The sequence below is a fragment of the Nocardiopsis mangrovi genome (genome assembly GCF_042653925.1).
GTDB lineage: Bacteria > Actinomycetota > Actinomycetes > Streptosporangiales > Streptosporangiaceae > Nocardiopsis_B > Nocardiopsis_B mangrovi.
In genome coordinates this window covers 112,577-170,247 of record NZ_JBHSFQ010000009.1, presented here as the reverse complement: position 1 = coordinate 170,247, position 57,671 = coordinate 112,577, and the positions used below count along the sequence as shown (strand labels likewise).

The 57,671-nt window shown below is 73.1% G+C and carries 47 protein-coding genes (2 of these 47 running past the window's edge); 3 read left to right on the top strand and 44 right to left on the bottom strand.

From position 1 onward, the window contains the following. The 18 genes from lhgO to argC all read right to left on the bottom strand — a co-directional run. On the bottom strand, positions 1-317 hold the beginning of the coding sequence (lhgO, locus tag ACFO4E_RS12350; RefSeq protein WP_378574014.1) for an L-2-hydroxyglutarate oxidase. Its footprint begins 898 nt before the window's first position; only the first 317 of its 1,215 coding nucleotides appear in the window; it begins with the start codon at positions 315-317; its stop codon lies beyond the left edge, outside the window. Positions 318-374: 57 nt separating this feature from the next. Further along, positions 375-1,817, bottom strand: a complete 1,443-nt coding sequence (locus ACFO4E_RS12345; protein WP_378574013.1) for an extracellular solute-binding protein — start codon at positions 1,815-1,817, stop codon at positions 375-377. A gap of 34 nt (positions 1,818-1,851) precedes the next feature. Continuing rightward, the gene (locus ACFO4E_RS12340) at positions 1,852-3,888 is read right to left on the bottom strand and encodes a hypothetical protein (RefSeq protein ID WP_378574011.1); all 2,037 of its coding nucleotides are present in this window, start codon (positions 3,886-3,888) and stop codon (positions 1,852-1,854) included. A gap of 286 nt (positions 3,889-4,174) precedes the next feature. Continuing rightward, complete coding sequence (locus ACFO4E_RS12335) at positions 4,175-4,534, bottom strand: DUF742 domain-containing protein (RefSeq protein WP_378574010.1); 360 nt, start codon at positions 4,532-4,534, stop codon at positions 4,175-4,177. Beyond that, positions 4,531-6,522, bottom strand: a complete 1,992-nt coding sequence (locus tag ACFO4E_RS12330) for a sensor histidine kinase (RefSeq protein WP_378574009.1) — start codon at positions 6,520-6,522, stop codon at positions 4,531-4,533. The genes ACFO4E_RS12335 and ACFO4E_RS12330 overlap by 4 nt, the downstream gene beginning before the upstream one ends. Before the next feature lie 547 nt (positions 6,523-7,069). Beyond that, on the bottom strand, positions 7,070-7,993 hold the full coding sequence (locus ACFO4E_RS12325; RefSeq protein ID WP_378574038.1) for a sirohydrochlorin chelatase: 924 nt from the start codon (positions 7,991-7,993) through the stop codon (positions 7,070-7,072). Between the two features lie 144 nt (positions 7,994-8,137). Next, on the bottom strand, positions 8,138-8,734 hold the full coding sequence (locus tag ACFO4E_RS12320) for a GTP-binding protein (RefSeq protein WP_378574007.1): 597 nt from the start codon (positions 8,732-8,734) through the stop codon (positions 8,138-8,140). Then, positions 8,715-9,218, bottom strand: coding sequence for a DUF742 domain-containing protein (locus ACFO4E_RS12315; RefSeq protein WP_378574005.1), 504 nt, complete (start codon positions 9,216-9,218; stop codon positions 8,715-8,717). Before ACFO4E_RS12315 ends, ACFO4E_RS12320 begins: the two co-directional genes overlap by 20 nt. Beyond that, positions 9,215-9,646 (bottom strand): roadblock/LC7 domain-containing protein, encoded by a 432-nt coding sequence (locus ACFO4E_RS12310; protein WP_378574004.1) that lies wholly within the window; start codon positions 9,644-9,646, stop codon positions 9,215-9,217. Before ACFO4E_RS12310 ends, ACFO4E_RS12315 begins: the two co-directional genes overlap by 4 nt. Continuing rightward, complete coding sequence (locus tag ACFO4E_RS12305; RefSeq protein WP_378574002.1) at positions 9,647-12,145, bottom strand: sensor histidine kinase; 2,499 nt, start codon at positions 12,143-12,145, stop codon at positions 9,647-9,649. 410 nt (positions 12,146-12,555) lie between these two features. Then, positions 12,556-14,019: an argininosuccinate lyase gene (argH, locus tag ACFO4E_RS12300; RefSeq protein ID WP_378574001.1), complete on the bottom strand. Its 1,464-nt coding sequence runs from the start codon at positions 14,017-14,019 to the stop codon at positions 12,556-12,558. Between the two features lie 118 nt (positions 14,020-14,137). Next, positions 14,138-15,337, bottom strand: coding sequence for an argininosuccinate synthase (locus ACFO4E_RS12295; RefSeq protein ID WP_378573999.1), 1,200 nt, complete (start codon positions 15,335-15,337; stop codon positions 14,138-14,140). Positions 15,338-15,407: 70 nt separating this feature from the next. Further along, positions 15,408-15,944, bottom strand: coding sequence for an arginine repressor (locus ACFO4E_RS12290; protein WP_378573997.1), 537 nt, complete (start codon positions 15,942-15,944; stop codon positions 15,408-15,410). Next, positions 15,941-16,930 carry an ornithine carbamoyltransferase gene (argF, locus tag ACFO4E_RS12285; RefSeq protein WP_378573995.1) on the bottom strand — a complete coding sequence of 330 codons (990 nt, stop codon included), beginning with the start codon at positions 16,928-16,930 and terminating at the stop codon, positions 15,941-15,943. The genes ACFO4E_RS12290 and argF overlap by 4 nt, the downstream gene beginning before the upstream one ends. Next, positions 16,927-18,150, bottom strand: coding sequence for an acetylornithine transaminase (locus ACFO4E_RS12280; RefSeq protein ID WP_378573994.1), 1,224 nt, complete (start codon positions 18,148-18,150; stop codon positions 16,927-16,929). The genes argF and ACFO4E_RS12280 overlap by 4 nt, the downstream gene beginning before the upstream one ends. Continuing rightward, positions 18,147-19,070: an acetylglutamate kinase gene (argB, locus tag ACFO4E_RS12275; RefSeq protein ID WP_378573992.1), complete on the bottom strand. Its 924-nt coding sequence runs from the start codon at positions 19,068-19,070 to the stop codon at positions 18,147-18,149. Before argB ends, ACFO4E_RS12280 begins: the two co-directional genes overlap by 4 nt. Further along, positions 19,067-20,218, bottom strand: a complete 1,152-nt coding sequence (gene argJ / locus ACFO4E_RS12270) for a bifunctional glutamate N-acetyltransferase/amino-acid acetyltransferase ArgJ (protein WP_378573990.1) — start codon at positions 20,216-20,218, stop codon at positions 19,067-19,069. The genes argB and argJ overlap by 4 nt, the downstream gene beginning before the upstream one ends. 88 nt (positions 20,219-20,306) lie before the next feature. Beyond that, on the bottom strand, positions 20,307-21,335 hold the full coding sequence (gene argC / locus ACFO4E_RS12265) for an N-acetyl-gamma-glutamyl-phosphate reductase (RefSeq protein WP_378573989.1): 1,029 nt from the start codon (positions 21,333-21,335) through the stop codon (positions 20,307-20,309). A 197-nt stretch (positions 21,336-21,532) separates the two neighbouring features. On the opposite strand from argC, the gene ACFO4E_RS12260 reads away from it, so the two are divergent. After that, positions 21,533-21,823: a hypothetical protein gene (locus ACFO4E_RS12260; protein ID WP_378573987.1), complete on the top strand. Its 291-nt coding sequence runs from the start codon at positions 21,533-21,535 to the stop codon at positions 21,821-21,823. A 61-nt stretch (positions 21,824-21,884) separates the two neighbouring features. Here the strand turns inward: ACFO4E_RS12260 and ACFO4E_RS12255 are convergent, their stop codons facing one another. The 16 genes from ACFO4E_RS12255 to ACFO4E_RS12180 form a co-directional block, all read right to left on the bottom strand. Then, on the bottom strand, positions 21,885-23,333 hold the full coding sequence (locus ACFO4E_RS12255) for an NAD(P)/FAD-dependent oxidoreductase (RefSeq protein ID WP_378573985.1): 1,449 nt from the start codon (positions 23,331-23,333) through the stop codon (positions 21,885-21,887). Between the two features lie 154 nt (positions 23,334-23,487). Beyond that, on the bottom strand, positions 23,488-24,009 hold the full coding sequence (locus tag ACFO4E_RS12250) for a MarR family winged helix-turn-helix transcriptional regulator (RefSeq protein WP_378573983.1): 522 nt from the start codon (positions 24,007-24,009) through the stop codon (positions 23,488-23,490). A 212-nt stretch (positions 24,010-24,221) separates the two neighbouring features. Next, a complete protein-coding gene (locus ACFO4E_RS12245; RefSeq protein WP_378573981.1) occupies positions 24,222-25,448 on the bottom strand; it encodes an aminotransferase family protein in 1,227 nt (408 codons plus the stop codon). Positions 25,449-25,858: 410 nt separating this feature from the next. Continuing rightward, a complete protein-coding gene (pheT, locus tag ACFO4E_RS12240) occupies positions 25,859-28,381 on the bottom strand; it encodes a phenylalanine--tRNA ligase subunit beta (RefSeq protein WP_378573979.1) in 2,523 nt (840 codons plus the stop codon). Next, positions 28,381-29,499: a phenylalanine--tRNA ligase subunit alpha gene (gene pheS / locus ACFO4E_RS12235; protein WP_378573978.1), complete on the bottom strand. Its 1,119-nt coding sequence runs from the start codon at positions 29,497-29,499 to the stop codon at positions 28,381-28,383. The genes pheT and pheS overlap by 1 nt, the downstream gene beginning before the upstream one ends. 121 nt (positions 29,500-29,620) lie before the next feature. After that, positions 29,621-30,709 (bottom strand): sensor histidine kinase, encoded by a 1,089-nt coding sequence (locus ACFO4E_RS12230; protein WP_378573976.1) that lies wholly within the window; start codon positions 30,707-30,709, stop codon positions 29,621-29,623. Between the two features lie 462 nt (positions 30,710-31,171). Further along, on the bottom strand, positions 31,172-31,981 hold the full coding sequence (locus tag ACFO4E_RS12225) for a TrmH family RNA methyltransferase (RefSeq protein WP_378573974.1): 810 nt from the start codon (positions 31,979-31,981) through the stop codon (positions 31,172-31,174). Positions 31,982-31,999: 18 nt separating this feature from the next. Continuing rightward, the gene (rplT, locus tag ACFO4E_RS12220; RefSeq protein ID WP_378538312.1) at positions 32,000-32,377 is read right to left on the bottom strand and encodes a 50S ribosomal protein L20; all 378 of its coding nucleotides are present in this window, start codon (positions 32,375-32,377) and stop codon (positions 32,000-32,002) included. A 166-nt stretch (positions 32,378-32,543) separates the two neighbouring features. After that, on the bottom strand, positions 32,544-32,735 hold the full coding sequence (gene rpmI, locus ACFO4E_RS12215; protein ID WP_378538313.1) for a 50S ribosomal protein L35: 192 nt from the start codon (positions 32,733-32,735) through the stop codon (positions 32,544-32,546). A gap of 192 nt (positions 32,736-32,927) precedes the next feature. After that, positions 32,928-33,515 (bottom strand): translation initiation factor IF-3, encoded by a 588-nt coding sequence (infC, locus tag ACFO4E_RS12210; protein ID WP_378574037.1) that lies wholly within the window; start codon positions 33,513-33,515, stop codon positions 32,928-32,930. Between the two features lie 537 nt (positions 33,516-34,052). After that, positions 34,053-34,904: a shikimate dehydrogenase gene (locus tag ACFO4E_RS12205; protein ID WP_378573973.1), complete on the bottom strand. Its 852-nt coding sequence runs from the start codon at positions 34,902-34,904 to the stop codon at positions 34,053-34,055. Then, positions 34,901-37,390, bottom strand: coding sequence for an endolytic transglycosylase MltG (gene mltG / locus ACFO4E_RS12200; RefSeq protein ID WP_378573971.1), 2,490 nt, complete (start codon positions 37,388-37,390; stop codon positions 34,901-34,903). The genes ACFO4E_RS12205 and mltG overlap by 4 nt, the downstream gene beginning before the upstream one ends. Further along, on the bottom strand, positions 37,387-37,869 hold the full coding sequence (gene ruvX / locus ACFO4E_RS12195; RefSeq protein ID WP_378573969.1) for a Holliday junction resolvase RuvX: 483 nt from the start codon (positions 37,867-37,869) through the stop codon (positions 37,387-37,389). Before ruvX ends, mltG begins: the two co-directional genes overlap by 4 nt. A gap of 81 nt (positions 37,870-37,950) precedes the next feature. Further along, the gene (gene alaS, locus ACFO4E_RS12190) at positions 37,951-40,623 is read right to left on the bottom strand and encodes an alanine--tRNA ligase (protein ID WP_378573967.1); all 2,673 of its coding nucleotides are present in this window, start codon (positions 40,621-40,623) and stop codon (positions 37,951-37,953) included. Further along, positions 40,623-40,937 carry a hypothetical protein gene (locus ACFO4E_RS12185; protein ID WP_378573966.1) on the bottom strand — a complete coding sequence of 105 codons (315 nt, stop codon included), beginning with the start codon at positions 40,935-40,937 and terminating at the stop codon, positions 40,623-40,625. Before ACFO4E_RS12185 ends, alaS begins: the two co-directional genes overlap by 1 nt. Further along, entirely contained in the window at positions 40,934-41,326 is a 393-nt protein-coding gene (locus ACFO4E_RS12180; protein ID WP_378573964.1) for a DUF948 domain-containing protein, read from the bottom strand. Before ACFO4E_RS12180 ends, ACFO4E_RS12185 begins: the two co-directional genes overlap by 4 nt. Before the next feature lie 348 nt (positions 41,327-41,674). Between ACFO4E_RS12180 and ACFO4E_RS12175 the strand changes: the two genes are divergently transcribed. After that, positions 41,675-43,222 carry a serine/threonine-protein kinase gene (locus ACFO4E_RS12175; RefSeq protein ID WP_378573962.1) on the top strand — a complete coding sequence of 516 codons (1,548 nt, stop codon included), beginning with the start codon at positions 41,675-41,677 and terminating at the stop codon, positions 43,220-43,222. 251 nt (positions 43,223-43,473) lie between these two features. On the opposite strand, the gene ACFO4E_RS12170 is transcribed toward ACFO4E_RS12175, so the two are convergent. The 4 genes from ACFO4E_RS12170 to ACFO4E_RS12155 all read right to left on the bottom strand — a co-directional run bounded on the left by ACFO4E_RS12170 (position 43,474) and on the right by ACFO4E_RS12155 (position 50,512). Then, positions 43,474-44,793 (bottom strand): replication-associated recombination protein A, encoded by a 1,320-nt coding sequence (locus ACFO4E_RS12170; RefSeq protein WP_378573960.1) that lies wholly within the window; start codon positions 44,791-44,793, stop codon positions 43,474-43,476. A gap of 182 nt (positions 44,794-44,975) precedes the next feature. After that, complete coding sequence (locus tag ACFO4E_RS12165) at positions 44,976-46,988, bottom strand: SpoIIE family protein phosphatase (protein ID WP_378573959.1); 2,013 nt, start codon at positions 46,986-46,988, stop codon at positions 44,976-44,978. 839 nt (positions 46,989-47,827) lie between these two features. Beyond that, positions 47,828-49,570 (bottom strand): aspartate--tRNA ligase, encoded by a 1,743-nt coding sequence (aspS, locus tag ACFO4E_RS12160; protein ID WP_378573957.1) that lies wholly within the window; start codon positions 49,568-49,570, stop codon positions 47,828-47,830. Between the two features lie 258 nt (positions 49,571-49,828). Then, entirely contained in the window at positions 49,829-50,512 is a 684-nt protein-coding gene (locus ACFO4E_RS12155; RefSeq protein ID WP_378574035.1) for an MBL fold metallo-hydrolase, read from the bottom strand. A gap of 431 nt (positions 50,513-50,943) precedes the next feature. Between ACFO4E_RS12155 and ACFO4E_RS12150 the strand changes: the two genes are divergently transcribed. Continuing rightward, positions 50,944-52,176 carry a DUF349 domain-containing protein gene (locus ACFO4E_RS12150; RefSeq protein WP_378573955.1) on the top strand — a complete coding sequence of 411 codons (1,233 nt, stop codon included), beginning with the start codon at positions 50,944-50,946 and terminating at the stop codon, positions 52,174-52,176. Positions 52,177-52,256: 80 nt separating this feature from the next. Here ACFO4E_RS12150 and ACFO4E_RS12145 read toward each other — a convergent pair whose 3' ends face one another. The 6 genes from ACFO4E_RS12145 to ruvA all read right to left on the bottom strand — a co-directional run. Further along, complete coding sequence (locus tag ACFO4E_RS12145) at positions 52,257-52,586, bottom strand: cupin domain-containing protein (protein WP_378573954.1); 330 nt, start codon at positions 52,584-52,586, stop codon at positions 52,257-52,259. Between the two features lie 56 nt (positions 52,587-52,642). Next, the gene (locus ACFO4E_RS12140; RefSeq protein ID WP_378573952.1) at positions 52,643-54,823 is read right to left on the bottom strand and encodes a RelA/SpoT family protein; all 2,181 of its coding nucleotides are present in this window, start codon (positions 54,821-54,823) and stop codon (positions 52,643-52,645) included. Positions 54,824-55,319: 496 nt separating this feature from the next. Beyond that, complete coding sequence (locus tag ACFO4E_RS12135; protein WP_378573950.1) at positions 55,320-55,850, bottom strand: adenine phosphoribosyltransferase; 531 nt, start codon at positions 55,848-55,850, stop codon at positions 55,320-55,322. 121 nt (positions 55,851-55,971) lie between these two features. Then, positions 55,972-56,355 carry a preprotein translocase subunit YajC gene (gene yajC, locus ACFO4E_RS12130; protein ID WP_378573948.1) on the bottom strand — a complete coding sequence of 128 codons (384 nt, stop codon included), beginning with the start codon at positions 56,353-56,355 and terminating at the stop codon, positions 55,972-55,974. A 183-nt stretch (positions 56,356-56,538) separates the two neighbouring features. Further along, positions 56,539-57,606: a Holliday junction branch migration DNA helicase RuvB gene (ruvB, locus tag ACFO4E_RS12125; RefSeq protein ID WP_378573947.1), complete on the bottom strand. Its 1,068-nt coding sequence runs from the start codon at positions 57,604-57,606 to the stop codon at positions 56,539-56,541. 19 nt (positions 57,607-57,625) lie between these two features. Next, on the bottom strand, positions 57,626-57,671 hold the 3' portion of the coding sequence (gene ruvA / locus ACFO4E_RS12120; protein WP_378573945.1) for a Holliday junction branch migration protein RuvA. Its footprint extends 572 nt past the window's final position; 46 of the gene's 618 nt are visible here — the last part of the coding sequence; its start codon lies beyond the right edge, outside the window; the stop codon is at positions 57,626-57,628.

Sequence of the window (57,671 nt, the reverse complement as noted above, 5' to 3'; positions counted from 1 at the left end):
TCGTCCAGCCGCGCGGTGTCGTCGGCGTCGGCCGCGACGAGGACCTTGCCGGCCTGCTCGTAGGGCAGTCCGCGTTCGGCGCAGTACTCGGAGAGCAGGGCGACACCCCGGCGGCACAGCGTGGCCTTGAGGGAGCCCGGGCGGTAGTAGATGCCCGCGTGGACGACGCCGCTGTTGTGGCCCGTCTGATGGGCGGCCACGCGGTCCTCTTTCTCCAGGACCGTGACCCGCGTCCCGGGCCGGTTCAGCGTGACCCATCTGGCCAGTGCGAGGCCGACGATGCCGGCGCCGATGATGCCGATCCGTTCCGTGCTCATCCGGGACACGCTAGCAAGGCGCGACGGGGCTCCCGGCGGTGGTGGCGCCCCTGGCGGTCAGTGGCCGCTCAGCGTGTTCTGGAGCCGGCCTTCGAGGTCGGCGAGCTCCCCCAAGTGCAGGTTCTCCCCTCTCGCGGACGCCTTGAGGAGCGGGTGCAGACCGGTGTAGAAGGTCTGCGAGAACCGCTGGTAATAGGGGGTCGGCGGGCGGGCCCTGGCCCCGCGGACGGAGTCGAGCAGCAGGTCGGCGTAGGCGCCGCGGCGCTCCTCCACGCCGGCCGTGGGGCCGCCGTCGGGGTCGCAGTCCGATCGGACGCCCTCGGCGACCTCTCCGTGGTAGGCGTCTTCGCGCACCGGGGCGTAGCCGGCGGTGTGGAAGAGGCGGCGCTGCTGTTCGGGCGCGGTGAGGAACTCGATGAGGTCGATCGCGGCATCGCGGTGGGGCGACGCGTCGGCCACGGCGAGGCTCTGCCCGCCCAGCACGGCACTGGAGTCGGGGAGCGGGAGCACGCCGAATTCGATCTCGCCGCCGTCGGGATCCTCGCCGCGGTCCTCCCGGCCGGCGAGTTCGTCGACCGGCCGGACGCCGGGCCGTTCGGCGAGGTCGTCGTACCAGACGGGCCAGTTGCGCATGGCGATGACCTCTCCGGCGGTGAAGCGGTCCGCGCTGTCGATCTCGGTGTCGTCGAGCGACTCCGGGTGGATGGCACCGGTCGCCAGCCGGTCCGCGATGAGCCGGAGGGCGGCGCGCTGCGAGGTGCCGGTGAGGTCGGCGCGCAGGGACCCCTGGTCGTCGACCAGGCCGTGGCCTTCCACGTTGGCGACCTCCAAGGCGTTGACCGTCAGCCCCTCGTAGGCGGACAGCTGGCCGGCGTAGCCGTGGTCGTCGTTGCGCCCCGTCTCCTCGGCGGCGTCGCGCAGCACCGCGAGGGTGTCGCCCCAGTCCTGTCCCTCTGCCTCCAGGTCCTCCCGATCGACCAGGTCGGAGCGGAAGAAGAGCAGCCCGGCGTCGGCGATGAACGGGACCGCCCAGGTGTCGCCCTCGTAGCTCGTGGCGTCGAGGATGTTGCGCAGCAGGCCGCTGGTGTCGACGTCGTCGCCGAGTGCGGCGATGTGTCCGGCGCGGGCGAACTCGGCGATCCACTGGGTGTCGAGGTTGAGGACGTCGTATCCGGGTCCGTCGGACTGGAGTTGGCGCAGCATGTCGGCGCGCTGGAGGTCGGTGATCCCGGACAGCTCGATGAGGCGCGCCTGAGGTCCGTCGCCGGCGTGGCAGGCGTTCCACTCGTCGATCAGCGCCGCGTAGATCCCTGTTCGCGAGGCGTCGCGGCCGGTGACGACGGTGAACTCACCTCGCGGGCCCGGAGTCCGCAGGATGACGAACGCGGTGGCGACCGCCACCGCGAGGACGGCGAGGAGCGCGGCGACGGCGATGGCCTCTCGGCGTCCGATCCGTCCCATCCGTCCGCTGCGCCGCTCACGCACGCCGTCCTCGGCCATGGGATCCCTTCCTCGTGTGTCCGCCTGGGGTGGGTCAGTCGCCCTGGCGGGCGCTGATCAGTGCGTCGCGGCCGGCCAGGCCGGCCTGCTCGGGGTCGGCGGGGACGGCGACGCAGGAGACTCCGGAGAGCGCGTCGAGGTCCGGGAGTGCGCCGGTGTCGCACGGGTCCCTGTCCTCGCCGACCGCGAGGATGCGGACGCCGACAGGTGCGTCGGCGATGCGCTCCTCCAGTTCCGCGACGCCGATGCCGGGTGCGCCGGGGATCGCGACGCCGTCGGTGATGACCACGAGCACGGGCCGCGGGGACCGGTCGGCCCATTCCTCCGACAGGGCTTCGACGCCGTCGCCGATCACGTCGGCCAACGGGGTGGACGCGCGGTCCGGGTCGAGGCGGTCGAGCTCGTCGGTGATGCGGCGGCCCTGGTCCTCGGCGTCGTCCATGGGGGCGAGGATCTCGTGGTCGGTGGCGTCGGCGGCGTCTCCCCGGGGGAAGCTCCACAGGCCGATGGCGTCCCCGCCGCCCGAGAGGCCGGCGATGGCCGCGGCCTCGGCGCGGGCGGTCGTGAAGAGGGCGGTGGGGTCCCTCATGGAGGAGGACGTGTCGACGGCGATGAGGATCGCGGCCGTCGGGTGGATGCCGGGGGGACGGTCCAGAACGGCGCCGGCCCGGTCCGTCCAGAGGTCGGGTGTCTCATTCCAGATCGGCAGGTCCGACGGGGCGAAGAGGCCCTCCATGGCGGGATCGCCCGCACCGGTGGGCCCTCGATATCCGAGGTACACGCCCTGTCCGTCCGCTGCGGCGCCACCGTTTCCGGGGCCGATGGTCGCGGCGAAGGACGCGGGGTCCTGGGACAGCTCCGCCAGGTGGTCGCCGAAGTCCTCCGCGATCTCGTCGGCGCCGTCATCGGCCCCGGTGGGCCGCACCCGCACGAAGGGGTGGTCCAGGAACGGGAGGCTCTCGGAGTACAGCGGGACGAGGGCGGTCCGCTCCCCCTCGGAGAGCCGACCGGGGCATCCGCCACCGGCGCGGAGCCGGTACAGCGCGGCTTCGGTGGTGAGAACGGGCGGGGGCGGGCCGTCCCCGTCGGTGGCCGCGGCGCGGCAGAGGTGGCCGAGGTCGCTGTCGGTGGCGATCCCCGGCCGGACTTCGGCTTCGATCGCGGCGGCCGCGGCGGTGTCGGTGAACTGTCCGTCGACGTCGATGGCGCCGCCCGCATCGAACAGGGCGGCGGTGTGCAGCAGCGCGGTGGCGGATCCGGCCGGGTCGCCCCGCTCGACGAGCGGGGAGCCCGGCCCCGCCGCTTCCCCGATGGCGTCGTGGACGTCGGGTACGGTCCCCTGGCCGATGCCGGTGTCCCCCATGATCGTCTCGGCCAGGCCCCGGGGTACCGCGGCGATGAGCGGGGTGAAGCGCGTGGGCTCATCGGGCACGCTCACGTCGACCTCGGGGGTCGCCTGGGCCGCGAGGCGCTCGCGGACCCAATCGGCATCGACGGAGGAGTCGGGCAGCCACACGTGCGGGAGCGGGCCGAGGGTCTGGTCCCAGCCGTCGGCCAGGCCGAGCCGGATGTCCTCGGAGCGGTCGATCGCGTACACGGTGACGTTGACCGGCCGGCATTCGACCCCTGCGGCGCGGCCGTCCGCGAACCTCTCGGCGACCGCGGAGACGATGTCCGCGCTGTCGGGGGTGGTGGCGACGACCAGTTCGTCGGGCGGCGCGCAGGCGTCGTCGAGCGGGTTGAGCCGGACGATCACGAGGATCGCCGTCAGGGACGCCGCGATGAGTCCGACGACTGCCGTGAGGACCAGCAACCACCTGGTCATGACGAGCCGGGCGATGATGACGGCACAGCCGCCGATGTATGCCAGCCCCAAGATCGACAACAGTTGAAAGATGCGATCGTGCCATTCCAGGACCTGGGCGTAGAAGGAGGGGGTGCCCATGAGGCCGGCCACCGATGCCACGCCCACACCGCCGGCGGCGAAAAGGCCGATGGCCCCTTGCACATTGGCGGCTCGGGCGCTGAGACCGTCGAGCGCGCTAATGGCGGCGCGAACGATTCCTGCCACAGAGGAGCGGTCGCCCCCCGGGTCCGGGGCGGTGTGGTCGCCGTCATCCGCCGAGGGCTGCCCAGGGCTGTCCGGATCGCCTTTGTCTCCGCTCACCATATGACCACGAGCGGCGCACATCCGCATTTATCGAGAAAGCGCCGCACACCTCCTCAATTGCCCTGAGCATAAGGTTTCGGGTAGATCAACTCCACTGATCGCGGGCCCCGCACCGTGCCGGATCCGGCCATGGCCCCGTCCGCTTACGGCGGCGACGCGACCGGCCGCGTCGCAAGGCGCGGCGGGGTCACAGGGCCCGCAGGCCCTCCAGGACCAGATGCAGGATGCGGTCGCGGGGCGCCGGGGAGGGCTCGGCGGGGCACAGGCGCAGCGCCCCGGCGTGAATCAGGCCGGCGAGGAGCGGCTTGACCACGCCCAGCGGCAGTTCCAGGCGGGCGGCCAGTTCGGCGACCGTCTTGGGGCGGCGTGCCAGGCGCAGCGCGTCCGCGCGCTCGGGCTGGAGGGCTTCGGCACGTTCCGGGGGACGGGTCGCGATCACCCGCGTGAGCAGATCGAGGCCGATCGCGGGCACCGCCTCACCCGTGTGCACCGCGAACGGCCGCAGCAGGCGCCCGGCATCGGTGCCGGCGCCCGTGCCGGCGCTCATCGGCCCGTCCCCTCGGTCCGGGCGCCGGACCGCTGGAGCCGCGCGGATCCGGTCCGCCGCCGCAGCGCCCCTATGGCCGCCTGTTCACCGCTGTCGAGCATCGCATCGGGAATGACCGCGATCGCGCGGGTCCCGCCATAGGGCGAGGGGCACAGCCGCACGGCGACCCCGTGCCGGGCGGCCAGCCGGGCCACCACGAACAGGCCCAGGCGGGGCTCCTCCTGGAGCGCCATGACGTCGAACTCCGGCGTGCCCGCGAGGATGCGGGCGGCCGCGGCGTAGCCCTCCTCGGTCATGCCGAGCCCACGGTCCTCCACGTCGACGGCGACGCCGCCGGCGACGGGGCCGCAATGGACGTCCACCGTGGTGTCCGCCGGGGAGAACTGGGTCGCGTTCTCGACCAGTTCGGCCAGCAGGTGCACGATGTCGGCCACGGCGGTCCCCCGGACCCGCACGCGCGGCGCGGAGGTGAGCCGGACCCGCTCGTAGTCCTCGGTCTCGGTGATCGCCGCGCGGACCACGTCGATCAGCGGCAGTGCCTCGCGCCAGCGGCGGGCGGAGTGCGCGCCGCTGAGGATGAGCAGGTTGTCGGCGTAGCGGCGGGCTCGCGTGGCCAGGTGGTCCAGGCGGAAGAGCTTGCGGAGGGCGACGGGGTCGTCCTCATCGTGCTCGATCTCGTCGAGGACGTGGAGCTGCCGCTGCACCAGGGTCTGGTTGCGGTAGGCGATGCCCAGGAACACCCGGTTGGCGCCTTGGCGGAGCTCGGCCTGCTTGACCGCCGCCCCCACGGCGGTGCGCTGAGCGGCGTTGAAGGCCGCCGCCACCTGGCCGATCTCGTCCTCGCCGAAGGACAGTTGGGGCAGCTCGTCGGCGAGGTTCACCCGCTGCCCGCTCTGCGTCCGCGCGACGATGGCCGGCAGCCGGGTGTCGGCCAGGGCCAGGGTGTCGCTGCGCAGCCGCAGCAGGCGCCCGGTGAGCCGGCGTGAGGAGCGCGTGGCGACGACGATGGCGGCGATGCCGGCGGCGAGGGTGAGCACGCACCCGGTCACGCCCAGCGCGATGATGTGCAGCGCCGAGACGTGCGCCGTTCTCAGCGTCGCCTGCTGCTGGGCGGTGACGATGGTGTCCAGCTCCGCCCCCGCGCCTTGGGCCGCCTCCGCCCACTGCGCGCCGTCGACCCCGACCTCGGAGTTCCACCCGGCACCCCGCCCCGGCCCGTCGTCGTCGGCGATGGGGGGCCGTGTCACGACGGACCGGGTGAGCTTCTCGGTGCCGGTCCACACCCCTGACCCGGTGGTCGCGTGGAAGAGCGCCAGGACGTCGCCGCGCAGCGCCGTCTCGGTCTCGTCCAGGGTCTGGCGGTAGGAGGCGGTGAGGTAGGTGAACTGGGCGGTCTCCTCGTACTCCATGGCGCCGGCCGCGATCGCGCCGGTGAGCAGCGCGTCGGCGCGGGAGAACTCCTCGCGGGCGGATCGGAGCCCGGCGGCCGTGACGGCGTCGGAGCCCGCGTCGGCGCGGTGGACACCGCCCAGGAGCGACGCGGCGAGCAGGTCGGTGTCCTCGATCAGTGAGCTGTAGCGGATGAGCGCGTCGTCGCGCCCGGCCGCGCCGGCGTCGATGTCGGCGCGCAGCCGCGCGAGGCGGTCGTCGCCCGTCAGCAGGGCATCGGCGCTGCGGCGGACGTCTTCGGCGGCGTCCTCCCGCAGTTCCGGGGCTGTCGCGGAGGCGCGTCGCTGAGCGGCGTCGGTGCGCAGGCGCTGGGCCTCCAGGTCGGTCCGGGCCCCGGTGTCATCCGGATCGCCCAGGTGCAGCTGGCTGAGCCGGCGCTCTTGGCGGAGTTCGGCGCCGACGGAGTCGGCGACGCCGATACCGTCGTCGGCGTCGGCGATGGCGAACACCGCTCCCCCGGCCCGCCACATCCCGGCCGCGGTCATCAGGGTCCACAGCACCAGGAAGCTGATGCTGGGGATCAGCACGATGCGGGTCATCTGGCGGCGTATGGTCGGTCTGGGCGCTCTGATCATGGTCTTCGGTCATCCCCCCGGCTCCGCAGGGTGCACACGGTGGCCGCGCCGGAGACGGCGCGTGCACTCGTACCGCGGCGCCCAGGGGCCGACCCTACCGAAAAACCGTTGCCCTGTGTACCGAAAGAGTTACTACGAGCTATCTCCCCAGTTCCACGTATGCCTTGGGCAACACGCGCCGCCCGCGGACCGAGCGGGAGGACCTGGTGTGCCCACGGGCGCCGGCGGCGGCCGGACCGAGGGGTGGTCGGCAGCCGGGGAACGAGGGGTACGCCGTGGCGGGGACCGTACCTCGGATCGACGCCGATGCGAAGACGCCCGCAGGCCGACCGAGGAACGAGGAAGCGCGCCGCGACGAGGCGGTTCCGCTGGACCGGCGCCGCCTTCGAGCGCCCCCGCAGGCTGAGCGGGAAGCACGCACTCGATCCGCGTGGAGAAGGGCCGGAGCCGGTACCGCGGGAGGCCGGGGCGGTGCCCCGGGCCGGTGGGGACCGGCTGCCGCGATACCGCTCTAGCTGCCGGGGCGGTGCCGGGATCCGACCGGCGCCGGGAGTTCATCCACGGTGGGCGGCGGGGTCTCGACGCCCAGGGTGTTGAGGATCTCCGCGTAACGCAGGGCCGCGATCTTGGCGATCGTGCTCCCCGCTCCCAGGGCCGCGCTCGGGCGCGCGCCGTGGCGCTGCGCCAACTCCTGCAGCCGCCCGGGGGAGAACTCCGGGCCCACCACGCTGGGCGCGATGACCGGGCGCACGCACCCGGCGTCGCGGAGCTGGCCGACGATCTCGCCCACCGACGCGTCGTCGTCGAGGTCGGCCGGCAGCACGGTGATGCCCAGTCGCGCCGCGAGCAGCACGGCGGTCACCCCGGCGGCGCTCACGGCGTCGGGGCCGCCCACCGCGCCCACGATGACGCCGTCGGTCATGCTGGTGCTGGGCGCCACCACGCTGATGAGCCGCATGCGGTCGGCGCGGACGAAGCCGGCCTCGGCGAGCCGCAGGTGCAGCACCTCGGCGAGCATGGGGTGGGGGCCCAGCGCCTCGGTGACGCGGACGTCGGCGCCGGTCGCCTCGACCGCGGCGCGGATGGCGGACCCGGCACCCGCGTGCGGCGCGGTGAGCAGGGGGACCACGACGCCGCGCAGGGGGTGGCCCTCAAGGGGCTGGAGGTCGGCGAGCGCGTCGGCCAGGGGGTAGCGGTCGCCCCCGGTGTAGCCGAACCGGATGGTGACCTCGGGCCGGTAGGACCGGATGAGGTCGGCCATCTGGCGGCCGATCCCCCCTTCGGGCTCGTCCGACGACGCGTTCGCGCAGGCGCCCGGCACCGCGAGCACCAGTGCGGGGGTGCCCACGTAGCTGTCGAACGAGAGCGGGTTCCGGTGCCGGCCGGATCGGCGTCGCGGCAGATCGCGGGGGGGTAGTCTGTCCGGATTCTGCATGCTGTCAGGGTTCACGCGATCGATGCTAACGACTCGTGGGCGATGATCTTGCCCTCGGCTCGATTCCGATCGTGAAACAGCTGATGACGGCGTCGGCCTCGGGTGCGATCAGGGTCATTTGGGCTTGTCGGGCCATCGTATCGGTCAGCTGGACAACGCCGGGCTCCGGCGTCGCATGACGTGCTCGACGAGGGCGAGCAGCACGCGCTTGCCCGATTCCCGTTCTCGCGCGTCGGTCATCAGGATGGGGACGTCGTTGCCCAGGTCGACGGCGTCGCGGACCTCCTGGGGCGTGTAGGTGTCGGTCTCGTCGAACCGGTTGACGGCCACGACGAAGGGGATGCGCCGGTGCTCGAAGAAGTCCACGGCGGGGAAGCAGCTGTCGAGCCGCCGGGTGTCGGCGAGGACCACGGCCCCCAGCGCGCCGGACGCCAGCTCGTCCCACATGAACCAGAACCGGCCCTGCCCGGGCGTGCCGAACAGGTAGAGCACCACCTGGTCGTCGACCGTGATCCGGCCGAAGTCCAGGGCCACGGTCGTGGTCGTCTTGTCCTCGACCCCGTCGAGGTCGTCGACGCCCATGCTGACCTCGGTCATGACCTCCTCGGTGCTGAGAGGGGTGATCTCACTGACCGAGCCCACCATGGTCGTCTTGCCCGCCCCGAAGCCCCCGGCGATGAGGATCTTCACCGCCAGGGGGATGTTCGCGCCGGGGTCGGTGTCAGAGTCTGCGGATGCCATCGAGTACCGCCTGAAGTATGTTCATTTCGGGTAGGTCGGCAGGGGGCAGTGGGGCCCGGGCGAGCACGTCGCCCTGGGCGATGAGGTCACCGAGGAGCACTTTGACCACGGTCATGGGGATGTCCATCTGCGCCGACAGCTCCGCGACCGAGACCGGACGGTGGCACAGCCGCAGGATCGCGGCGTGCTCGGGTTCCAGTAAGTGCCAGTCGAAGCGCTCGCGCGTGGCCACGACGATGCTGATCATGTCCAGCCCGCTCCCGGCCGGGCGGGTGCGGCCGCCGGTCATGGCGTAGGGGCGCACGAGGGAGCCCGCCGCGGCGTCCAGGTGGGAGAGGGTCCCGGGACGCGCGTCGGGGGCCGCCTGGCCGCGCCTGCGGTACCACGGGGCCGCCGCGGCCCCGGGATCGCGCGGGCGGACCTGGCCGCGGGCCTGGCCGCCGCGTGCGGCGGCTCCGTTGCGATGATCTCCGGGTGGCCTCATGATCCGCTGCTCCCGGCGACGGCGGACTCGGGAAAGCGCGGGGCGGCGGTGAGGAACTGCCCGACCCGCTTGATGCGCATGTTCATCTCATAGGCGACCAGTCCGACATCGGCGCTCTCCGTGGCGAGGACCGCCAGGCAGGCGCCCTCGCCCGCGGCGGTCACGAACAGGTAGGCGTGCTCCATCTCCACGACGGTCTGGCGTACCGCTCCCCCGTCGAACTGGCGGCCGGTGCCCCGGGCCAGGCTCTGGAAGGCGGAGGCCACCGCGGACAGGTGCTCGGCGTCCTCAATGGACAGGTCGCGTGACCGGCCGATGAGCAGGCCGTCGGCGGACAGCACGATGGCGTGCCGCGCCCCGACGACGCGATCGACCAGGTCGTCGAGAAGCCAGTTGAGGTCGCCTGCGGCATTGCTCTTCTGCACCATTTACTCGCTCTCTCCCGTGGGCCCGCCGGCCGGGTGCGCGGCGGGCGTCTCGCGTGTCCCTGCTGCCTGGCCCGACGGTGCCCCGTTCGGGGGTTGCCCTTCGCCGGGGAGGTGGTCGTCTTCGCGTCCGCGACGGGTCCCCATCTGGAAGGCGCTCATCATCTGCCGGGCCTGCTCGGGGGAACGGAGCGTGACGGGTTCGGTATCGGAGCCGCCCGCCGTGGAGTCGGTCCGGAGCTGCGGTGCCAGGCTGGCCTGCCGCCGCCTGCGGGGCAGCGCCGGCCGGTCGCCGCCCGGGGGCTCGGGATCGTCGGGCCGGGATCGCGGTGCCTCGGGAAGCGGCGGCGGCACGGGCGGCTCGGGATCGGCCGGGGGCGGAGGCGTCGCGGCGCGGCCCCGCACCGGAAGGGCGCCCGTAGCGGGGCGTTCGGGGAGCTCGGCCCCGATGCGCCGCCGCGGAACGGGCCGTTTCGGCGTGGCGAGCAGGTCGCCCCCGCCGCGGCGCCGCGCCCCCGGCCCCGAGACGACCTCGGCCGGGGTCCGGTTGACGGGCTCCTCGGCGGACGCGCTGGAGATGAGGGCACTGGGGATCAGGACGACGGCACGGGTGCCGCCATAGGGAGAGGGGCACAGCTCGACGCTGATGTCGTGCTTCTCGGCCAGCCGCGCGACCACGAAGTGGCCCAGCCGGGAGTCCTGGTTCAGCGCCATCACGTCGAACTCCGGCGCCTTGCCGAGCGTGGCGTTCGCGGCGGCCAGCCGGTCCTCGCTCATGCCCAGGCCGCGGTCCTCGATCTCGACGACCACCCCCTTGGGCACGACCTCGCTGTGGATGTGCACGAGGGTGTGCGGCGGGGAGAACGAGGTGGCGTTCTCCACCAGCTCGGCGACGAGGTGGATGACGTCGGCGACGACCGCGCCCGACAGCGACAGGTCGGGGACCATGCGCAGCTTCACCCGCGCGTACTCCTCGGTCTCGGAGATCGCCCCGCGCAGGATGTCCACGAGGGGGATCGGGTGCCGCCACCGGCGTCCGGGCTGCGCGCCGCCGAGGATGATGAGGTTCTCCGCGTTGCGGCGGCCCCGGGTGGCCAGGTGGTCCAGGTGGAACAGGTCCTCCAGCAGATCGGGGTCCTCCTCCTCGCGTTCGATGCGGTCCAGCAGTTGGAGCTGGCGCTGCACCAGCGATTGGTTGCGGTGGGCGATGGCCAGGAAGACCCGGTTGACGCCGGCGCGCATGTCGGCCTGTTTGACCGCCGCGCTGACCGCGGTCCGCTGGGCGGTGTTGAAGGCGTCGGCGACCTGGCCGACCTCGTCGCCGCCGTGGTCGAGCTGGCGCAGTTCGGTGTCGAGGTCGACCGGGTCGCCGTCGGCCAGGCGGCGGACGATGCGGGGCAGCTCCTCGCGGGCCAGGCCCAGGGCGTCGGCGCGCAGCCGGGCCAGCCGGGCGGTCAGCCGCGAGGCCGACCGGGACGCGGCCCCGTAGGCGAAGGTGCCGGCCAGCACCGCCAGGACGCCGCCGCCGAAGGCCACGCCGAACATCGCGCCGCCGGCGCGGTCGGTGGCGGCGATGACGGAGTTGGCCTGGGCGTCGGTCAGCACGACGAGGTCGCGGTTGACGGCGTCGGCGTCCTCGCGCCAGTCGCCGAGCACGTCGGGGAGCTCTTCGGAGGGCGCTCCGGCCCCGGTGACCGGGTCGGTGGTGATCTCCGGCAGGCCGGAGACGATGTCGGCAGCCTCGTTGGCCCTGCGCCACTCGGCGCCGCCGACGAGGGCGGCGTGGACGTCGGCGGGCTCCCCGCGGAGTTCGGGTCCGACCGTGCGCAGGCGCTCGCGCGCGGCGCTGATGAGGGAGGCGAAGCCGCGGCGGTCGGCGGGGGTGAGGGCGTCGGCGGCGGCGGCGCCGCTGAGCACGGCGTCGGCCTGGGAGAAGAGGTCTTGGGCGCGCATGAGGTTGACGACGTCGGAGCCCGCCGCGGTGGAGGGGCCGTCGTCGAGGCGGCGGGCGGTGGCGTCGTAGAGCTGGACGGCCTGTTCGGTGATCGCGGTGTAGGAGCGCATGACCTCGTCGGTGGTGGCCTCCTCGGCCATGACCTGGACGCGGACCTCGCCGCGTCGGCCGACCCCGGTGAAGTAGGCGGCGGCGATCTCGGCGACCGCGGGGTCGCCGCGCCCGCGCAGGCCCTCGCTGCGGGAGTCGACCTCGCGGACGGCTTCGTCGGTGGCGGTCACCTGGTCGCGCAGCGCCCGCATGGCCTCCTCGGAGGGGGCGTTGACGAAGGCGACCGCGAGCCGCCGCTCCTCCTGCAGCTCCACGATGGAGTGGTAGAGGTGGACGCCGCTGCGGCCGTCGTCGGTCGCGGTATGCAGGGAGGCCGCCTGCATCAGCGTACCGGCGCTCAGCGCTCCGAAGAGCACGAGGAAGGTGATGCTGGGGATCAGGACGATCCGGTTCAGCTGTGCTCTGATGCCGCGGTCGGCGCCGCCCGCCCTACCCATCGAGCTCCTCCCACGGACACGGAATCGGAAAAGTCGGAGGGGCACCGTGCCGGTGGTCGCGACCGCCTCGGCCGCGCTGGGGGAAGGTCGCCGCGGCGGTTCGGTCCGCCGTGAGGCGCCGGGCGCGAGATGTCGACGTCGCCCGGTGTCCCGGGCCGCCCCCCTCACACTCTGCGCAGGGAAGGCCACCCTTGGTGCCCACAGATCCAGGACGCTACCGCATCGCCGCAGGGCGGGAAGCGCATTTCACCGAACTCCTCGGCCGCGCCGGAGATTATGGGCGCCCGGCGACCGCCGGTATCCGGGCAACACCGCTGGCCCGCCCCCATCGGTCGTGGTCGGGGGGCGGGCCGGCGGCATCGGTGGCCGGGTCGGGCCACCGCTGATGTGGGGTTATGGTCAGGCGCGGCTCACGTGATGCGGCCGCCGCCCGTGGTGCCGGAGGGGTTCGCGATCCCCGCGAACGCGCGGTGGCCGTCGATGGCCGCGCGCAGCCGGCCCAGCTGCTCCGTCACGCGCGCGGGGGCGGTCCCGCCCTTGGCGGAGCGCGAGTCCAGCGACCCGGCGACGGTGAGCACCTCGCGGACCCCGGGCCCCAGGTGGGGGGAGATCGCGGCGAAGTCGGCGTCGGTGAGGTCGGGCAGGTCGGTCCCGCGCTCCTCGCACACGCGCACGCAGGCTCCGGCGATCTCGTGCGCCTCGCGGAACGGCACCCGGTCGCGGACCAGCCATTCGGCGATGTCGGTGGCGAGCGAGAACCCCTGCGGCGCCAGTTCGGCCATGCGCTCGCCGTTGAAGGTGAGAGTGGCGACCATGCCGGTGAAGGCGGGCAGGAGCAGGTCCAGCGTGTCGACGGCGTCGAACACCGGCTCCTTGTCCTCTTGGAGGTCGCGGTTGTAGGCCAGCGGGAGCCCCTTGAGCGTGGTGAGCAGGCCGGCGAGGTCGCCGATGAGCCGGCCCGACTTGCCGCGCGCCAGTTCGGCGATATCGGGGTTCTTCTTCTGCGGCATGATCGAGGAACCGGTGGAGAACGCGTCGTCGAGGGTGACGAAGGAGAACTCCTTGGTCGCCCAGAGGATGATCTCCTCGGCGGGCCGCGACAGGTCGACCCCGATCATGGCGGCGACGAACGCGAATTCCGCGACGACGTCGCGGGCGGCCGTGCCGTCGATGGAGTTCTCGGCCGCGGCCGGGAAGCCCAGTTCGGCGGCGACCGCCTCGGGGTCCAGGCCCAGGGAGGACCCGGCGAGCGCACCGGAGCCGTAGGGCGACACCGCGGCGCGCGCGTCCCAGTCGCGCAGCCGTTCCACGTCGCGGATGAGCGGCCAGGCGTGCGCGAGCAGGTGGTGGGCGAGCAGGACCGGCTGGGCGTGCTGGAGGTGGGTGCGCCCGGGCATGGCGACGCCGATGTTGGCCTCGGCCTGGTCGGCGAGGACCGCCGCGAGGTCGAGCAGCGCCGCGGCGATGCCCCGGGCCTGCTCGCGCAGGTACATGCGGACCAGGGTGGCGATCTGGTCGTTGCGCGACCGGCCGGCGCGCAGCCGCCCGCCGAGGTCGGCGCCGACACGTTCGATGAAGCCGCGCTCCAGCGCGGTGTGCACGTCCTCGTCGGCCAGGACCGGGGTGAACGCCCCCGAGGCGACGTCGGCGGCCAGCCGGTCCAGCCCGGCGAGCATGGCGTCGAGCTCGTCGCCGGTGAGCAGCCCCGCGGCGTGCAGGACGCGCGCGTGCGCGCGCGAGCCGGCGATGTCGTGGTGGGCCAGCCGCCAGTCGAAGTGGGTGCTCAGCGAGAGCCGGGCGAGTGCTTCGGAGGGGCCGCCGGCGAAGCGGCCGCCCCAAAGCCGGGTGACCTGGGTGTCGCCTTCGTCAGCCACGGTCGGGGTCCTTTGCGTCGTCTGTGCTGTGGAGTCGGTCGGGTGCGGGCGCGGCACACGGCCCGGCCCCGGCTCCGCCGGGGAGCAGGGACCGGGCCGTGGCAGGGGCCCGCCGGGATCAGGAGAGCTTCTGGTCGCGCAGGCTGGCGATCTTGGCCGGCATGCTCCAGATGTCGATGAAGCCGCGGGCCAGGCTCTGGTCGTAGGTGTCGCCGGTGTCGTAGGTGGCCAGCTCGTAGTCGTAGAGCGACGCCTCGCTGCGCCGCCCGGTGACGACCGCGCGACCGCCGTGCAGCACCATGCGGATCTCACCGGTGACGTGCCGGTTGGCCTCGGCGATGAAGCCGTCGAGGGCCTTCTTGAGCGGCGAGAACCACAGGCCGTCGTAGACCAGCTCGCCCCATCGCTGGTCGACGCCGCGCTTGAAGCGGGCGAGCTCGCGCTCGACGGTGACGTTCTCCAGCTCCTGATGGGCGGCGATGAGCGCGATGGCGCCCGGTGCCTCGTAGACCTCGCGGCTCTTGATGCCGACGAGCCGGTCCTCGACCATGTCGATGCGGCCGACGCCCTGGGCTCCGGCGCGGCGGTTCATCTCCTCGATGATCTGGAGCGGGGAGAGCTCCTTGCCGTCGATGGAGGTGGGGACGCCGTTGGTGAAGCCGATGACCAGCTCGTCGGCCGCGCGCGGCGCGGAGGGGTCGTCGGTGTAGGAGTAGACGTCCTCGATCGGGCCGTTCCAGATGTCCTCCAGGAACCCGGTCTCGACGGCGCGGCCGAACAGGTTCTGGTCGATGGAGTAGGGGGACTTCTTGGAGACGTCGATCGGCAGGCCCTTCTCCTCCGCGAAGGCGATGGCCTTGTCGCGGGTCATGCCGGAGTCGCGGACCGGGGCGAGGACCTTCAGCTCGGGGAAGAGGGCGGCGAGGCCGGCCTCGAAGCGGACCTGGTCGTTGCCCTTGCCGGTGCAGCCGTGGGAGACCATGGTCGCCCCGTGGTAGCGGGCGGCGTCGGCCAGGTGCTTGACGATCAGCGGGCGCGACAGGGCCGACACCAGCGGGTAGCGGTCCATGTAGAGGGCGTTGGCCTGGAGGGCCGGGATGCAGTATTCGCTCGCGAACTCGTCCTTGGCGTCGGCGACGACCGCCTCGACGGCGCCGCAGTCCAGCGCCCGCTGGCGGACGACGTCGAGGTCCTCGCCGCCCTGGCCGCAGTCGATGGCGACGGCGACGACCTCGGCGCCGGTCTCCTCGGCGATCCAGCCGATGGCGACGGAGGTGTCCAGTCCCCCGGAGTAGGCGAGTACGACCCGCTCGGTCATGTCGGTTCTCCTTGTTCGTACAGGTGTGTTCGGTGCCGCGGCGGCGGATCGCCCCCGGCCGTGCGGCGCGTCAGGGGCGCCGGTCGGCCAGCCGCAGCAGCGCTGAAGCGAGCTCCTCCCCGCCCTGGGGGTCGCGGGAGATCACCAGGATGGTGTCGTCTCCGGCGATGGTCCCCAGGATGGCGTGGAAGTCGGTGTGGTCGATCGCCGAGGCCAGGAACTGGGCCGCCCCCGGAGGTGTCCGGACGATGACCATGTTGGCCGATGCCTCGGCCGAGACCAGGAGGTCCTCCGCGAGCCGGGTGAGGCGCGCGTTGGATACGTGCTCCAGGTCCAGGGTGTCGGGGCGGGCGCGCTGGAGGCGTTCGCCGCCTTCACCCGGCAGGACGTAGACGAGGCTGCCGTCGGCGGTGCGGAGCTTGACGGCCCCCATTTCGTCCAGGTCGCGCGAGAGCGTCGCCTGGGTGACCTGGACCCCGCTGTCGGCCAGCAGTCGCGCGAGCTCCCCTTGGGAACGGACGTCGTTCCTGGTCAGGGACTCGGTGATGCGGGCGTGGCGGGCGGCCTTGGTCATGGGGGCCGACGGGGTGCCGCCGTCGGCCGTCATCGTCGCCCTTCTCTGCGGTCCCCCGGTGCCCCCTGGTCACCGGGGGACGTGCGGAGCAGGAAGGCCAGCACGGCCTTCTGCACGTGGCGGCGGTTCTCGGCCTCGTCCCAGACGACGCTGCGCGGGCCGTCGATCACCGAGGCGGTGATCTCCTCGCCGCGGTGCGCGGGCAGGCAGTGCAGGACGATGGCGTCGGGTGCGGCGGCGGCGAGTCTGGCGTCGTCGACGGTGTAGGGGCGGAAGGGCGCCATGCGGTCGGCGGCCTCGGCCTCCTGGCCCATCGAGGTCCAGGTGTCGGTGGCGAGCACGTCGGCGCCCGCCGCGGCGGCGTCGGGGTCGCCGGTGACCGTGACGGATCCGCCGGTCTCGGCCGCGATCTGCTCGGCTCGGGCCCGCACACCGGCCTCGGGCAGGTAGCCCTGCGGGGCGGCGATGCGGACGTGCATGCCGGCGAGGGCGCCGCCGAGCAGGTAGGAGTGCGCCATGTTGTTGGCGCCGTCGCCGAAGTAGGCGAGGGTCAGCCCGGCGAGCCGCCCCTTGTGCTCGCGGACGGTCTGCAGGTCGGCGAGGATCTGGCAGGGGTGGAAGCTGTCGGTGAGCGCGTTGACGACGGGGACCCCGCCGGCGTGCGCCATGGCCTCCAGGCGGTCCTGGGAGAAGGTCCGCCACACGATGGCGGCGACGTGGCGCTCCAGCACGCGCGCGGTGTCCTCGATCGGCTCGCCGCGGCCCATCTGGCTGGTCTGGGAGTCGATGACGAGGGGCTGTCCGCCCAGGTCGGCGACCCCGACGGCGAACGAGACGCGGGTGCGGGTGGAGGGCTTGTCGAACAGCAGGGCGACGGTTCGCGGGCCGTCGAGCGGGCGCTCGCCGAAGCGGTCCTTCTTCATGGTGTCGGCGAGGTCGAGGATCTCGGCCTGCTCGGCGGGGGTGAGGTCGTCGTCGCGGAGGAAGTGGCGGACGGCGGCTCGGGGCGCGGAACTCATGTCGTCTCCTGGTCGGACGCGGCACGGAGGATCGCGGGCAGCGCGGCGGTGAACTCGCCGATCTCGCCGGCGGTGATGGTGAGCGGGGGCGCGACGCGGACGACGTCGGGGGCGACGGCGTTGACCAGGAAGCCGTGCGCGGCCGCGGCGCTCTGGACGCCGGCCGCCTCGGGCGAGGTCAGCGCGATGCCGCGCCACAGGCCCGCGCCGCGGACCCCGGCGATGAGCGGGTGCCCGATCGCGGTGACTCCGCGGGCGAGCAGGCCGCCGTTGGCGGTCACGGCGTCGAGGAGCCCTTCGGCCTCGATGGTGTCGAGGACGGCGAGCGCCGCGGCGCAGGCCACGGGGTTGCCGCCGAAGGTGGATCCGTGGTCGCCCTTGGCGAAGGCCGTGGCGAAGCGGCCGATGCCGACGCAGGCGCCGATGGGCAGCCCGCCGCCGAGGCCCTTGGCGAGGGTGAGGACGTCGGGCAGGACGCCGGCCTGCTGGTGGGCGAACCACCGGCCGGTGCGCCCGATGCCGCTCTGGATCTCGTCGAGGACGAAGGCGGCGCCGGTGGCGTCGCAGATGGAGCGGACGGCGCCGAGGTAGCCCTCGGGTGCCTCGACGATCCCGGCCTCGCCCTGGGTGGGTTCCACGAAGACCGCCGCGCAGGTGTCGTCGACGGCGTCGCGCAGCGCTTCGGTGTCGCCGTAGGGCACGAAGGCGACGTCGAGGCCGAAGGGGCCGAACGGGTCGCGGATGGCGGGCTTGCCGGTGAGGGCGAGCGCGCCGGAGGTGCGGCCGTGGAAGCCGTTGACGGTGGAGACGATGCGGTGGCGCCCGGTGCCGGCGGCGCGGCGGACGAGCTTGAGCGCGGCCTCGTTGGCCTCGGTGCCGGAGTTGGCGAAGAACACGCGGGCGGTGTCGCCGCCCGGGCCGATGAGCGCGGTCAGCCGCTCGGCGAGTTCGACCTCGCGCTCGTGCACGTAGAGGTTGCTGGTGTGGGCGAGGGTCGCCACCTGGTCCGAGACCGCCTTGACCAGCGCCGGGTGGGCGTGGCCGAGGGAGGAGACCGCGATCCCGGCGACGAGGTCGAGGTAGCGGGTGCCGTCGGCGTCCCAGACATGGCGCCCCTCGCCGCGGACCAGCGCGATGGGCGGGGTGCCGTAGTTGGGCATCAGGCGGGCGTCGAAGCGCGCGGCGAGCGCGGCCGAGGAGGAGGTGGCGGAGGCGGTCACGCGTCCTCCCCCTCCAGCAGGCCGACGGGCTCGGTGGGCGCCTGGACCTCGCCGACGACCATGGTGCCGATCCCGTCGTTGGTGAAGACCTCCAGCAGCATGGAGTCGGGGGTCCGGCCGTCGATCACGTGCGCCTGGGGAACGCCGCCGCGGACCGCGCGCAGGCACGCCTCCATCTTCGGGACCATTCCCGCGGACAGGGTGGGCAGCAGCTCCTCCAGCTCCCCGGCGGTGAGGCGGTTGATCACCTCTTCGCAGGCGGGGTAGTCGGCGTAGAGGCCCTCCACGTCGGTGAGCACCATCAGCTTGGCGGCGCCGAGGCCGACCGCCAGCGCGGCGGCGGCGGTGTCGGCGTTGACGTTGTAGATGCCGTCGCTGGAGCGGGCGACGCTGGAGATCACGGGGATGCGGCCGTCGTCGAGCAGGGTGCGCACCACGCCCGGCTGGACGTCGACGACCTCGCCGACGTGGCCGATGTCGACGGGGACGCCGTCGACGAGCGCCGGCTTGCGCTCGGCGGTCATCAGGTGGGCGTCCTCCCCCGACATCCCGACGGCGAAGGGGCCGTGGGCGTTGATCAGGCCCACGATCTCGCGGTTGACCTGGCCGACGAGGACCATGCGGACGATGTCCATGGTCTCGGGGGTGGTCACGCGCAGCCCCGCCGTGAAGCTGCTCTCGACGCCCAGGCGGTCGAGGTGGGCGCTGATCTGGGGGCCGCCGCCGTGGACCACGACGGGGCGCAGGCCCGCGTAGCGCAGGAACACGATGTTCTCGGCGAACCGCTCCTGGAGGGCGGGGTCGGTCATGGCGTTGCCGCCGTACTTGACGACGACGGTCTTGCCGTGGAATCGGCTCAGCCAGGGCAGCGCCTCGATGAGCGTGTGGGCTTTGTCCAGTGCCTGTTTACGGGAGTTCATGTGCTGTAGGCCGAGTTCTCGTGAACGTATTCGACGGTCAGATCGGTGGTCCAGACGGTGGCGGCGGCGCTTCCGGCGGACAGGTCGACGGTGACGGTGACCTCGCGCGGGGCGAGGTCGACCTTGGAGCGGTCGTCCCCGACGGCGCCGCGGCGGCAGATCCAGACACCGTTGATGGCGACGTTGAGGTCGTCGGGTTCGAACGCGGCGGACGTGGTGCCCACCGCGGCCAGGACCCGGCCCCAGTTCGGGTCCTGCCCGTACATGGCGCATTTGAACAGGCTGTTGCGGGCGACGGCGCGGGCGACCTCGACCGCGTCGTCCTCGTCGGCCGCGCCGACGACCTCGATGGCGATGGCCTTCGAGGCGCCTTCGGCGTCGGCGACGAGCTGCCGGGCGAGGTCGGCGCAGACCTCGGTGAGCAGCGCCCCGAACTCGGCTTCGTCGGGCGTGGTCCCGGACGCGCCGCCGGCCATGAGCACCACGGTGTCGTTGGTGGACAGGCAGCCGTCGGAGTCGACGCGCTCGAAGGTGCGGGCGGCGGCGGCGCGCAGCAGCCGGTCGCACTGGTCGGAGGTGAGGTCGGCGTCGGTGGTGATGACCGACAGCATGGTGGCCAGGGAGGGGGCGAGCATGCCGGCGCCCTTGGCCATCCCGCCGATGGTGTAGCCGTCGCCGCGCCGGAACGCGATCTTGGCGACGCTGTCGGTGGTGCGGATGGCGTCGGCGGCGGCGAGGCCGCCGTCGCGGGCGGCTTCGGAGATGGCGGCGTCGACGCCGCCGAGCAGGGCCGGCATGGGCAGCCGCTCGCCGATCAGGCCGGTGGAGCAGACGACGATCTCGCCGGCGGAGTCGTCGAGCGCGGCGGCGGCGCGCTCGGCCGTGGCGTGGGTGTCCTGGAAGCCGGGGGCCCCGGTGCAGGCGTTGGCGTTGCCGGCGTTGAGGACGACCGCGCGGACCCGGCCGCCGGCGACGACCTGCTGCGACCACAGGACCGGGGCCGCCTTGACCCGGTTGCGGGTGAAGACGGCGGCGGCGGCGCGCGAGGGCCCGTCGTTGATGACGACGGCGACGTCGCGGTTGCCGCTGGGTTTGATGCCGGCGGTCACTCCGGCGGCCCGGAAACCGGGGGCAGCGGTGACGCTCACGGTGGAACCTTTCACGGTGGGGGTCGGCCTCGGTCGTACCCGCCGCGCCGTGCCGGCCGCGGGGCCGGGCGGTGCGGCGGGGCTCGCTCTAGGGGGCGAGGCCGGCCACGGGCAGGCCGTCGGTCTCGGCCAGGCCGAGGGCGATGTTGGCGCTCTGGAGGGCACCCCCCGCGGTGCCCTTGGTCAGGTTGTCGAGGGCGGCGATGGCGACCATGCGCCCGGCGGCTTCGTCGACGGTGACCTGGACCAGCGCGGTGTTGGCGCCGAGCGTCATGGCCGTGGTGGGCCAGGTGCCCTCGGGCAGCAGGTGCACGAAGGGCTCGTCGGCGAAGTGGCGGCGGTAGGTGTCGCGTACCGCGGCGGCGGTGGTGCCGGGCTTGAGCGGGGCGGTGCAGGTGGCGAGGATGCCGCGCGGCATGGGGGCGAGGACGGGGGTGAAGGAGAGCTTGACGGGCCCTCCGGTGATGCCCGACAGGTTCTGCACGATCTCGGGGTTGTGCCGGTGGGCGCCGCCCACCCCGTAAGGCGCGACCGAACCCATGACCTCGCTGCCGACGAGGTTGGGCTTGGGTGCCTTGCCCGCACCCGAGGTGCCGGTGACGGCGACGACGGTGAGGTCGGGCTCGACCAGGTCGTCGGCGAGCCCGGGGAACAGGGCCAGGGTGGCGGTGGTGACGTGGCAGCCGGGGACCGCGATGCGGGTGGCGCCGGCCAGGGCCGCGCGGGCGCCCGGGAGTTCGGGCAGGCCGTAGGGCCAGGTGCCGGCGTGCGGCGAGCCGTAGAACCGCTCCCAGGCCGCGGCGTCGCGCAGCCGGAAGTCGGCGCCGCAGTCGACGACGAGCACGCCGTCGCCGAGCTGCTCGGCGATGGCTGCGGACTGGCCGTGCGGGAGGGCGAGGAAGACGATGTCGTGCCCGGCGAGGGTGTCGGCGCCGGTGGTGGAGAGGACTCGGTCGGCCAGCGGGAGCAGGTGGGGCTGGTGGTCGCCCAGCCGGCTGCCCGCGCTGCCTCCGGCGGTGACCTCGCCGATGTCGATCGCCGGGTGGCCGAGCAACAGGCGCAGGAGCTCGCCGCCCGCGTACCCGCTGGCACCGGCGACCGCCGCTGTGTATCCCATCCGCCGAACTCCCCCCGCACCGAATGCTGCATGAACCATCATGCATGTCTATGTAATTTTATGCAACCCTCCCTCGATGATTCAGCGCCCGCCACCGGTACCGCCGGACCGGAAACTCGATTTCACCTGCGAGAACAGGGAGAACCGACCACAGGGCGACTACAATGCGAAGCATGTCGACTACGGAGGGAAATCGCATGAGACGCGCTGCTTCGATCCTCGGGTCCCTGCTCCTGACCACGGCGATCGCCGTCGCCGGCCCCACCGCCGCCCAGGCGGCCACCGGAACGCTGATCGTCAACGGGCACCCCGTCGAGAACCCCAGCGGCTGCTACGACGCCCGGGCCTGGCCGATGACGGTCGAGAACCGCACCGACCGCACCGCCGTCGTCCACTCCGGCCCCGGCTGCCTGGGGGACCGGGTCCGGGAGGTCGGCCCCGGCGCGGGCGTCGCCGGGGAGTTCGCCCTCAGCGTCTCCGTCCCGTAGGCCCGGCCCGCCCGCACGCCGCTCGTGCGCCGGTCCGGCGACCCGCCCGGCCGCCGCGGGGTCAGCGGCCCGCGATGCGGCCGGCGATGTCGGCCAGGCGGGAGGTGTGGGAGACGCGGTCGGACTCGCGGCGGTCGGCGCCGCGGTAGAGGCCGTGGACGACCTGGCTGCCCACCCAGCGCAGCGGCTCGGGCTCCCAGCCGCGGACGCGCCGGCCGACCCAGGGCAGCCGGGTGAGGTCGGTCTCGCGGCCCAGGACCAGGTCGCACAGCGTGCGTCCCGCGAGGTTGCTGGTGGTGACCCCGCTGCCGACGTACCCGCCGGCCCAGCCCAGCCCGGTTTCGCGGTCCAGGTGCACGGTGGGGCACCAGTCGCGCGGGACGCCGAGGACGCCCGACCAGGCGTGCGCGACCGGCACGGAGGCGGCCACCGGGAAGAGCCGGGCCAGCACCCGCCACAGCTCGGCGATCGCCTGCGGCGGGGTGGCGCCGTTGTCGTCGTGCCCGGAGCCGAACCGGTAGGGAGCGCCCCGCCCGCCGATGGCGATGCGGTCGTCGGACGTGCGCTGGGCGTAGATGTAGGCGTGCGCGGTGTCGCCGAGGACCTCGCGGCCCTCCCAGCCGATGTGCTCCCACATCTCGGCGCCCAGCGGCTCGGTGGCGATCATCGAGCTGCTCATCGGCAGCCAATCGCGGCGGCGGCCCTGGAGGGACGCCGTGAAGCCCTCGGTCGCGCGGATGACGTGCTCGGCGCCGACCTCGCCGTGGGGGGTCACCGCCGCGGCGCGCGCGCCGTCCTTGGCCGGGCGGATCTCGGTCACCGCGGTGTCCTCGAAGATGTCCACGCCCAGGGACTCGACGACCCGCGCGAGCCCGATCGCCAGTTTCGCGGGCTGGATGCGGGCGGCGTGGGGGCTGTGCGCCGCCGCCACGGCGCCGTCCACCTGGAGGCGCGGACCGCCGCCGGTCACCGGGTCGAGCAGGTAGAGGTCCTCAGGCCAGAACCCCCACTCCTGGAGGTAGCGGACCTCCTCCAGCAGGCGGGCCTGCTGGGCGGGGTTGGTGGCGACCAGCCGCATTCCGCCCTTGACGATGTCGGCGTCGATGCCCTCGGCCTCGGCGGTGGTGATGACCTCGTCGACCGACCGCATCATGGCGCGTTGCAGGGCGATCACCGCGCCCTTGCCGTGCGAGGACGCGTAGCGCTCGCGGGAGCCGGCGAACTCCGCCGAGAGCCAGCCGCCGTTGCGCCCGGAGGCGCCGAACCCCGCGAACTCCCGCTCCAGGATCGCGATGCGCAGGTCGGGCTGGGCCTTCTTCAGGTAGTAGGCGGTCCACAACCCGGTGTAGCCCCCGCCGACGACGCACACGTCGTAGTCGGCGGCCCCGGGGAGTGCGGCGCGCCGCTCCGGCAGGCCCGTCTGGCGGAACCAGAAGGAGACGGCACCGTTGCGGAACTCCGCCGACCGGGGAACGGCACGCATTTCGGCCGCGCTGGCGAAGAGTTTCATCGGGCTGCTCCCCCTGGTCATCTGGGTGGCGACTGCGTTGGATCGCCGCCAGATTATCTGGGTGTTTCGCACGATTTCACATGAGTTGCCGGATTACTGCGCGCAGCCGGACGCGGTCGGCCACGTCAACGGGCGCCCCCGCACGGGGTTCCGGTCATGCGCGGCCGGAAACGGCCGGACGCGGCGGCGTGTCGGCCGCCTCCGCGGCGCTGTCGCGCAGCGTGCGGGCGAGTTCGGCGAAGCGGCGCAGGCCGTCGGGGCCCAGCGGCGCCTGGACGTGTTCGCGGAGCAGCGCGACGTGCCGCTCACGCGCCTGCCCGGCGAGCTCCAGGCCCTCAGGGGAGAGCACCGCGTAGACGACCCGGCGGTCGGAGGGGCACGACTGGCGCACGAGGAGGCCCTTGCGCTCCAACCGGTCGGCGAGCTTGGTGAACCCGCCGCTGCTCAGGCTCACCTCGCGGGCGAGCCTGCTCATGGGCAGGCGGTGGCCGGGTGAGCGCTGGAGGCGGATGAGCACCTCGAACCACGGGCCGGCCATGTCGCCGCCGCCGGGGTCGATGCCGCGCAGCAGCAGCGGTTCGGTGGCGGTCATGGCCTCGTGGAGCAGCCCCCACGCGGTGATCAGTTCGTCGTCGTCCAGCCCGCCCGCCGGTGCCGCTTCCGCACCCTCGCGCATTGCCCCTCGCCCCCGATGCCTCGAATCATCCCGATCATATTCGAGAAATATCTTCCTGGCGAAAGGATTGAGGGGTGTGCCATGTGATGTTGCGGACATATGACGGGCATGTTCGCGGACATCCCCGTATCCTTCGCCCCTCCATGGCGGAGTGACGGCGAGGGCCGGCGCCGTGTCCCGTCGGGGACGCCGCGCCGGCCGGCGGCGTGCGGTCAGAGGTGGCGCGCGGCGACCGCGTCGAGCGCCGAGCGCAGCGTTGACGTCATGTGGTCGATCTGCTGCCAGGACACGATCAGCGGCGGCGACATCAGCAGCGACGTCGGAATCGCGCGCAGCACCACACCGCGCGCTCTGGCCTCCTGGAACACTTCGTCGGTGGTGATCCCGTGCTCCATGAGGGCCTTCTCGGTCAGCTCCACCGCCGCCATCACGCCAACACCGGAGCGGACCTCGCGCACGAGCGGATGGTCGCTCAGGGTGCGCAGGGACACGTCGAGGTGCGCCTCGACCTCCAGGGACGCGGTGAACAGGTCCTCGCGCTCCAGGATGTCGAGGTTGGCCAGCGCGGCGGCGCAGCACGTGGGGTGGCCGGCGTAGGTGGTGCCGTGGATGAACGGGTTGCCCGGGTGGTTCCAGAACGGGTCGGCGATCTCCCCGCTGGTGATGACACCGCCAAGGGGCAGGTAACCGCTGGTCACCCCCTTGGCGAAGACGATCATGTCGGGCGACACGCCGAAGCGCTCGACACCGAACCAGTCGCCCATGCGGCCGAACGCGCAGATGACGCTGTCGACGATGAACAGCACGCCGTAACCGCGGCACAGTTCCGCGACCCGCGCGAAGTAGTCGGGCTCGGGCGCGTACACCCCGCCGGCCCCGATCACGGGCTCGGCGAAGAACGCCGCGACGTTCTCGGGCCCCACCCGCTGGATCTCCTGCTCCAGGGCCTCGACGGAGTCGTGCGGCACCACCGACGTCTGCTCGATGAGCGGTCCGAAACCGGCCCGGAAGCGGTCCATGCCCATGCTCGTGCCGAAACCGTGGAGCCCGTGGTAGCCCCCGGTGCGGCTGATCAGGTGCGTCTTGGCCGGGCTGCCGAGCGCCGCCCAGTAGCGCCGGGCCAGCTTGCTGGCGGTCTCGATGGATTCGCCGCCGCCGCAGGTCAGGATGACCCGGGGATCGGCCACCGGCGCGTGGGACGCCAGCCGCGCGCTGAGTTCGAGCGCCGGGCCGTTGGCGAAGTCACCGTAGACGGTGTAGGCGTCGAGCGTGGTGATCTGCTTGTGTACGGCATCGGCGATCTCGGCTCGTCCGTGACCCACGTTGCAGTACCACAGGCTCGCGGTGCCGTCGAGGTAGCGGTCACCGTTCTCGTCCCAGAGCCAGGCCCCCTCCGCGCGGGACACCACGAATTCCGGTCCCTTGGAGACGGTGTTCATGTTGCAGAAGGTATGCCAGAGACGGCCGGGCTCCGGCTGCTCCCTCGTTTTGCGCGCATACGAAACCACTGTTTCGGTCATAAAGCGACCTCCGAGCCGAGTCGTGCGTGAGAACGCACCAAGAAAACGCCGAATGAAACAGCTGTTCCGCGAGTGCCCGGCGTGCCCGGATCGCGGCAGGTGCCTGCAGATTAGATTGTGAAGAGGCCCGGGTGCAAGGGACGAAACAAGGAGTAATCCCCGGATTTACAAACATCATTCCGACTACCCCCCGACCTCCTCGCCCAAACCCCATCCGACCTGCGAGGACATGCCGAAAAAAACTTCTGCGCAACGGCCGCGGCCCCGCCGCTTCCGGCCCTCAAGGGGCGGGAGGCGGCGGGGCCGCGGGGGCCGTGGCGCCGGATCGCTCAGCCGCGCAGAACCGCGCCCGTTCGCTCCGCCGCGACGGCCACCGCGGCGTCGCGCGCCGCCGTGATCTCCTCGGCCTTGAGCGTGCGGTCGGCGGCCCGGAATCGCAGGCTGAAAGCGAGCGACGTGCGCCCCTCGCCGATCTGCTCTCCGGTGTACACGTCGAACAGCCGTACGCTCTCCAGCAGTTCGCCGGCCCCGGCGCGCAGCGCCTCCTCGACGTCGCCGGCGGGCACGCCGGAATCGACCGCCAACGCGACGTCCTGCACCGCGACGGGGTACGTCGAGATCTCCGGAGCCGACGGCGCCGTCCGCACCGCCTCGATCAGGTCGAGCCCGATCTCCATGGCGACCGTACGGGCCGGCAGGCCGAACGCCTGCACGACACGCGGGTGCAGTTCGCCGGCGTAGCCCACCGGCCGCTCCGCATCGCCGTCGGCGACCGACAGCACGGCGCACCGGCCCGGGTGCCACGGCGCGCGCTGCGCCGCCGCCACCCGCAGTTCGACGCCTGCCGCGCGGCCTACGATCCGGGCCGCCTCGATGGCGTCGGCCCAGATCGCCGCGCGGCCCTCGCCCCACCAGCCCGAATGCTCCCACGCGCCGGCCAGCACGGCGGCGACCCGGCGCGGCTGCTCGGGAAGCGCCGCCTCCAGCGCCGCGAGTTCCTCGGGGGTGGGGCCGCGGTCCACGGGCGGCATCGGCGCGGTGCCGGCGGCCCCGGCCCGCGGCAGGTAGACCTGGCCGACCTCGTACAGCGCGACGTCGGGGAACCCCCGGCCGACGTTGCGGGCGAGGGCCTTGAACAGCCCGGGCAGCAGCGTGGTGCGCAGCAGCGGTTCGTCGTCGTTGAGCGGGTTGGCCAGGCGCAGCGAGGCACGGCGGTCGTCGTCCTCGGCGAGCTGGAGGCCATCGAGGTCGCGCTGCCCGCTGAACGGGTAGCTGAGGACCTCGGTGAACCCGGCCCCCGCCAGCGAGCGGCCGACGGAGCGGCGCAGCCGCTGGCCGGGGGTGAGCCCGCGGCCGGCCGGGGCGCGCGGGGGGATGGCCGGGATGTTCTCGTAGCCCTCGTAGCGGATGACCTCCTCGGCGAGGTCGTTGGGGTCGGTGAGGTCGGGCCGCCAGGTGGGCGGGGTGACCCGCAGCAGGTCGCCCTCCTCCTCGACCGTGCAGCCCACCTGCCGCAGCCGCGCCACGGTGGTATCGCGCGAGTACGGCACCCCGGCGACGGCACCGGCGTGGCCGGCGCCGATCACGATCGGCGCGGGCGCGGCGCCGTCGAAGGCCACGTGCGTGTACCCGGGCTCGACCACGGCTCCCGCCAGCTCGGCGAGCAGCCGCACCGCGCGGGTGGCCGCGGCCACCTGCACGGCGGAGTCGACCCCGCGCTCGAAGCGCCGCGAGGACTCCGAGGACAGCCCGTGGCGGCGCGAGGTGCGCGCGATGTGGGTCTCGGCGAAGTGCGCGGCCTCGATGAGCACCTGGGCGGAGCCGCGCTCGGCCTCGGGGCCGGCATCGGTGTCGATCTCGGTGGCGAGCCCGCCCATGACGCCGGCGATGTTGATGGGCCCGGAGTCGTCGGTGATCACGATGTCGTCGGGGTCGAGCGTCCGCTTGACGTGGTCGAGCGTCTCCAGCCGCTCGCCCGTGCGGGCCAGGCGCACCCCGATCGGGCCCCGGATCTTCGCGTGATCCCAGGCGTGCAGCGGCTGGCCGGTCTCCATCATCACGTAGTTGGTGACGTCGACCGCCAGCGCGATGGAGCGCACGCCGGTCAGCGCCAGGCGGCGCTTCATCCACGGCGGGGTGGGCGCGGCGGGGTCGAACCCCGAGACCGCGCGCAGCACGTAGCGCGAGCAGACCTCGGGGCCCTGGACCTCGACCGCGTGGCCCTCGCCCGGGGCGCCGTCGGCGTCGATGTCGGCGGGGTCGCGGAAGGCGGTGCCGTACAGGGCGGCCGCCTCGCGCGCCACCCCGCGCATGGACAGCGCGTAGCCGCGGTCGGGGGTGACGGCGATGTCGAGCACGTCGTCGCGCAGCCCCAGCAGGGCGAAGGCGTCGGCGCCCGGCTCGGCGAAGCCCTCGGGCAGCACCACGATGCCCTCGTGGTCCTCCCACAGCTCCAGCTCGGAGGCCGAGCAGATCATGCCCTCGGAGAGCCGCCCGTAGGTCGTGCGCGCGCTGATCTCGAACCCGCCCGGCAGCACCGCGCCGGGCAGCGAGACCACGACAAGGTCGCCTTCGGCGAAGTTGCGGGCGCCGCAGACGATGCTCTGCGGCTCGCCGGTGCCGTTGGCCGCGCCGACGTCCACCGAGCAGTGCCGGATGGGCTTCTTGAAACCGGTCAGCTCCTCGATGCCGAGGACGCGCCCGACGACGATCGGGCCGGAGAGGCCGGCGCCGACCTCGTCGACGGTCTCGACCTCCAGGCCGGCGCCGATCAGCGCGGCGGCGAGGTCGCGCGCCGAGACACCGCCGGGCAGGTCGACGTACTCGCGGAGCCAGGAAACGGGGACGCGCATCAGATCTCCATCCCGAACGCCGAGGTGAAGCGCACATCGCCCTCGACCATGTCGTGCATGTCCTTCACCCCGCGGGCGAACATCAGCGTCCGCTCCACGCCCAGGCCGAACGCCCACCCGCTGTAGCGCGAGGTCTCGACGCCGGCGGCGGTGAGAACGCGCGGGTTGACCACGCCGCAGCCGCCGATCTCGATCCAGCCCTCGGAGCCGCAGGTGCGGCAGGGCGCATCGGGGTCGCCCACCGACGCGCCGCGGCAGACGAAGCACTCCATGTCGACCTCGGCCGACGGCTCGGTGAAGGGGAAGTAGGACGGCCGGAACCGGGTCCGCAGGCCGCTGCCGAACATGCCCTCGACGAAGGCGTCGATCGCGCCGCGCAGGTGTGCGAGGGTGATGCCCTCGTCGACGACCAGGCCCTCCAGCTGGTGGAACACGGGGCTGTGGGTGGCGTCGAGCTCGTCGGTGCGGTAGGTGGCGCCCGGCGCGACCACGTAGACCGGCGGCTCGCGGTCCAGCAGGGCGCGGATCTGCACGGGCGAGGTGTGCGTGCGCATGACCAGCCCGGATTCGCCGCCCGCGGGCGACTCGACGAAGAACGTGTCCTGCATGCTGCGCGCGGGGTGGTCGGGCAGGAAGTTGAGCGCGTCGAAGTTGAACCACTCGGCTTCGACCTCGGGGCCTTCGGCGACCTCGAAGCCCATGCCCACGAAGATGTCGGCCATGCGCTCGGCGATGGTGGTCAGCGGGTGCCGCGCGCCGCGCGGGGCCCGGTCCCAGGGCAGGGTGACGTCGACGGCCTCCTCGACGAGGACGCGGGAGTCGCGCTCCTCCTCCAGCACGGCCTGGCGGGCCTTGACGGCCTCGGCGACATCGCGGCGGGCGCCGCCGACGCGCTTGCCGGCCTCGGCCTTGGCCGCCGGGGGCAGCGCGCCGATCTCGCGGTTGGCCAGTGCCAGCGGCGACCGGTCGCCGGCGTGCGCGATCCGGACCTCCTTCAGCCCCTCCAGGGAGGCGGCCCCGGCGATGGCGGCGAGCGCCTCCTCGCGCATCCGGGCGACCTCCTCGGGATGCAGCGGGGTCACTTCGACCGGGTCGTATGAACTGTTGGGTGCAGACATGGTTGATTGCCTCGCCGCCCGGCCCTGGGCGGGCAGGACGGTGGTTCCGGCCCGCGGGATCAGCGGGCTCAATCCGATAGGGAAGCCGGAGGTCCGCCCGCCGTGGCCCGATCCGGTCCGCTCAGGCGAACTCGGGGGTGCCGGCGGGCACGGTAAATCGGAACTCCGCACCGCCACTGGGTGCGCGGCCGACCGTGATCGCGCCGCCGTGGGCCTCGACCAGCCCCTTGACGATGAACAGCCCGAGGCCGGTCCCGCCGCGCCGCTTGGTGCGCCAGAACCGGCGGAAGACGCGCGGAACGGCTTCGGGCGCGATGCCCTTGCCCTCGTCGCGCACCGACACGGCCGTTCCCCCCTCGTTCGGCTCGATCACAATGGTGACAGTACCAGCGCCGTGCCGCACGGCGTTTTCGACCAGGTTCGCCATGATCTGCTCGACCTTGTCGGCATCGAGCCACATCTCGGGCAGCGGACCGTGGACCTCCAGGCGGTAGCGCTCCTGGGACTCCCCCGCCGCGACGCGCCCGGCGACCAGGCGGCGGGCGAGGTCGGGCAGGTCGACGAGTTGGCGGCGGACCTCCAGGCGGCCCGACTCGATGCGCGAGACGCTGAGCAGCTCGGTGATGAGGCGCGTGACCCGGTCGGCATCGGAGTTGACGGTCTCCAGCATGAAGATCTTCTGCTTGTCGGTGAGCCGCCCCCACTTGGCGAGCAGGGTCGCGGTGAAGCCCTTGACACTGGTCAGGGGCGACCTCAGCTCATGGGCGACCGTGGAGACGAGGTCGGCGCGGCTGCGTTCGCCGCGCGCGCGGTGCGAGGCGTCGCGCAGCGTGACCACGAGCCGGGACAGCTCCCCCAGGGGCTGGTCGCGCAGGTAACGCGCCGCCATGAGGATCTCGCGGCCGTCGGCGAGGAACAGCGATCGCTCGGGCTGGCGGGTGCGGATGCGCAGCCCGCCATAGGGGTCGCTGGACTTCCACCAGTCGCGTCCGTCGGAGTCGTGCAGGGGGAGGACGTCGCGGAAGTCCCGGCCGACCGCGTGCTCGGCGGTGACGCGCGCCAGGCGCGCCGCCATGCGGTTGAACACCACCACGCGGCCGTCGGCGTCGGCGATGATCACGCCGTCGGGCAGGTCCTCGGCCGACAGCAGTGGGCCGTTCGCGCCCCCCGGCCCGGTGCCGTCCCGATCCCCCGCATGGTCGCCGCCCACGACCGCCTCCCCACACCCTCATGTGACCGCCCGCGCCGCTCGCGCACGCGTGGAATCGGCCGCGGCGTCGCGACGCCGTGATCGATCGCCCGTGTCACCCGGGACTTCATTACCCGCCCAACTCGCCCGCTACGCTCCGGAACACCGGCCGGGGGCAGCGGAATGCGCGATCGGCATGGTCCGCACGTCGGCCTGGTGATGAGAGGTCGAGCGTATCGGCAACAGAGGGTGGTCGGGCAACCCGCGGAAGTCCCGACAAAGGACACAAAAGACCCGAGCGACGGGGTGCGGCGCCGGCCGGGCCGAGTGACCCGTTGCGGGCGGCGAACGCGGAAAGCGGCCGCGGCGCGCGCCGCGCCGCCGGGACCGGCGGTGTCCGAGAGGGGTGCCGCCCCCGGGGCCCTACCCCTCTGACGCATGGCACCGGCGGCGCGCCGCCCGCGCGGCGGGCGCGACCGGGTGTCAGGCCCGCTGCTGGCGGGCTGTGGTGTAGAGGCACACCGCGGCGGCGGTGGCGAGGTTGAGGCTTTCGGCGCCGCCGTAGATCGGGACGCTGACCGCGCCGTCCGTCAGGGCGACGGTCTCCTCGGGCAGGCCCCACGCCTCGTTGCCGAAGACCCAGCCGACCCTGCCGTCGAGCGAGCCGGAATCGGCCGCGGCGTGCAGGTCGCGGTCACCGCCGCCATCGGCGGCGAAGACACTGGCGCCCTGGCCGCGCAGGTGGTCCACCGCCTCGGCGATGGGCAGCCCCACGACGACCGGGAGGTGGAACAGGCTTCCGGCGGAGGCCCGGACGCACTTGCCGTTGTAGGGGTCGACGGAGGCGTCGGTGAAGATCACGACATCGGCGCCCGCGGCGTCGGCGGTGCGCAGTACCGTTCCGGCGTTGCCGGGATCGCGGACGTGGGAGAGCACGGCCGCCAAGCGGATCTCCCCGACGTCGGAGATGGGGACGTCGACGAAGTCGCAGACGGCGAGGACCCCCTGGGGGGTGACGGTCTGCGCCAGCTCCGCCATGACCTCCAGGCTGACCCGGTGCACCGGGATGTCGCGCGCGTAGGCGGCGTCGATGAGGTCGGCGTGGCGCTGGACCGCCTCGGAGGTGGCGTACAGCTCGTGCACGCCCTGCCGCGGGGCCGCCAGCGCCTCGCGTACGGCCTGCGGCCCCTCGGCGAGGAAGCGCTTCTCGCGCCGCCGGAATGCGCGTTTGGCGAGCCGACGAGCCCCCTTGATTCGGGGCGACCGGATACTCGTGAACTCGTGGCTCGCCATCGCGGTTCGTCCGTGGCCTTAGGCCGCGGCCTGCGAAGGCGCGGGCAGCGCCTGCTTCGCGGTCTCCACGAGCGTGGCGAACGCGGCTTCGTCGTTGACGGCCAGCTCCGCGAGCATGCGGCGGTCGACCTCGATGCCGGAGAGCTTCAGGCCCTGCATGAACCGGTTGTAGGTCAGGCCGTTGGCGCGGGCCCCGGCGTTGATGCGCTGGATCCACAGCCGACGGAACTGGCCCTTCCGGTCCTTGCGGTCCCGGTAGGCGTAGGTCATCGAGTGGAGCATCTGCTCCTTGGCCTTGCGGTACAGGCGCGACCGCTGGCCGCGGTACCCGCTGGCCCGTTCGAGGACGACCCGGCGCTTCTTCTTGGCGTTGAGAGCCCGCTTCACGCGTGCCACTGGAACTCCCTTGTGGGTTGCCGGCGCGCGATCACCGCGCGACCGGTCGGCCTATCCGGCGAGGCCGGCGGGCCGTACGGAACGTGGACGTCCGACCGGGTGGAGCCGATCGCGGGCGGTGCGCACCGCGACGCGGGCCGGTTGGGACGTTGGCTGGGGAACGGCGTCAGCCGAGCAGCTTCTTGATCTTCTTGGTGTCGGCCGGGGCCAGCTCGACGTCACCGGTGAGGCGGCGGGTGCGCTTGGTCGGCTTGTGCTCCAGCAGGTGGTTCTTGTTGGCACGGCGGCGCATGATCTTGCCGGAGCCGGTCACGCGGAAACGCTTGCTGGCCCCACTGTGGGATTTGTTCTTCGGCATGTCGCCGTCGTCTCCTACTTCACTCGGGCACGCCGCCGGGGCATCGGCGGCGTGCGAATCTGCTCTGCGGTGGCACAGGGGCCGGCGCACGGCTCACGCTGCCGCGGGTGCTTGCGCGGACCCGCGGCAGCGCGGTACGAATCCCCGGCACTGCCGGGTGGGACCCTGTCCGAGGGGCCGCCGGTCCGGGGATCAGCTCCCCTGGCCGGCCTGCTCCTGCTCGCGCGCCTCACGGCGGGGCTTGACGTTCCCGGCGGCGGCACGGGCCTCGGCCTTGTGCTCGGAACGGCGCTTGTGCGGGCCGATCACCATGACCATGTTGCGGCCGTCCTGCTTCGGAGCGGACTCCACCGCGCCGAGCTCCTGGACGTCCTCGGCCAGCCGGGCCAGCAGGCGGCGCCCCAGCTCCGGGCGCGACTGCTCACGGCCGCGGAACATGATCGTCACCTTGACCTTGTCCCCGCCCTTCAGGAACCGCACCACGTGACCCTTCTTGGTCTCGTAGTCGTGCGGGTCGATCTTCGGGCGGAGCTTGATCTCCTTGATGATCGTGTTCGACTGGTTCTTGCGCGATTCGCGCGCCTTGACCGCGGACTCGTACTTGTACTTGCCGTAGTCCATCAGCTTGGCGACCGGCGGACGGGCGGTCGGTGCGACCTCGACGAGGTCGAGGTCGGACTCCTGTGCGAGACGCAGCGCGTCCTGCACGGGCACGATGCCGACCTGCTCACCGTTGGGTCCGACGAGACGGACCTCGGAAACCCTGATGCGGTCATTGATGCGGGGCTCTGCGCTGATGGGACCCCTCCCTAGCTTTGTCGGAATTACCGTTCGTGGGGGGTCACCCGGTCCCGTGGGCCCGAACGCGAAAAACCCCGCCAGCTGAGTGCAAGCGGGGTGATCCACCGGAATACGCCGACGGCGGCGAAGGTCACCCTTCGCCAACGTCCTGCGCCGCCCGCAAGGGGCGACGACGACGCCGCGCGTCGTCGACCGGGACCTACACGGGTCGAGGCCCGGCAGGTGGGAGGATCCGCCTCCGCTTACGTGTCCGGCACACGAGTGCGCCGGATCAGGTCAGGAATCCACTCTATCAGGAAATCGGCCACCGCCATCCGTACGGTGTCTCCCGCTCAGCCCGCGGGGCGTCCTCAAGGCGGAGCCAGTCCGGGGGGACCGTCCTCGTCGCGGCGCGCTCCCTCGTTCCCCGGTCGCACACCACTCCTCAGTCCGGCCGCCACCGGCAGGCACGCTCCGTGTTTCCCACACGGCCTAATGGGTCACCCCGAAATACCACAACATCCGCGGCGGCCGGCGCTATTCCCCGGCTCCTCCGGCCGCGGCGCGCCGCAGCAGTTCGGACTCGCCCGCTCGGCGCATCGCCTCGATCGGCGCCTGCTCGGCACCGGTCATCAGCTCCACCTGGAGCGCGGCCTGGTGCAGCAGCATCGGGAACCCGCCGACGACCGTCCGCCCGGCGGCGGCCACGGCCGCCGCCAGAGCCGTGGGCCACGGGCTGTAGACGACGTCGAACAACGCGGCCGGCCCCGCGGCCACCGCCTCCGCGAAAGGATCGGCGGCGCCGGCGGGGAGCGTGGACACCACCAGGTCGACATCGACCCGGTCGGCGGTCTCCGGCAGCGGGGCCGTGGCGATCCTCAGCGCCATGCGCTCGGCCGCCCGGACCACCCCCTCGGCCCGCGCCGGATCCCGCGCGAGCACGGTGATCGCCCCGGGCTCCACCGCGCCCAGGCGGCCGAGGGCCGCCACCGCGGACGCGGCGGTGGCCCCGCCGCCGAGGACCGCCGCCGTGCGCACGCGGGTGATGCCCGCGTCGCGCAGGGCGCCGACGACCCCGGCGACGTCGGTGTTGCGGACCAGCAGCCGCCCCGAACCGAACAGCAGGGTGTTGGCGACCCCCACCTCGCGCGAGGTGGTGTCGGCGTCGTCGGCGAGGTCCATGACCGCGCGTTTGAGCGGCATGGTCAGCGACAGGCCCGCCCAGGAGTCGTCGCGGCTCTTGAGGAACCCGGCCAGGCCGGCCTCGTCGCATTCGATCCGCTCATAGGTCCACTCACCGGCGAGCCCCAACGCGGCGTAGGCCGCTTGGTGCAGGACGGGCGACAGGGAGTGGGCGATCGGCGAGCCCAGGACCGCGGCGCGCTTCACGAGGCGGCCTGCTGATTCGCCTCGAACTCCGCCTTGAGCACCTCGAACTCCTCATAGGTCTCGGCGAACTCGGTGACCCCGTTCTCCGGGTCCGTGGCCACGAAGTACAGCCATCCGCCGTCGGCCGGGGCGAGGGCGGCCTCGATGGCGTCCTCCCCGGGACTGACGATCGGCCCGACGGGCAGCCCCGTGCGCCCGTAGGTGGCGTAGCCGCTGTCGGCCGCCTTGCAGGCGTCGAGCTGGTCGTTGGTCAGGGCGATCCCGTACTCCTCGATCACATAGAAGCACGTGCTGTCCATCCCCAGCTCCATGCCCTGGTCGATCCTGTTGTAGACGACCCTGGAGATCTTGGGCATGTCCTCGGGCGTACCCGATTCCGCCTGGATGATCGCCGCGATCGACATGATCTCGTTGGGGGTCAGGTCGCGTTCGCCCGCCGCCGCCTCCAGGTTCGTGGACTGGGCCGCCTGGTCGAACCTGGCCACCATCCGCTGGAGGACCTCGGCCGCGTCGTCGCCCGGGGACACGGCGTAGGTGTCGGGGAAGAGGTAGCCCTCAGGGCCCTCATCGGCGTACTCGGGCAGTCCCAGCGCCTCGGTGTCGGCGTAGGCCGCCTCCAGGTCCTCGATCGGCAGACCGGCTTCCTCCGCGAACTTCTCCAGGATCTTCGTCGAGCGCAGCCCTTCCTGGATGGTGACCTGCACGCCGACCCGCGACGCGGGGTCGAGCAGCAGCGCCACGGCCGCGGCGCCGCTCATCCCCTCGCGGAGGCGGTAGGTGCCCGGCGTCACGCCGGCGCCCTGGCCGTCGAGCGCGTTGAGGAAGGCGCGCGAACTCGCCACGACGCCCTGTTCCTCCATGGACGCCGCGACCGCGGCCCCGGACGCGCCGTCCTCCACGGTCACCTCGACCTCGCCGGAGCCCTCACCGTCGAAGTCGGGCGGGAACAGGTACCGGCTCCCGGCGTAGCCCCCGCCGGCGACGGCCACGACAGCGACCGCCACCACGATGGCGACGCCCTTCTTCCCGCGTTCGGCGGTGCGGCCCCGGCGCCGGGAGGCGGGCTCCGCCCCGCGCGCCCCGCGTCCGCGCTTGCCCCTGCCACGGGGGCGGGGGGCCTCCGCCGCGGACTCGGACTCCGCGTCGTCGTAGGCGTCCTCGTCGTCCTCCGGCTCCGGGGCGGCGCGGCGCGACCGGCGCCCGCCCTCGGCACGCGGTGCGCGCCCGTCGTCCGTACGTGCCCCGCGGCCGCGTGCGCGGCGGCCACGGCCGGCCTCCGCGCCCGCTCCGGGATCGGACTCCGGCTCCGCTGCCTCCTCGTCCGCGAACTCGTCCTCGACATCCGCCGGCACCGCGCCCCGGCGCGGCCGGCGGCCGGCCTCGGCACGGGACCCGCGCTCGTCCTCCGGACGCGCGGCGCGCCCGCCCCGGCGGCGGCCGCGTGCGGGCTCCGCCTCCGAGTCGTACTCGTCGTCGTGCCATCCGTCGGCCTCGGACTCCGCCGCGACGGCCGCGCCGCGGCGGGACCGGCGGGGGGCGGTATCCGGGTCGTCCGCGCCGTCGGCGGCGGAGCGGCGGCGTCGGCCGCGCCGGTGGTCGTCGGCGGGGTCCTCCGCTGTGTCGGTCGCGGGGGGATCGGCGAGGGCGGCGCCGCGGCGCCTGCGCGGCGGCGGTACGTCGCCCGGCTCCGGGGCGTCTTCTTCTCCCCCCGCGAGGGCGTCGGGCTCCTCAACGGGGTCGCGCCGGCGCCGGCGGCGCGGGGCGGGCTCGTCGTCGCGCTCCCGGGGGCGCTTGCGGCGCACGGGAACGGAGTCGAAGTCGAGCACCCGGGGCTGCACGGGCGCGAAGTCCGGTTCGGGCTCGTCGTCGCGCTCGGCCCAGGGGGCGGATTCCTCGGCGTCGTGCCCGGCGCGGCGGTGGCGGCGCCCGCGCGGGGCGGAATCGGCGGGCGGGGTCGGTCCGGTGCCGGGTTCGGCGGCACGGCGGCGCCGCCCCGGCTCGTGGGGCCGTTCGTCGAGGTCGTCGGGCCCGGTTTCGATCGGCCCGGTGCCGTGGCGTCCCCGGCCGGGATCGGGGGTGCCCGCGGCGGCGAAGGGATCGGTTCCGGTAACGGTAGCGGATCCGCGGCCGGGACCTGCGGGGTCGTCCGCGCGGTGGCGGCGCCCCCGAGGGCGCTCGGGGTCGGGGTCGAGGGGGTGGGGTGCGGGTCGCCGGGCGGGAGGCGCGTCGCTGCGGACGGCCCCCGCCCGGGCGCGTTCGGCCCGCCAGACGTCCTCGGCCCGGGGGCGGGCCTGTTGTTCCCACCCGCCGGTGACGGGAGCGGGGTCGGGTGTGGCGGAGGGCCCGCCCGGGGAGGTCCAGGGATCGGTGGCGGAAGGCTCGGTGCCGGACGCGCGCGGCCACGGATCGCTCAGGGGGTCGGGGTCGCGTTCGCGCTCCCGGCGCCTGCGGCCGCGCCGATCATCATAGGGATCGTTGTCGCTCATGAGGGGTTCTCTCCGACGGCTTCCCCCGGTGGACGGCCGGTCCGCCGTTCGGTGTCGAGCGCGTTCTGCAACAGGACGGTCGCGGCGGCCTGGTCGATGACCGACCGGCGCGCCCTTCCGCCGCGTGCTCCGCGCTTGCCGAAGGCGGCGCCGGACCGGAGCTGGCCGTGTGCGGTGACGGTGGTCAGCCGCTCGTCGACCAGCCGGACGGGGATGGGGGCGAGGGCTCGGGCCAGGGCGGTGGCGAAGGCACGGGCCCCGCGGGCGGCGGGTCCCTCCTCGCCGGACAGGGAAGCGGGGTAGCCGACGATGACCTCGCGCGCCTCGTGCTCCAGCACCAGGTGCGCGATCCGGTCAAGGTCGCCCGCCCCGCGCCGCACCGTCTCCACCGGGGTGGCCAGGATTCCACTGGGATCACTCGCGGCGACCCCGATCCGGGCGTCGCCGGGGTCGACCGCGAGTCGTACTCCGTGCCTCAACGGCGGCACTCCCCCACCGGAGGCACGGGATGGGAGAGGAGTGGGGTCACGTGGAGGGGTCCTTTCTCTCCGGTCGCACGGTCACGGCGTGGCCGCGACACGCTGCTCCACCGCGCGCAGAGCCGTGTCGACGGCGGTGGCGTCGGTGCCGCCGCCCTGCGCCACGTCGGGCTTGCCACCGCCGCCCCCACCCAGTGCACGAGCGGCGATGCCGACGAGTTCACCGGCCTTGAGCCCCTTGCCCTGCCCCGCCTTGTTGACCGCGATCACCACGACCGGGCGGTCCTTGGGCACCCCGGCGACCGCGACGACGGCCGGACGGTCCTCACCGAGGCGGCCGCGCACGTCGAGGGCGAGCCGGCGGAGGTCGTCGCCGGCGGTGCCGTCCGGAGCGCGGTGGGACACCACGAGCGCGCCGCCGATCTCGGCGGCGTCCTTGGCGAGGCCGGCCGCCGCCTGGAGCACCTGGGCGGCGCGCAGCTTCTCGATCTCCTTCTCAGCGGCCCGCAGGCGGGAGACCATGGAGTCGATGCGCTGGGGCAGTTCTTCACGGGGCGTCTTGAGCTGCTCCGAGAGCCGGCCGACCAGCAGCGACTCCTTCGACAGGCGGCGGAAGGCGTCGATGCCGACGGCGGCCTCGACCCGACGCACGCCGGCGCCCACCGAGGACTCCCCGAGCAGCTTGACGATGCCCAGCTGGCCCGTTGCCGCGACGTGCGTGCCGCCGCACAGCTCGCGGGAGTAGTCGCTCATCTCCACGACGCGCACCCGGTCGCCGTACTTCTCACCGAACATCGCGAGCGCGCCCATGGCCAGGGCCTCGTCGAGCGAGGTCTGGAAGTCGCGCACCTCGATGTCGCCGGCGAGGACGGTGTTGACCTCCTCCTCGACCTCCGCGAGTTCGGCGGGGGTCAGAGCGGTGGAGGCGGTGAAGTCGAACCGCAGCCGCCCGGGCCCGTTCTCCGATCCGGCCTGGCCGGTGGAGGGCCCGAGGGCGTTGCGCAGCGCCGAGTGGATGAGGTGGGTGGCCGAGTGGGCACGGGAGACGGCGGCGCGGCGGCCGTCGTCGATGGCGGCGTGGACGGTGTCGTCGACGACGATCTCGCCGGAGGTGACGGTGCCGCGGTGCACGAACAGGCCGGGCAGGGGCTTCTGCACGTCGTCGATGCGGACCGCGCCGCGGCCCTCGACGGTGAGGACGCCCTTGTCGGCGAGCTGGCCGCCGCTCTCGCCGTAGAACGGGGTGCGGTCGAGGACCACCTCGACGGTCTCGCCCTCACGCGCGGCGGCGGCCGGGGCCCCTGCGGCGACGATGCCGAGGACCCGGGCCTCGCCCTCGTGGTCGGTGTAGCCGAGGAACTCGGTGGCGCCGGAGCCTTCGAGCAGCCGGGCGTAGACGCTGATGTCGGCGTTGCCGAGCTTCTTGGCCTTGGCGTCGGCCTTGGCGGTGTCGCGCTGGCTCTGCATGAGCGCGCGGAACTCGGTCTCGTCGACGTCGAGCCCCTGCTCCCCCGCCATCTCCAGGGTGAGGTCGATGGGGAAGCCGTAGGTGTCGTGGAGCTGGAAGGCGTCGGCGCCGGAGATGCGGGTGGCCCCGCTGCCCTTGGTGCGCTCGGCCGCGCGGTTGAACAGGGCGGTGCCCGAGCGCAGGGTGTCGGAGAAGTTCTTCTCCTCGGTGTCGATGACCTCGTGGATGCGCTCGGCACCGGCGCGCAGCTCGGGGTAGATGCCCTCCATCGCGCCGATGGCGGTCTCGGTGAGGCCGTGCAGGTGCGCGGTGTCGCCCCCCGAGAGCAGCCGCAGGTTGCGGATGGAGCGCCGCAGGATGCGGCGCAGGACGTAGCCGCCCTTTTCATTGCCGGGGCGGACGCCGTCGGAGACGAGCATGACCGCGCTGCGCACGTGGTCGGCGACGACCCGCAGCATGACGTCGGAGCGCTCCGCGGCGCCGTACCGGGTGCCGGTGCGCTGCGCGGCGTCCTGGAGGATGCGGCCGAGGGTGTCGGTCTCGTAGATGTTGTCGACGCCCTGGAGGAGCGAGGCGAGGCGCTCCAGGCCGAGGCCGGTGTCGATGTTCTGCTTGGGCAGGTCGCCGAGGATCGGGTAGTCCTTCTTCGCGCCGCCCTCGCCCCGCTCGTACTGCATGAAGACGAGGTTCCACACCTCGACGTAGCGGTCCTCGTCGGCGACGGGGCCGCCCTCGACGCCGTGCTCGGGGCCGCGGTCGTAGAAGATCTCCGAGCAGGGGCCGCAGGGGCCGGGCACGCCCATGGACCAGTAGTTGTCCTCGACTCCCCGGCGCTGGATGCGCTCGGGGGGCACGCCCACGACGTCGCGCCAGATATCGGCGGCCTCGTCGTCGTCGAGGTAGACGGTGACCCACAGCTTCTCGGGGTCGATCCCGAACCCGCCCCCGGCCACGGGGGTGGTCAGCAGGTCCCAGGCCAGCGGGATGGCCTTGTCCTTGAAGTAGTCGCCGAAGGAGAAGTTCCCGAGCATCTGGAAGAAGGTGGCGTGCCGGGAGGTCTTGCCGACCTCCTCGATGTCGATGGTGCGGATGCACTTCTGCACGCTGGTGGCGCGGTCGAAGGGCGGGGTCTGCTGGCCCAGGAAATACGGCTTGAACGGCACCATCCCGGCGGGCACGAACAGCAGGGTGGGGTCGTCGGCGACGAGGCTTGCCGATGGCACCACCGTGTGGTCGTTCTGCTCGAAGAATGTCAGGAACCGGCGGGCGATCTCTGCCGTCTCCATCAGCGGCCGTCCTTCACGTCGTGGGCGCCGTGGGCGCCAAGGGGTTCGGTTGCCGGGCCGGCGGGCAGCGCGTGACCGCCGGGGCTGCGCGGCTCACCGCCATAGCGGCGGAGGAGTTCGGCTTCCCGCCGGTCCATGGCGTCGTGGACGTCGTCGTTGAACTCGCGGAGGGCGTCGCGGTAGCCGGCGACGTGGTCCTCGACGCGGCCGGCGATTCCTGCCGGACTCCACGCACGAGTGGTGCGGTTGAGCCTGTGGACAACATACCCGCCGAGCGCCGCACCTGCGACTAGATAGATGACGCGACCCATCATCGGCGCTCCTTGCGGCGGCGTCCGCGCATCAGTGCCAGCGCCCGGCGCTGGCCCATGACGCGGCGCACCCCGTAGGAGAACGACGCGGCCTTGACCAGCGGCCCGGTCACGACCGAACGGGTCAGCGCGGTCATGGTGGACACGTCCTCGGTCGTGGTCGCCAGGTTGGCGGTGATCTCCTCGACCCGGTCGAGCGAGGCGCCGGTGCGCTCCACCGTGGCCGCCATGTCGTCGAGCATCGGGCGCGTTCGCTCGCCCAGCTCCGCGACCACCTTGGTGGTCTCGGAGAGCAGTCGGGTGAGCTTGACGAGGGCCACGCAGAGAAACGCGACCAGCACCGTCCAGACCACCGCTGCGATGAGGGCGGCCACCTCTCCTCCGGTCAGCATTCGGGCTCCGTTGGCGGTCGGCTGTTGGGGTCGTTCGATGTCGGGGGCATGGGCGTCGGGGCCGCCCAGGGGCGTCGTTCCGCGGCGGGGCCGACGATGGCCCTCCCCGGTTGCGACCGGGCCCTGCGGAATGAGAAAAGAACCGAATACCGAACAGAGGCGACCCTATCGCGTCCGCCAGTGCGCTGACCCGCTGCGCCCGCCCGCGCGTCCCGGGCCCCGGTCCACGGGTGGGACGGGCGATCGACGAACCAGGACAGATGACAGAGAATCGGACATGGGCGTCGCTCTTGGCTACGATTGCGCGGCGTAGGCGCCGCCCCGGCACGACCAGCGAACAGGACCCCCATGAGCCGACGCCCCCAGCGCGAGATCTCCGTTCTGGTTCCGCCGAACCTGATCCCGCTCACCTCGGACGATCCCCGTCACGTGGGCCCGTACCAGGTGATCGGCAGGATCGGCTCCGGCGGCACCGGCACCGCCTATGCCGCGGTCAACCCGACCACGCAGGGTGACCCGCTGGTGGCGGTCAAGGTGCTGGACTCGCCGCTGCTGGCGGACCCGGCCGCCCGCGCGATGCTGCACCAGCGGCTTTCGGCCCTGGCGGCGGTCGACGGCCGCATCTACGTGCCGCCGGTGGCCTTCGACACCGCGTCGGCGCCGCCGTGGCTGGTCATGGACTATGTCTCGGGGGTGCCGCTGGCCCAGTTCGCGCGCCGGCACGGGGCGCTGGGGGCGGGCCGGCTGATCGCGCTGGCGGCGGGGCTCGCCGAGGGCCTGTCCGCGCTGCACGTCAAGAGCGTCGCCCACGGCGACCTCAAGCCCGCCAATGTGCTGCTGGGCGGGTCCGGTCCGCGCATCCTCGACTGCGCCCTGCCCGGTGACGACGAACACCTCCGGCGCTCCGCGGCGGCCTGGCTGAGCCCCGAGCGCCACGCCGGGGACCCGCCCACGCCGGCCGCCGACGTCTTCGCATGGGGCGCGGTCATGGCCTTCGCCTCGACCGGCAGGCTCCCGTTCGGCATGGGCGAGCCGCACGTGCTCGCGCGGCGGGTCGCCCAGGCCGACCCCGACCTCGTCGGAGCCCCCGAGGAGTTGCTGCCGCTGATCCGCCGGGCGCTGGCGAAGGACCCCGGGGACCGGCCGTCGGTCCGCGAGCTGCTGGGGTCGGCGATCGCCGCGTGGGAGGCCACCACCAGCTCCTCGGCGGAGGCGGTCAAGGGGACCGCGGTGACCCGGGTGCTGTCGCGTGAGTGGAAGGGCGTGAGCGAGCAGGCCCGGCTGCCCAAGGTCATCCGGCTCCACGACGGGTCGCGGTCGCGTGCCGGGGCCGGCGGGCCGGGACGTCCGCGGCTGCTGCTGGTCGGCGCCGGCGGGGTGCTCGCCCTGGCCCTCGTGGGCGGCGCCGCGTGGGGCGTGGTGGCGACGCTGGACGGCGGCTCCGACGGCGGCGGGGCGGCGGCGTCGCCGTCGCCTTCCCCCGCCCCGGTCGACGACTCCACGGCGGTGGTCCGGTTCGTCCCCGTGGAGCAGCAGAACCCGGTGGACGGGCCGTGGGAGTTCACGCCGGTCGAGCAGGCCGGGAGCGCGGAGGCGGGCGGCGCCGGCGGCCCCGCCACCCCCGATTCCTGGAGCGCCCGGTGGAGCGACGCGGGCGAGCCGCAGCAGGCGGTGATCGCGCCCGACGCCGAGGTGCTGTGCGCCCAGTTCTGCGTTCCCGGACCGGGCCACATCGAGGAGGGCCGCGGCACCTACCCGGTGCGCGGCCAGGACTTCATCGACTACCTGAGCTGGGGCCAGGTCGTGATCGCCGAGGTGGAGTTCGCCGACGGTGCGGGCGCCGGCCCGCGGGAGATCGTCGGGGTCACCGAGCTGTTCCCCGCGCCCCGGCAGTAAGCCGCGGCGGCGCGGGTGCGCCGGGGCCGTGCCCGCCCGTCGGGTGTCCCTGGCCGCGCTCGCCTCCTCACTCCGCTCCACCGGCCCCACCAACGGGCCTCCGGCCAACAGCGGCGCCGCCTCCGCACGCTCGTCGGCTCGCCGTTCACATGCCCCCGGTCACGCTCGCCTCCTCACTCCGCTCCACCGGCCCCACCAACGGGCCTCCGGCCAACGGCGGCGCCGCCTCCGCACGCTCGTCGGCTCGCCGTTCAGCGGTCGCGCAGGACGCCGCGGATCCGCGCCAGGACCTCGCCGAAGCGGCGCTCGGCCCCGTGGGTGGTGGGGGTGTAGTACTCGCGGCCGTCGAGGGAGTCGGGCGCGTACTGCTGCGCCGCGACGCCGCCGGGGTGGTCGTGGGCGTAGGCGTAGCCCTGGCCGTGGCCGAGCTCCTTGGCGCCCTTGTAGTGGGCGTCGCGCAGGTGCGGGGGCACCGGCCCGCCGCGGCCGGCGCGGACGTCGGACATCGCGGTGTCGATCGCCGTGATGACGGCGTTGGACTTGGGCGCCAGGGCGATGTGGATCACCGCCTGCGCGAGGTTGATGCGGGCCTCGGGCAGGCCGATCAGCTCGACCGCCTGGGCCGCGGCGACCGCCACCTGGAGTGCCGTGGGATCGGCCATGCCGACGTCCTCGCTGGCGTGCACGACGATCCGGCGCGCGATGAACCTCGGGTCCTCGCCGGCCTCGATCATCCGCGCCAGGTAGTGGAGCGCGGCGTCCGGGTCGCTGCCGCGCATGGACTTGATGAACGCGCTGATGACGTCGTAGTGCTGGTCGCCGGAGCGGTCGTAGCGCACGGCGTGGCGGTCGACGGCGCGCTCGACGTCGTCGACGGTGATCTCCCGGCGCCCGCCCGCGACCAGGGCGCCGGCTTCGAGGTAGGTCAGCGACCGGCGGGCGTCTCCGCCCGCCAGGCGCACCAGGTGCTCGGCGGCGTCGGCGGCGAGGGTGTGGCGGTCGCCGAGGCCGCGCTCGTCGGTGAGCGCCCGGTCGAGCAGGGCGCGGACGTCGTCGTCCGAGAGCGATTCCAAGGTGAGCAGGAGGGACCGCGACAGCAGCGGCGACACCACGGAGAAGAAGGGGTTCTCGGTGGTGGCCCCGATGAAGCTGACCCACCGGTTCTCCACGGCGGGCAGCAGGGCGTCCTGCTGGGTCTTGTTGAAGCGGTGCACCTCGTCGACGAACAGCAGTGTCCGGGTTCCGCGCATGCCCATCTGGCGGCGGGCGTCGTCGATGACCGCGCGGACGTCCTTGACGCCGGCGTTGACCGCGGACAGCTCCACGAACCGGCGGTGGGTGGCCCGGCTGACCACGGTCGCCAGCGTGGTCTTGCCGGTCCCGGGCGGCCCCCACAGGAACAGCGACATGGGGGCGTCGTCCTCGACGAGGCGGCGCAGCGGGCTGCCGTCGCCGAGGAGGTGGCGCTGGCCGGCGACCTCGTCGAGTGTGCGGGGGCGCATCCGCACGGCCAGCGGCTCATGGGCCCGCTGGGCTTCGGCTCCCGCGTCATCGAACAGTGTTTCGGACACACATCCAGCCTAGACGCTCACGTCCAGTGCGCCGGGTGCGCCGGCGGCCCGCCCCGCTCTCCCGGTGCCCCTCGGGATGTCCGGGTGTCTCCCGCGCTGCCTGCGAAACGCCGGGCGGCGCGGTGCGCCGGGCACGCCCGGCGCACCGCCGGTTCACGCGGGGCACCGGGCGGCGGTGCGGGTCAGTTGAGGTGGGCGATCAGGATCGCGATGTCGTCGCTGCGGCCGGCCGGGGCGAGGGCGGCCAGGGCGGTGGCGGCGCCCTCGACGTCGGTGCTCCGCTGCTGAAGGGACGCGCCGACGGTGTCCAGGCCGTCGTCCATCGCGACGTCGGAGCTCTCGACCAGGCCGTCGGAGCACATGAGCAGGGTGTCGCCGGGCCGCAGGCTCCGGGTGGTCACCGGGTACTTGCTGTCGGCGTCGACCCCGACGGGCGGGCCGGTCTCGGGTTCCCAGACGTCGAAGCCGTCCGGGGTGGCGATGATCGCGGGCGGCTGGCCGGCCCACGCCGCCTGCATCTCGCCGGTATCGAGGTCGAGCACGAGGTAGCCGCAGGTGGCGAAGACGATCTCGCCGGTCTCGGTGAGCAGCCGGTTGGTCTCGGCGAGCACCACTCCGGGGTCGCCCTGGTTGGTGGCGTAGGCGCGGAAGGCGATGCGGATCTGCCCCATGGCCGCCGCGGCCTCGACGCCGTGGCCTTGGACGTCGCCGACCACCAGTCCGACGCGGCGGTCGGGCAGCCGGATGACGTCGTAGAAGTCGCCGCAGACCCGCCAGCCGGCCCGCGCGGGCAGGTAGCGCACGGAGATGTCGAGCTCGGCGAAGTCGGGGAGCTTCGGCGGCAGCATGCGCTTCTGCATGGCGTCGGCGAGTTCGAGCTCCGCGTTCTGCCGGTGGACCCGTTGCAGGGCCTGCCCGGCCAGGCCGGCGAGGGTGAGCATGAGGGCGCGTTCGTCGGGGGTGGCGTGGTGGGGCTGGTCCCAGGCGACCTGCCACACCCCCAGTGCCACGCGGCGGTCGCCGAACACCGGGACCGTGGCCCACGCCTGAGCGCTGGTGTAGGGCAGGATGCCGACCACGGCTGGGAAGCGCTCCAGGATCTCGGCGCGGTTCTCGAAGAACCGCGGCTGCCGGTCCTGGACGACGGCGCCCATGGGGTAGGTGGTGTCGGAGGCGTCGCGGCCGTCGATCATCGGGACCGTGTCCGACGCCTCGGCCGTGGCGGGCGAGCTGCGCAGCTTGCCGTCCTCGACGAGCATGACGCCGGCGGTGGTGCCTCCGAAGATGGGCACGAACTCCTCGGTGAGCAGGCCGGTGACCTCGTCGACGGTGGTGGCGGAGACCAGCTTGGCGGCGAGGTCGGTGACCTGGCGGCCCTGGGCCGCCTCGATGCGGCGGCGGTCGGCCAGCCGGCGGATGAGCTGGACGTGCTCGGTGACGTCGTCGATGATCCCGATGAGGCGGGGGCGGTCGCCGTCGATGAAGCGGGCGCGGGCGTGCAGGGAGCGCTCGTCGCCGTTCCGGTCGAACATCCGGAAGCGCTGTTCGTAGTCGCGGCCCTGGTGGGACGCCTCCATGGCGTCGCGGACCCGGGCGATGTCGTCGCGGTGCACGCGCGCCAGGCACTCTTCGAGGTCGCGGGCGTCGCCGGCGAGCAGCCGCCCCAGCGGTGAGGGGCCGAACAGCTCGTCCAGGCGGCCGGTGCGGAGGTCGAGGGTCCACAGGACGGTGTCGGAGTTCTCGGTGCGCAGCTCGGTGAGGACGCGCAGGGTGGCTTCGTCGCGCATCGGCTCGCGGAGCACCACGACCACGCCGGCGGGGTCGCCGTCGATGTCGGCGGGCAGCGCACGGGATTCCACGGAGACCCTGCGGGGGCCGCCGTCGGCTCCGGTCACGGTGAGTCCGCTCTGCGCGCGGGGCCCGCCGTCCAGTGCGGAGCGGTGGAGGGCCCACGCCCGTGCGGGGTCGCCGTGCGACAGCAGCTCGGGCCAGGGACGGCCGGCGGCGGAGTCGGGGGCGTGCCCCGTGAATTCGGAGAACGCGTGGTTGGCCAGCGTGATGGCGCCCGCGCGATCGGTGACGATCATGGCGGAGGGCGCATGGCGGAACGCCATGTCGATGGGGTCGCCGAGGCGACCGTCGGGCACCGCCGAAGAACCGGCGATGCCATCGGTTGAGCCGGTTGAGCCGTTCACGTAATAGATCATCCCTGTGTCGTCCCGGATGTCCGCTCGCGCTCACGCGCTTCTCCCCTGGAACATCCGGTTCGGCTTAGTTTAGCGACAGGATTACTTGTTCGGGCTGGTGAAGGAGGGCTTGTTCACAACGCGCCCGCGCCTTTCCTCCCCCCGTTCTCAACGGACATTTCGCGCGTGCAATGCAGCAAACGGTCATGCAGCAGGAAACCACACGTCATGCCGTGCTTCGCCGACCCGCTGAAGAGAACGCCGCCCGGTATGACGTCATTCCGTCACGTCCGGGCGGAAGCAACCCCTTAGCCTATGCCACACCGCCCCCGCCGTTCACTCACGTCGCATACGCCCCGAGGCCCTTCCCGTGTCATGGCCGCGCCGGAAAGCGCGCCCTAAAATTCGTGCATGAGAGAATCAATGGCCCGAGCCGTCCGCCGGTTCGGGGGGCGGCACATCGACCGCAACTGGACCTGCCGACTCTGTAGCCACAGCAATCCCGATAACGAGACCATCTGCTGCCAGCGGTGCGGTGCCGTGAAAAAGTAACCCACGGCAACGGCCGTCCGCGCGAAACGCGTCGGAGGAACGATATTTCCCTCTGCGGCCCCGATGCGGCGCGACGCGCCGAATGGGCGGTGACCGCCCTCGGCCAGGTCGGCGGGTGTCGCGGGGGCTGAGGGGCGGGGCGGACGGTGCGCGGTTCCGCGGCGCGGCCGCGCGAGCGGCGACCCGCGGACGGGCCACGCCGGCCGGGCGGCTGCGGGCCGCCGGGGCGCGCACCCGTGGCACCGGTACCGGTGTGAGGGGCGGCGCCCCTCACACCGGCCGGGTGAGGCGGGCCGTCAGGAGCCCTTGCCCGCCTCGGGGTCGGCGTCCACACCCGCCTCGCGGCGCTGGGACACGGTGATCGGGCTGGGCGCCCCGGTCAGGGGGTCGCCGCCCGAGGCGGTCTTGGGGAAGGCGATGACGTCCCGGATGGAGTCGCCGCCGGTGAGCAGCGCGATGATCCGGTCCCAGCCGAACGCGATCCCGCCGTGCGGCGGCGGGCCGAACTTGAACGCCTCCAGCAGGAACCCGAACTTCGACTCGGCCTCTGCCTTTTTGATGCCGAGGGTCTCGAAGACCCGCTCCTGGACGTCGACCCGGTGGATACGGATCGAGCCGCCGCCGATCTCCATCCCGTTGCACACCATGTCGTAGGCGTAGGCCAGGGCGTTGGCGGGGTCCTTGTCGAAGGAGTCCGCCCATTCGGGCTTGGGCCCGGTGAAGGGGTGGTGCACCGGGGTCCAGCCGCCCTCGCCGTCCTCCTCGAACATGGGGGCGTCCACGACCCACAGGAACGACCACTGCGACGTGTCGATGAGGCCCTGGCGGTTGCCGATCTCCAGCCGGGCGGCCCCCAGCAGCTCCTGGGACGCGCGGCGGGCGCCGGCCGCGAAGAACACGGCGTCGCCGGGCGCGGCGCCGACGGCCTCGACGAGGCCGGCCCGCTCCTGCTCCGACAGGTTCTTGGCGACGGGCCCGCCCAGCGTGCCGTCCTGCTGCACGAGCACGTAGGCCAGGCCCTTGGCGCCGCGCGCCTTGGCCCAGTCCTGCCAGCCGTCGAGCTCCTTGCGGGTCTGCGCCGCGCCGCCGGGCATGACCACCGCGCCCACGTAGGGCGCCTGGAAGACCCGGAACGGGGTCGCCGAGAAGTAGTCGGTCAGTTCCCGCAGCTCCAAGCCGAACCGGAGGTCGGGCTTGTCCGAGCCGAAGCGGTCCATGGCCTCCAGGAACGGCATCCGCGGCAGCGGCAGCGGGACCTCGTGGCCGAGGATCTCGCTCCACAGCCGCGCGACCAGCTCCTCGCCGACCCGGATGACGTCCTCCTGGTCGACGAAGCTCATCTCGATGTCGATCTGGGTGAACTCCGGCTGCCGGTCCGCGCGGGAGTCCTCGTCGCGGAAGCAGCGGGCGATCTGGTAATAGCGCTCCATGCCGCCGACCATGAGCAGCTGCTTGAACAGCTGCGGCGACTGGGGCAGCGCGTACCAGTGGCCGGGCTGGAGGCGGACCGGCACCAGGAAGTCGCGGGCGCCCTCGGGCGTGGAGCGGGTGAGGTAGGGGGTCTCGACGTTGACGAAGTCATGGCGGCGCATGACGTCGTGCACGATGTAGCTGGCGGTCGAGCGCGCGCGCAGCGCGGTGGCGCGCTCGGGCCGGCGGATGTCGAGGTAGCGGTAGCGGAGGCGTGCCTCCTCGGAGACGTCCTGTGAGCCGTCGAGCGGGAACGGCAGCGGCGCGGACTCGCTCAGGACCTCGATGTGGTCCGCGACGACCTCGATGTCGCCGGTGGGGATCTCCGGGTTGGCGTTGCCCTCGGGGCGGATGCGGACCGTGCCGGTGACCTTGATGCAGTACTCGGCACGCAGGTCGTGGGCGAGCTCGTCCTCGCGGACGACGACCTGGACCACACCGGAGGCTTCGCGCAGGTCGAGGAAGACGACGCCGCCGTGGTCGCGGCGGCGGCCGACCCACCCTGCGAGGACAACGGTCTCGTCGGCATGCTCGGCGCGGAGCGCGCCGGCGTCATGCGTGCGGATCAACGGGGTTCTCCTTCAACGTTTCTGTAGCTACTCATCTTGCCTGACGTGCGCGGAGGTCCGGACCCCGCTACCGGGGCCGGTGCCGCTATCTCGGCGCGCGAAGGAGGGCGCGTCCCGTCGGGCGGTCATGGTGTCCATCAGTGGTTACCGGCTTCCAGGTCTCCCGGCTTGTGGGCGGCGGCCCGCCGCGCCGGGCGCGGGGGACCGTGCGGCCGTCGTCGCAGCGGCCGGTCCCGGCGCCGCGGGGCGCGGCGCGGGCTACCGGCCGCCGATATCGCGCAGGAAGGGGTTGCCCGCGCGCTCGCGGCCGATGGTGCTGGCGGGCCCGTGGCCGGGCAGCACCGCGGCGTCGTCGGAGCGGCTCAGGCAGACGCGGTCGAGGCTGAGCAGGATCCGGGCGTGGTCGCCGCCGGGGAAGTCGGTGCGCCCGATCGACCCGGCGAACAGCAGGTCGCCGGTGAACAGCACCTCGGGGTGGTCCTCCCCCGCCGCCAGGGAGTAGACGACCGATCCGGGGGTGTGGCCGGGCGCGTGCGCGACGGTCAGCTCCAGCCCGGCGTGGCGGAGCACGGTGCCGTCGCCGACCTCGGCCACGCGGCCGGGTTCGGCGGGCGGGGCGTCGCCGATGATCCCGGCGAGCTGCGCGGCCAGGCCGGGGTCGACCCCCTTGGCGGGGTCGGTGAGCAGGGCGCGGTCGGCGGGGTGGATGTGGGCGGGGATGTCGTGTTCGGCGCAGACCTCGGCGGCCGACCACACGTGGTCGAAGTGGCCGTGGGTGAGCAGCACCGCGGCGGGGGTGAGGCCGTGTTCGGCGAGCACCCCGGCCAGGCCGGGGCCGGCGTCCTGGCCCGGGTCGACGACGACGCACTCCGCGCCGGGGACCGGCGCGACGACATAGCAGTTCGCGGCGAGCGGCCCGGCGGCGAAGGCGGCGATGAGCACGTGGGAGTCGACCTCGGTTCGTGATTCGGGGCGGCGCGGACGGGTGCGGTCCTGCCCTGTCCCGCTGTCCATCCGAGCCTACCGAGGCCGGCGCGGCGGGGCGAACGGGTTGAGCGGGGCCGCGGGCGACCCGTCGCCGGCGGGGATTCGCCTCTTCATCACCATTCGATCACCGCGGAGCGGACGGCTCTTTGCCAATCGGCCCGACAGTGCCATATTGGTCCACGTCGCACGGGGCCCCGGTCTCCGGCCGGCTCCCGCGGCCATGCGCTCTGAGATGCGGTAACAGTAGAAAGTACACGGCGATATCCGCCGGATCTGCGGATATCGTGCAAGTCACGGCAGTTCCCACACACACCGTGCCCGGGAAAGACTGTCTGGACCACCGGACCCGGCCACATGCGCCGGGCTCATTACCTCTGGAGGACACGGTGACCACGGACCCCTGGGGCCGCGTAGACGACGACGGCACGGTCTACGTGCGCACGAGCGAGGGCGAACGGGTCGTCGGATCGTGGCAGGCCGGCGCGCCCGAGGAGGCCCTCGCGTTCTTCCGCCGCAAGTACGACTCCCTGGTGACCGAGGTGGAGCTGCTGGAGAAGCGGCTGGCCACGACCGACCTGTCCGCGGCGCAGGCGCTCTCCAGCATCGACAAGCTGCGCACCGCCGTGCGCGAGGCGAACGCCGTGGGCGACCTCGACGGCCTCGCGGGCCGGCTGGACACGCTCACCGCGCGTGCCGAGGAGCGCAAGGTCGAGCAGAAGCACGCCCAAGAGCAGGCCCGGCACGAGGCGCGTGACGTCAAGGAGCGGATCGTCGCCGAGGCCGAGCGCGTCGCCGAGGAGACCACGCACTGGAAGTCCGGCGGCGAGCGGATGCGCCAGCTGATCGAGGAGTGGAAGGCCGCCCCGCGCGCCGACCGCCCCACCGAGCAGGCGCTGTGGAAGCGGATGTCGGCGGCGCGCAACGCCTTCTCCAAACGGCGCAAGTCCTACTTCGCCGGGCTGGACCAGCAGCGTGAGCATGTCCGCGACGACAAGGAGCGGATCGTCGCCGAGGCCGAGGAGCTGGCCGACTCCACCGACTGGGGGCCCACCGCGGGCCGCTACCGCGACCTCATGCAGCAGTGGAAGGCCAGCGGGCGGGCGGACCGCGCCAGCGAGGACCGGCTGTGGGCCCGTTTCAAGGGCGCCCAGGACCGCTTCTTCCAGGCCCGCAACGCCGTGTTCGCCGAACGCGACGCCGAGCTGCGGGTCAACGCCGACGCCAAGGAGCGGATCCTCGAGGACGCGCGGCGCGAACTGCCGGGCATCAAGGACCCGCGCGAGGCCCGCTCCCGGCTGCGCGACTACCAGGAGGCGTGGGAGGACGCCGGGGCGCTGCCCCGCGACTCCCGGGAACGCCTCGAAAGCGCGTTCCGCAAGGTCGAAGAGGGCGTGCGCAAGGCCGAGGACCAGGAGTGGCAGCGCACCAACCCCGAGGCGCGCGCCCGCGCCGAGGCCACCATCGCCCGGCTGCGCGACTCCATCGCCCAGCTCGAAGGCGACCTGGAGAAGGCGCGCTCGCGCGGCGACGACCGCAAGGTCCGCGACGCCGAGGACGCCCTCACCGCCCGGCGCTCCTGGCTGGACGAGGCGGCCAAGGCCCTCGGCGAGATGAGCTGACCCCAGGCCCGGGATCGGACGCTCGGCGGACCCGCGCGGAGCACACACAGCGGGTCCGCCGTCGCGTGCGCTCCTGCTGCCTAACCCATGGCCACGGTCAGGACCATCGCGGCGTCCTCCAGCGCGGTCACGGTGTGCGGTTCCCGGGGCACGATGATGACGTCGTGGACGCGGCCGTCCCAGTGGTCGCCGCCGGAGGAGAGCCGGACGCGCCCGTGCAGCACCAGCAGGGTGGACTCACCGGGGCTGGGGTGCTCCGACAGCTCGTTGCCGCTGCTGAGCGCGATCAGCGTCTGGCGCAGGACGTGCTCGTGCCCGCCGTGGAAGGTCTCGGCGCTGCGCCCGGAGGACGCCGTCGCCGCCGCCTCCAGGTGCCGCCGCACCAGCGCGTCCAAGGAGAACTTGTTCATACCCGCAGTGTCGCGGGGCGGCGGCGGGAGCGGCGGGCCGCAACGCCGCCGCCGGGTCAGTTCTTCATGCGGTAGACGTCGTAGACGCCGTCGACGCCGCGGACCGCCTTGAGCACGTGGCCCAGGTGGGTGGGGTCGGCCATCTCGAAGGTGAACCGGCTCAGCGCCACGCGGTCGCGGCTGGTCTGCACGGTGGCCGACAGGATGTTGACGTGCTGGTCGGAGAGCACCCGGGTGATGTCGGACAGCAGCCGGGACCGGTCCAGCGCCTCGACCTGGAGCGCCACCAGGAACATCGAGTCCTCGGTGGGCTGCCATTCGACGTCGACCATGCGGTCGGGGTCGAGGACGGTGGTGTTGACGCAGTCGCCCCGGTGCACGGAGACGCCGTTGCCGCGGGTGACGAACCCGACGATGGGGTCGCCGGGGACCGGGGTGCAGCACTTCGACAGCCGGACCCACACGTCGGGGTCGCCCTCGACGACGACGCCGGGGTTGCCCGCCGGCCGGGGCCGGGCCCGGGTGGGCAGGGCGGATTCGGCGATGTCCTCTTCGGCGCTCTCGATCCCGCCCAGGGAGTCGACGAGCTTCTGCACGACGTTCTGGGGGCCCATGTGCCCCTCGCCGACCGCGGCGTAGAGCGAGTCGACGTCGCCGTAGCGCAGGTCGCGGGCGAGCGCCACCAGCGCCTCGCCGCTGAAGAGCCGCTTGATGGGCAGCTCCTGCTTGCGCATGACGCGGGCGATCGCGTCCTTGCCCTGCTCGATCGCCGCGTCGCGGCGCTCCTTGGTGAACCACTGGCGGATCTTGTTGCGGGCGCGGGCGCTCTTGACGAAGTTCAGCCAGTCGCGGCTGGGGCCGGCGTCGGGCGCCTTGGAGGTGAGGATCTCCACGGTCTCGCCGTTGTGCAGCTCGCTCTCCAGCGACACCAGCCGGCCGTTGACCCGGGCGCCCACGGTGCGGTGCCCGACCTCGGTGTGCACGGCGTAGCCGAAGTCGACCGGGGTGGCCCCCTGCGGCAGCGAGATGACGTCGCCCTGCGGCGTGAAGACGAACACCTCCTGGACCGACAGGTCGAAGCGGAGGGACTCCAGGAACTCGCCGGGGTCCTTTGTCTCCTGCTGCCAGTCGATGAGCTGGCGCAGCCAGGCCATGTCGCCGGCGCCCTTGGACCGGGTGTCGGCGCGGTTCTCCTTGCCGCTCGCCCGGTCCTCCTTGTACTTCCAGTGCGCGGCGATGCCGTACTCGGCGCGGCGGTGCATGGCGCGGGTGCGGATCTGCAGCTCGACCGGGTTGCCGGCGGGACCGATGACGGTCGTGTGCAGCGACTGGTACATGTTGAACTTCGGCATGGCGATGTAGTCCTTGAACCGCCCCGGCACCGGGTTCCACCGCGCGTGGATGGTCCCCAGTGCCGCGTAGCAGTCGCGGACGCTGTCGACGAGCACCCGCACGGCGACGAGGTCGTAGATCTCGTCGAAGCCGCAGTTGCGCGCGATCATCTTCTGGTAGATCGAGTAGTAGTGCTTGGGCCGGCCGCGCACCGTGGCCTTGATCTTGGCGTCGCGCAGGTCGGCGGAGACCGCCTCGATCACGTCCTGGAGGTAGACGTCGCGGCGCGGCGCGCGCTCGGAGACCAGCCGCGCGATCTCGTCGAAGCGCTTGGGGTAGAGCGTGGCGAACGCGAGGTCCTCCAGCTCCCACTTGATGGTGTTCATGCCCAGGCGGTGGGCGAGGGGCGCGAAGATCTCCAGGGTCTCGCGGGCCTTCTTCTCGCGCTTGGCCTGGGGCAGGTAGCGCAGGGTGCGCATGTTGTGCAGCCGGTCGCACAACTTGATGACCAGGACCTTGATGTCGCGCGACATCGCCACGACCATCTTGCGGACGGTCTCGGCCTGGGTGGCCTCGCCGTATTTGACCTTGTCGAGCTTTGTGACGCCGTCGACCAGCTCGGCGATCTCGTCGCCGAAGTCGGCGCGCAGCTGGTCCAGGGTGTAGCTGGTGTCCTCGACGGTGTCGTGGAGCAGCGCGGCGGCCAGAGTCGGCTCCTGCATGCCCAGCTCGGCGAGGATGGTGGCGACCGCGAGCGGGTGGGTGATGTAGGGGTCGCCGCTCTTGCGCTTCTGGTGGCGGTGGTGGTGGGCCGCGACGTCATAGGCGCGCTCGATCAGCCGCACGTCGACCTTGGGATGGGTCGCGCGGACGGTCTTGATCAGTGGCTCGAGGACAGGGTTCATGGTCACCCCCCGCTGGGCGCCGAGGCGGGCGAGTCTGCGGCGTACTCGCACGGTAGAGGACGGGCCGGGGGGAACGGCGGAGGCGGGCCGGTCATGGGAATCATCACCTGGGGGTGCTGCGGGCGCGTCTGTGCCCTGGTCGGCGGAGGGCGGCGGCGCAGGGGCACCTGATGGGACGACGGGCGCCGCGGAATCCGCGGCGCCCGTTCGACACTCACCGTTGGTCCCGGCGCGTGCCGGATGGTCGCGCAGCGCTGAGACCGCCTCGGTGGAAACCGCTTCGCCTGCCATGGACATCCCTCCCGCGGTTCACCCGGCGGTGCGCCGGGGGTCGCCCCGGCGACGCCCGCCTGGTCGCATCCGTCGCGTACGATCGGCTCACCTGTACCAACGCGCCATCGGGTTCGGGTATGCCCGCAAGTCGCATCTCTTGAGGACATCACCGCACGTCAGAGCGTATGGCTGGTCGGCCCGGCCACGCGGCGCCGGAGCGGACTCAGACCACGGAGAGGGCGTGCAACTCCACGTCGGCCAGCTTCTCGCGGCCCTGGAGGAACGCGAGTTCCATGAGGACCGAGAATCCCACGACGGTACCACCCGCTCTGCGGACCAGATCCACCGCGGCCCGTCCGGTGCCGCCGGTGGCCAGGACGTCGTCGACGATGAGGACGCGGCCACCCGGGGCGATGGCGTCGGTGTGCATCTCCACCGTCGCCGTGCCGTATTCCAGATCATAGGTCGCGCTCAGTGTATCCGAGGGCAGTTTCCCCGATTTGCGCACCGGGACGAATGCGGCGCCCAGCGCCAGCGCGATGGGGGCCGCGAAGATGAAACCGCGGGCCTCCAGGCCCACGACATGGTCGACGGTCGCCCCCCTGTGGTGGTCGGCCACGGCCGCGACCACGGCGCCGAACACCTCGGAATCGGCCAGCAGCGGGGTGATGTCCTTGAACACCACGCCGGGCTCGGGGAAGTCGGGGACATCGCGGACGCTCTTGGCGATCAGCCGGTCAAGGTCCTGGGGCACGGGGGCTCACCTTCACGGTTGCGGCGGCGTTGCGGGCCGGGAGGGGCGGGGGACAAGGGGCGGACACGACGGTACCGGCCCCGCCGGGCGGGACCGGTACCGTATCGGGTCTGGCTCGGCCCTACTTGGGGCCGTCGTCCTTGTTGTCGTTGCCGAAGTCGGGCCGGTCCTCGACGGGGGTGTCGTCGATCGGGTCGACCGGGGTGATGACCTCGCCGACGCCGGCCTTCAGCATCCGGATCCGCGTGCCGGGCGAGATCTCCAGTTCGACGTCGTTGTCGCGGACGTCGACCACCGTGCCGTAGAACCCGGCCTTGGTGAGCACCTCGACCCCGGGCTGGAGCCGCTGCTGGATCTCGGACTCGCGCTCGCGCATCTTCTTCTGCGGACGCAGGATCAGCAGCCAGAAGACCACGCCGATCAGCAGGATCATCATGACCGGCTGGACGAGGGATGCGCCGCCGGTCTGCTCGGCGGCCCCTGCGAGTATGTATTGGCCCTGCACGGGGCTGTTCCTTCCTGACGTTCGTCTCGTGGCCGCTGCCACTCCTGCGCGGCCCTCGATGCCGACGCTTTCCGGTTCAACGAGCGGGACCGGTCCGCGAGTTCCCTACCGGCCCGGATATGGCGGCAACGACCTCCGCCCCCACCTTACGCGCCACGGACCGCGGTGTCGGTCACGCCGGCATCACGGCCCGGCGGGGGCGGTGGCCGTGCCGTCGGCGGGCACCCCGGCGCCGAACGCGGCGTCGGGCGGCGCCGCGAGGCCCATGTGGCTCCACGCCTCCGGCGTGGCGACCCTGCCGCGCGGCGTGCGGGCGATGAAGCCGGACCGCACCAGGAAGGGCTCCGCCACCACCTCGACGGTCTCGGGCTCCTCCCCCACCGACACCGCCAGCGTGGACAGCCCGACCGGGCCGCCGCGGAAGCGCCGCAGCAGGGCGTCGAGGACGGCGCGGTCGAGCCGGTCGAGCCCCTGGGCGTCGACCTCGTAGAGGCTGAGGGCGGCGTGCGCGATGTCCAGGGTCAGCCGACCGTCGCCCCGGACCTCGGCGTAGTCGCGGACGCGGCGCAGCAGCCGGTTGGCGATGCGCGGCGTGCCGCGCGACCGCCCCGCGATCTCCACGGCGGCGTCGTCGTCGAGGTGGGCGCCGAGCAGGCCGGCGGACCGGCGCAGGATGAGTTCCAGCTCGTCGGCGCGGTAGAAGTCCATGTGCGCGGTGAAGCCGAACCGGTCGCGCAGCGGGGCGGGCAGCAGGCCGGCGCGGGTGGTGGCGCCGACCAGGGTGAAGGGGGCGATGTCGAGGGGGATCGCGGTGGCCCCCGGCCCCTTGCCCACCACGACGTCCACCCGGAAGTCCTCCATGGCGACGTAGAGCATCTCCTCGGCGGGCCGCGCCATGCGGTGGATCTCGTCGAGGAAGAGGACCTCGCCCTCCTGGAGGGTGGACAGGACGGCGGCGAGGTCGCCGGAGCGCTCGATCGCGGGGCCGGAGGTGATGCGCAGGGGGGCGCCGAGCTCGGCGGCGATGATCATGGCGAGGGTGGTCTTGCCCAGGCCCGGTCCGCCCGACATCAGCACGTGGTCGGGGGCGCGGCCGCGCCGCTGGGCGCCGCGCAGCACGAGTGAGAGCTGTTCGCGGACGCGCTCCTGGCCGACGAAGTCCTCCAGCCGCTTGGGGCGCAGGGCGCCCTCCAGAGCGCGTTCGTCGAGGTCGGCGTCTGGTGAGACCACATCGCGTTCGTGTTCGGCCATGGCGGGGGTCCGGCTCCTCTCAGGCGCGGCTCAGCTTGCGCAGGGCGCTGCGGAGCAGTGTGGCG

What these genes read in the sequence shown, in the direction of transcription:
- ACFO4E_RS12345 (WP_378574013.1), bottom strand. Translation starts at nt 1,817, where the DNA reads ATGGCCGAGGACGGCGTGCGTGAGCGGCGCAGCGGACGGATGGGACGG.
- ACFO4E_RS12335 (WP_378574010.1), bottom strand. Translation starts at nt 4,534, where the DNA reads ATGAGCGCCGGCACGGGCGCCGGCACCGATGCCGGGCGCCTGCTGCGG.
- ACFO4E_RS12330 (WP_378574009.1), bottom strand. Translation starts at nt 6,522, where the DNA reads ATGACCCGCATCGTGCTGATCCCCAGCATCAGCTTCCTGGTGCTGTGG.
- ACFO4E_RS12325 (WP_378574038.1), bottom strand. Translation starts at nt 7,993, where the DNA reads ATGCAGAATCCGGACAGACTACCCCCCCGCGATCTGCCGCGACGCCGA.
- ACFO4E_RS12320 (WP_378574007.1), bottom strand. Translation starts at nt 8,734, where the DNA reads ATGGCATCCGCAGACTCTGACACCGACCCCGGCGCGAACATCCCCCTG.
- ACFO4E_RS12315 (WP_378574005.1), bottom strand. Translation starts at nt 9,218, where the DNA reads ATGAGGCCACCCGGAGATCATCGCAACGGAGCCGCCGCACGCGGCGGC.
- ACFO4E_RS12310 (WP_378574004.1), bottom strand. Translation starts at nt 9,646, where the DNA reads ATGGTGCAGAAGAGCAATGCCGCAGGCGACCTCAACTGGCTTCTCGAC.
- ACFO4E_RS12305 (WP_378574002.1), bottom strand. Translation starts at nt 12,145, where the DNA reads ATGGGTAGGGCGGGCGGCGCCGACCGCGGCATCAGAGCACAGCTGAAC.
- ACFO4E_RS12295 (WP_378573999.1), bottom strand. Translation starts at nt 15,337, where the DNA reads ATGACCGAGCGGGTCGTACTCGCCTACTCCGGGGGACTGGACACCTCC.
- ACFO4E_RS12290 (WP_378573997.1), bottom strand. Translation starts at nt 15,944, where the DNA reads ATGACGGCCGACGGCGGCACCCCGTCGGCCCCCATGACCAAGGCCGCC.
- argF (WP_378573995.1), bottom strand. Translation starts at nt 16,930, where the DNA reads ATGAGTTCCGCGCCCCGAGCCGCCGTCCGCCACTTCCTCCGCGACGAC.
- argB (WP_378573992.1), bottom strand. Translation starts at nt 19,070, where the DNA reads ATGAACTCCCGTAAACAGGCACTGGACAAAGCCCACACGCTCATCGAG.
- argC (WP_378573989.1), bottom strand. Translation starts at nt 21,335, where the DNA reads ATGGGATACACAGCGGCGGTCGCCGGTGCCAGCGGGTACGCGGGCGGC.
- ACFO4E_RS12260 (WP_378573987.1), top strand. Translation starts at nt 21,533, where the DNA reads ATGAGACGCGCTGCTTCGATCCTCGGGTCCCTGCTCCTGACCACGGCG.
- ACFO4E_RS12255 (WP_378573985.1), bottom strand. Translation starts at nt 23,333, where the DNA reads ATGAAACTCTTCGCCAGCGCGGCCGAAATGCGTGCCGTTCCCCGGTCG.
- ACFO4E_RS12250 (WP_378573983.1), bottom strand. Translation starts at nt 24,009, where the DNA reads ATGCGCGAGGGTGCGGAAGCGGCACCGGCGGGCGGGCTGGACGACGAC.
- ACFO4E_RS12245 (WP_378573981.1), bottom strand. Translation starts at nt 25,448, where the DNA reads ATGAACACCGTCTCCAAGGGACCGGAATTCGTGGTGTCCCGCGCGGAG.
- pheT (WP_378573979.1), bottom strand. Translation starts at nt 28,381, where the DNA reads ATGCGCGTCCCCGTTTCCTGGCTCCGCGAGTACGTCGACCTGCCCGGC.
- pheS (WP_378573978.1), bottom strand. Translation starts at nt 29,499, where the DNA reads ATGTCTGCACCCAACAGTTCATACGACCCGGTCGAAGTGACCCCGCTG.
- ACFO4E_RS12225 (WP_378573974.1), bottom strand. Translation starts at nt 31,981, where the DNA reads ATGGCGAGCCACGAGTTCACGAGTATCCGGTCGCCCCGAATCAAGGGG.
- rpmI (WP_378538313.1), bottom strand. Translation starts at nt 32,735, where the DNA reads ATGCCGAAGAACAAATCCCACAGTGGGGCCAGCAAGCGTTTCCGCGTG.
- mltG (WP_378573971.1), bottom strand. Translation starts at nt 37,390, where the DNA reads ATGAGCGACAACGATCCCTATGATGATCGGCGCGGCCGCAGGCGCCGG.
- alaS (WP_378573967.1), bottom strand. Translation starts at nt 40,623, where the DNA reads ATGGAGACGGCAGAGATCGCCCGCCGGTTCCTGACATTCTTCGAGCAG.
- ACFO4E_RS12185 (WP_378573966.1), bottom strand. Translation starts at nt 40,937, where the DNA reads ATGATGGGTCGCGTCATCTATCTAGTCGCAGGTGCGGCGCTCGGCGGG.
- ACFO4E_RS12180 (WP_378573964.1), bottom strand. Translation starts at nt 41,326, where the DNA reads ATGCTGACCGGAGGAGAGGTGGCCGCCCTCATCGCAGCGGTGGTCTGG.
- ACFO4E_RS12175 (WP_378573962.1), top strand. Translation starts at nt 41,675, where the DNA reads ATGAGCCGACGCCCCCAGCGCGAGATCTCCGTTCTGGTTCCGCCGAAC.
- ACFO4E_RS12145 (WP_378573954.1), bottom strand. Translation starts at nt 52,586, where the DNA reads ATGAACAAGTTCTCCTTGGACGCGCTGGTGCGGCGGCACCTGGAGGCG.
- ACFO4E_RS12140 (WP_378573952.1), bottom strand. Translation starts at nt 54,823, where the DNA reads ATGAACCCTGTCCTCGAGCCACTGATCAAGACCGTCCGCGCGACCCAT.
- ruvB (WP_378573947.1), bottom strand. Translation starts at nt 57,606, where the DNA reads ATGGCCGAACACGAACGCGATGTGGTCTCACCAGACGCCGACCTCGAC.